The organism is Caulobacter sp. P1_D6, from assembly GCF_056406095.1.
The window spans coordinates 1-55136 of sequence record NZ_JBFUAW010000011.1; the positions used below are offsets into that span (position 1 = coordinate 1).

General features: G+C 68.8%; 58 protein-coding genes and 1 pseudogene (1 of these 59 running past the window's edge). 37 read left to right on the forward strand and 22 right to left on the reverse strand.

All coding sequences use genetic code 11. The annotated features are described in order from the left end of the window. From AC1DYP_RS07615 to flbT, 4 genes are all read right to left on the reverse strand, one after another. Nucleotides 1–478 (reverse strand): flagellin (locus AC1DYP_RS07615; protein ID WP_477045827.1); only part of this gene is annotated, 478 nt, incomplete at its 3' end. A gap of 320 nt (nucleotides 479–798) precedes the next feature. Then, a complete protein-coding gene (locus AC1DYP_RS07620) occupies nucleotides 799–1617 on the reverse strand; it encodes a flagellin (protein ID WP_477045828.1) in 819 nt (272 codons plus the stop codon). 259 nt (nucleotides 1618–1876) lie between these two features. After that, the gene (flaF, locus tag AC1DYP_RS07625; RefSeq protein ID WP_012286916.1) at nucleotides 1877–2239 is read right to left on the reverse strand and encodes a flagellar biosynthesis regulator FlaF; all 363 of its coding nucleotides are present in this window, start codon (nucleotides 2237–2239) and stop codon (nucleotides 1877–1879) included. Beyond that, nucleotides 2229–2624 (reverse strand): flagellar biosynthesis repressor FlbT, encoded by a 396-nt coding sequence (gene flbT / locus AC1DYP_RS07630; protein ID WP_477034870.1) that lies wholly within the window; start codon nucleotides 2622–2624, stop codon nucleotides 2229–2231. Before flbT ends, flaF begins: the two co-directional genes overlap by 11 nt. Nucleotides 2625–2809: 185 nt before the next feature. On the opposite strand from flbT, the gene AC1DYP_RS07635 reads away from it, so the two are divergent. From AC1DYP_RS07635 to AC1DYP_RS07665, 7 genes are all read left to right on the forward strand, one after another. Next, nucleotides 2810–4609, forward strand: coding sequence for a tetratricopeptide repeat protein (locus tag AC1DYP_RS07635; RefSeq protein WP_477045829.1), 1800 nt, complete (start codon nucleotides 2810–2812; stop codon nucleotides 4607–4609). Nucleotides 4610–4703: 94 nt separating this feature from the next. Next, nucleotides 4704–5423, forward strand: a complete 720-nt coding sequence (locus tag AC1DYP_RS07640; protein WP_477045830.1) for a cytidylyltransferase domain-containing protein — start codon at nucleotides 4704–4706, stop codon at nucleotides 5421–5423. Then, the gene (gene pseH, locus AC1DYP_RS07645; protein WP_477045831.1) at nucleotides 5420–6016 is read left to right on the forward strand and encodes a UDP-4-amino-4,6-dideoxy-N-acetyl-beta-L-altrosamine N-acetyltransferase; all 597 of its coding nucleotides are present in this window, start codon (nucleotides 5420–5422) and stop codon (nucleotides 6014–6016) included. The genes AC1DYP_RS07640 and pseH overlap by 4 nt, the downstream gene beginning before the upstream one ends. Nucleotides 6017–6122: 106 nt before the next feature. Beyond that, nucleotides 6123–6512 (forward strand): primosomal protein, encoded by a 390-nt coding sequence (locus AC1DYP_RS07650; RefSeq protein ID WP_477045832.1) that lies wholly within the window; start codon nucleotides 6123–6125, stop codon nucleotides 6510–6512. Nucleotides 6513–6587: 75 nt separating this feature from the next. Next, entirely contained in the window at nucleotides 6588–6791 is a 204-nt protein-coding gene (locus tag AC1DYP_RS07655) for a hypothetical protein (protein WP_477045833.1), read from the forward strand. A 62-nt stretch (nucleotides 6792–6853) separates the two neighbouring features. Next, the gene (locus AC1DYP_RS07660) at nucleotides 6854–7723 is read left to right on the forward strand and encodes an AAA family ATPase (protein ID WP_477034864.1); all 870 of its coding nucleotides are present in this window, start codon (nucleotides 6854–6856) and stop codon (nucleotides 7721–7723) included. A gap of 71 nt (nucleotides 7724–7794) precedes the next feature. After that, nucleotides 7795–8625 (forward strand): hypothetical protein, encoded by an 831-nt coding sequence (locus tag AC1DYP_RS07665; RefSeq protein ID WP_477045834.1) that lies wholly within the window; start codon nucleotides 7795–7797, stop codon nucleotides 8623–8625. On the opposite strand, the gene AC1DYP_RS07670 is transcribed toward AC1DYP_RS07665, so the two are convergent. Further along, nucleotides 8622–8993 (reverse strand): hypothetical protein, encoded by a 372-nt coding sequence (locus AC1DYP_RS07670; protein WP_477034862.1) that lies wholly within the window; start codon nucleotides 8991–8993, stop codon nucleotides 8622–8624. The genes AC1DYP_RS07665 and AC1DYP_RS07670 overlap by 4 nt on opposite strands. A 33-nt stretch (nucleotides 8994–9026) precedes the next feature. Further along, nucleotides 9027–9842 (reverse strand): universal stress protein, encoded by an 816-nt coding sequence (locus AC1DYP_RS07675; protein ID WP_477045835.1) that lies wholly within the window; start codon nucleotides 9840–9842, stop codon nucleotides 9027–9029. Nucleotides 9843–9980: 138 nt separating this feature from the next. Between AC1DYP_RS07675 and AC1DYP_RS07680 the strand changes: the two genes are divergently transcribed. From AC1DYP_RS07680 to AC1DYP_RS07710, 7 genes and pseudogenes are all read left to right on the forward strand, one after another. Further along, on the forward strand, nucleotides 9981–10622 hold the full coding sequence (locus tag AC1DYP_RS07680) for a YfbR-like 5'-deoxynucleotidase (protein ID WP_477045836.1): 642 nt from the start codon (nucleotides 9981–9983) through the stop codon (nucleotides 10620–10622). Next, a pseudogene (locus AC1DYP_RS07685) lies at nucleotides 10561–11611 on the forward strand (NUDIX hydrolase). Before AC1DYP_RS07680 ends, AC1DYP_RS07685 begins: the two are co-directional and overlap by 62 nt. 5 nt (nucleotides 11612–11616) lie before the next feature. Next, entirely contained in the window at nucleotides 11617–12003 is a 387-nt protein-coding gene (locus AC1DYP_RS07690; protein ID WP_477045837.1) for a hypothetical protein, read from the forward strand. Nucleotides 12004–12302: 299 nt separating this feature from the next. After that, the gene (locus tag AC1DYP_RS07695) at nucleotides 12303–12530 is read left to right on the forward strand and encodes a hypothetical protein (protein WP_477045838.1); all 228 of its coding nucleotides are present in this window, start codon (nucleotides 12303–12305) and stop codon (nucleotides 12528–12530) included. Continuing rightward, nucleotides 12527–13420 carry an SPFH domain-containing protein gene (locus AC1DYP_RS07700; RefSeq protein ID WP_477034857.1) on the forward strand — a complete coding sequence of 298 codons (894 nt, stop codon included), beginning with the start codon at nucleotides 12527–12529 and terminating at the stop codon, nucleotides 13418–13420. Before AC1DYP_RS07695 ends, AC1DYP_RS07700 begins: the two co-directional genes overlap by 4 nt. 54 nt (nucleotides 13421–13474) lie before the next feature. Beyond that, nucleotides 13475–14149 carry a phosphatase PAP2 family protein gene (locus AC1DYP_RS07705; protein ID WP_477034856.1) on the forward strand — a complete coding sequence of 225 codons (675 nt, stop codon included), beginning with the start codon at nucleotides 13475–13477 and terminating at the stop codon, nucleotides 14147–14149. Nucleotides 14150–14154: 5 nt separating this feature from the next. Then, complete coding sequence (locus AC1DYP_RS07710) at nucleotides 14155–15039, forward strand: alpha/beta fold hydrolase (protein WP_477045839.1); 885 nt, start codon at nucleotides 14155–14157, stop codon at nucleotides 15037–15039. On the opposite strand, the gene AC1DYP_RS07715 is transcribed toward AC1DYP_RS07710, so the two are convergent. Together AC1DYP_RS07715 and AC1DYP_RS07720 are read right to left on the reverse strand one after the other, a co-directional pair. After that, complete coding sequence (locus tag AC1DYP_RS07715; RefSeq protein WP_477045840.1) at nucleotides 15023–15946, reverse strand: sterol desaturase family protein; 924 nt, start codon at nucleotides 15944–15946, stop codon at nucleotides 15023–15025. The two genes, AC1DYP_RS07710 and AC1DYP_RS07715, sit on opposite strands and share 17 nt — an antisense overlap. Further along, nucleotides 15943–16359 carry a hypothetical protein gene (locus AC1DYP_RS07720; RefSeq protein ID WP_477045841.1) on the reverse strand — a complete coding sequence of 139 codons (417 nt, stop codon included), beginning with the start codon at nucleotides 16357–16359 and terminating at the stop codon, nucleotides 15943–15945. Before AC1DYP_RS07720 ends, AC1DYP_RS07715 begins: the two co-directional genes overlap by 4 nt. 175 nt (nucleotides 16360–16534) lie before the next feature. Here AC1DYP_RS07720 and AC1DYP_RS07725 point away from each other — a divergent pair, with 175 nt between their 5' ends. Further along, nucleotides 16535–16951 (forward strand): DUF805 domain-containing protein, encoded by a 417-nt coding sequence (locus AC1DYP_RS07725; RefSeq protein ID WP_477045842.1) that lies wholly within the window; start codon nucleotides 16535–16537, stop codon nucleotides 16949–16951. A 99-nt stretch (nucleotides 16952–17050) separates the two neighbouring features. Here the strand turns inward: AC1DYP_RS07725 and AC1DYP_RS07730 are convergent, their stop codons facing one another. Further along, the gene (locus AC1DYP_RS07730) at nucleotides 17051–17590 is read right to left on the reverse strand and encodes a porin family protein (protein ID WP_477034851.1); all 540 of its coding nucleotides are present in this window, start codon (nucleotides 17588–17590) and stop codon (nucleotides 17051–17053) included. 313 nt (nucleotides 17591–17903) lie between these two features. On the opposite strand from AC1DYP_RS07730, the gene AC1DYP_RS07735 reads away from it, so the two are divergent. Further along, the gene (locus AC1DYP_RS07735; protein WP_477045843.1) at nucleotides 17904–19019 is read left to right on the forward strand and encodes a beta-ketoacyl-ACP synthase III; all 1116 of its coding nucleotides are present in this window, start codon (nucleotides 17904–17906) and stop codon (nucleotides 19017–19019) included. A gap of 7 nt (nucleotides 19020–19026) precedes the next feature. On the opposite strand, the gene AC1DYP_RS07740 is transcribed toward AC1DYP_RS07735, so the two are convergent. Then, nucleotides 19027–20499 (reverse strand): M48 family metalloprotease, encoded by a 1473-nt coding sequence (locus tag AC1DYP_RS07740; protein WP_477045844.1) that lies wholly within the window; start codon nucleotides 20497–20499, stop codon nucleotides 19027–19029. 172 nt (nucleotides 20500–20671) lie between these two features. Between AC1DYP_RS07740 and tcyJ the strand changes: the two genes are divergently transcribed. The 7 genes from tcyJ (at nucleotide 20672) to AC1DYP_RS07775 (ending at nucleotide 26877) form a co-directional block, all read left to right on the forward strand. Next, nucleotides 20672–21469 (forward strand): cystine ABC transporter substrate-binding protein, encoded by a 798-nt coding sequence (tcyJ, locus tag AC1DYP_RS07745; protein ID WP_477045845.1) that lies wholly within the window; start codon nucleotides 20672–20674, stop codon nucleotides 21467–21469. A 58-nt stretch (nucleotides 21470–21527) separates the two neighbouring features. Next, complete coding sequence (tcyL, locus tag AC1DYP_RS07750) at nucleotides 21528–22184, forward strand: cystine ABC transporter permease (protein WP_477045846.1); 657 nt, start codon at nucleotides 21528–21530, stop codon at nucleotides 22182–22184. Then, on the forward strand, nucleotides 22181–22936 hold the full coding sequence (locus tag AC1DYP_RS07755) for an amino acid ABC transporter ATP-binding protein (RefSeq protein WP_477045847.1): 756 nt from the start codon (nucleotides 22181–22183) through the stop codon (nucleotides 22934–22936). Before tcyL ends, AC1DYP_RS07755 begins: the two co-directional genes overlap by 4 nt. Nucleotides 22937–22999: 63 nt before the next feature. After that, nucleotides 23000–23302 (forward strand): hypothetical protein, encoded by a 303-nt coding sequence (locus AC1DYP_RS07760; protein ID WP_477034845.1) that lies wholly within the window; start codon nucleotides 23000–23002, stop codon nucleotides 23300–23302. Nucleotides 23303–23448: 146 nt separating this feature from the next. Further along, nucleotides 23449–25524: an ATP-dependent DNA helicase RecG gene (gene recG, locus AC1DYP_RS07765; RefSeq protein WP_477045848.1), complete on the forward strand. Its 2076-nt coding sequence runs from the start codon at nucleotides 23449–23451 to the stop codon at nucleotides 25522–25524. Nucleotides 25525–25543: 19 nt separating this feature from the next. Beyond that, a complete protein-coding gene (locus AC1DYP_RS07770; protein WP_477045849.1) occupies nucleotides 25544–26521 on the forward strand; it encodes a phosphotransferase family protein in 978 nt (325 codons plus the stop codon). After that, a complete protein-coding gene (locus AC1DYP_RS07775; RefSeq protein ID WP_477045850.1) occupies nucleotides 26518–26877 on the forward strand; it encodes a DUF6285 domain-containing protein in 360 nt (119 codons plus the stop codon). The genes AC1DYP_RS07770 and AC1DYP_RS07775 overlap by 4 nt, the downstream gene beginning before the upstream one ends. On the opposite strand, the gene AC1DYP_RS07780 is transcribed toward AC1DYP_RS07775, so the two are convergent. From AC1DYP_RS07780 to rfaD, 4 genes are all read right to left on the reverse strand, one after another. Beyond that, nucleotides 26847–27992 carry a DUF3089 domain-containing protein gene (locus AC1DYP_RS07780; RefSeq protein WP_477045851.1) on the reverse strand — a complete coding sequence of 382 codons (1146 nt, stop codon included), beginning with the start codon at nucleotides 27990–27992 and terminating at the stop codon, nucleotides 26847–26849. The two genes, AC1DYP_RS07775 and AC1DYP_RS07780, sit on opposite strands and share 31 nt — an antisense overlap. Nucleotides 27993–28043: 51 nt before the next feature. Beyond that, nucleotides 28044–29246, reverse strand: a complete 1203-nt coding sequence (locus AC1DYP_RS07785) for an acetyl-CoA acetyltransferase (protein ID WP_477045852.1) — start codon at nucleotides 29244–29246, stop codon at nucleotides 28044–28046. 10 nt (nucleotides 29247–29256) lie between these two features. Beyond that, nucleotides 29257–30744 (reverse strand): hydroxymethylglutaryl-CoA synthase family protein, encoded by a 1488-nt coding sequence (locus AC1DYP_RS07790; RefSeq protein ID WP_477045853.1) that lies wholly within the window; start codon nucleotides 30742–30744, stop codon nucleotides 29257–29259. Nucleotides 30745–30830: 86 nt separating this feature from the next. Then, a complete protein-coding gene (gene rfaD, locus AC1DYP_RS07795) occupies nucleotides 30831–31832 on the reverse strand; it encodes an ADP-glyceromanno-heptose 6-epimerase (RefSeq protein WP_477045854.1) in 1002 nt (333 codons plus the stop codon). A 136-nt stretch (nucleotides 31833–31968) separates the two neighbouring features. On the opposite strand from rfaD, the gene AC1DYP_RS07800 reads away from it, so the two are divergent. The 14 genes from AC1DYP_RS07800 to AC1DYP_RS07865 all read left to right on the forward strand — a co-directional run bounded on the left by AC1DYP_RS07800 (nucleotide 31969) and on the right by AC1DYP_RS07865 (nucleotide 44309). After that, entirely contained in the window at nucleotides 31969–33405 is a 1437-nt protein-coding gene (locus tag AC1DYP_RS07800; RefSeq protein WP_477045855.1) for a cryptochrome/photolyase family protein, read from the forward strand. 90 nt (nucleotides 33406–33495) lie between these two features. Beyond that, on the forward strand, nucleotides 33496–34731 hold the full coding sequence (locus AC1DYP_RS07805) for a class I SAM-dependent methyltransferase (protein ID WP_477034836.1): 1236 nt from the start codon (nucleotides 33496–33498) through the stop codon (nucleotides 34729–34731). 46 nt (nucleotides 34732–34777) lie between these two features. Further along, complete coding sequence (locus AC1DYP_RS07810) at nucleotides 34778–35098, forward strand: hypothetical protein (RefSeq protein WP_477034835.1); 321 nt, start codon at nucleotides 34778–34780, stop codon at nucleotides 35096–35098. A 116-nt stretch (nucleotides 35099–35214) separates the two neighbouring features. Then, entirely contained in the window at nucleotides 35215–36213 is a 999-nt protein-coding gene (locus AC1DYP_RS07815; protein WP_477045856.1) for a cysteine synthase A, read from the forward strand. Between the two features lie 102 nt (nucleotides 36214–36315). Further along, the gene (locus AC1DYP_RS07820) at nucleotides 36316–36888 is read left to right on the forward strand and encodes an N-acetylmuramoyl-L-alanine amidase (protein WP_477045857.1); all 573 of its coding nucleotides are present in this window, start codon (nucleotides 36316–36318) and stop codon (nucleotides 36886–36888) included. Nucleotides 36889–36966: 78 nt separating this feature from the next. After that, on the forward strand, nucleotides 36967–37833 hold the full coding sequence (gene sseA / locus AC1DYP_RS07825) for a 3-mercaptopyruvate sulfurtransferase (protein ID WP_477045858.1): 867 nt from the start codon (nucleotides 36967–36969) through the stop codon (nucleotides 37831–37833). A gap of 28 nt (nucleotides 37834–37861) precedes the next feature. Then, nucleotides 37862–38038: a DUF1843 domain-containing protein gene (locus AC1DYP_RS07830; protein ID WP_477045859.1), complete on the forward strand. Its 177-nt coding sequence runs from the start codon at nucleotides 37862–37864 to the stop codon at nucleotides 38036–38038. A 199-nt stretch (nucleotides 38039–38237) separates the two neighbouring features. After that, the gene (gene metC / locus AC1DYP_RS07835) at nucleotides 38238–39410 is read left to right on the forward strand and encodes a cystathionine beta-lyase (protein ID WP_477045988.1); all 1173 of its coding nucleotides are present in this window, start codon (nucleotides 38238–38240) and stop codon (nucleotides 39408–39410) included. A gap of 62 nt (nucleotides 39411–39472) precedes the next feature. After that, nucleotides 39473–40015, forward strand: a complete 543-nt coding sequence (locus AC1DYP_RS07840) for a DUF1697 domain-containing protein (RefSeq protein ID WP_477045860.1) — start codon at nucleotides 39473–39475, stop codon at nucleotides 40013–40015. 146 nt (nucleotides 40016–40161) lie between these two features. Beyond that, nucleotides 40162–40317: a hypothetical protein gene (locus AC1DYP_RS07845; RefSeq protein WP_477045861.1), complete on the forward strand. Its 156-nt coding sequence runs from the start codon at nucleotides 40162–40164 to the stop codon at nucleotides 40315–40317. Nucleotides 40318–40423: 106 nt separating this feature from the next. After that, on the forward strand, nucleotides 40424–40792 hold the full coding sequence (locus tag AC1DYP_RS07850) for a BlaI/MecI/CopY family transcriptional regulator (protein ID WP_477045862.1): 369 nt from the start codon (nucleotides 40424–40426) through the stop codon (nucleotides 40790–40792). Then, on the forward strand, nucleotides 40782–42557 hold the full coding sequence (locus AC1DYP_RS07855) for a M56 family metallopeptidase (protein ID WP_477045863.1): 1776 nt from the start codon (nucleotides 40782–40784) through the stop codon (nucleotides 42555–42557). Before AC1DYP_RS07850 ends, AC1DYP_RS07855 begins: the two co-directional genes overlap by 11 nt. A gap of 7 nt (nucleotides 42558–42564) precedes the next feature. Next, nucleotides 42565–43962, forward strand: a complete 1398-nt coding sequence (locus tag AC1DYP_RS07860; protein WP_477045864.1) for a GMC oxidoreductase — start codon at nucleotides 42565–42567, stop codon at nucleotides 43960–43962. Continuing rightward, nucleotides 43959–44309, forward strand: a complete 351-nt coding sequence (locus tag AC1DYP_RS07865) for a hypothetical protein (RefSeq protein WP_477045865.1) — start codon at nucleotides 43959–43961, stop codon at nucleotides 44307–44309. Before AC1DYP_RS07860 ends, AC1DYP_RS07865 begins: the two co-directional genes overlap by 4 nt. Here AC1DYP_RS07865 and AC1DYP_RS07870 read toward each other — a convergent pair. From AC1DYP_RS07870 to AC1DYP_RS07905, 8 genes are all read right to left on the reverse strand, one after another. Next, nucleotides 44306–45601 (reverse strand): DUF5690 family protein, encoded by a 1296-nt coding sequence (locus AC1DYP_RS07870; protein WP_477045866.1) that lies wholly within the window; start codon nucleotides 45599–45601, stop codon nucleotides 44306–44308. The two genes, AC1DYP_RS07865 and AC1DYP_RS07870, sit on opposite strands and share 4 nt — an antisense overlap. Nucleotides 45602–45735: 134 nt before the next feature. Beyond that, complete coding sequence (gene cobA, locus AC1DYP_RS07875) at nucleotides 45736–46494, reverse strand: uroporphyrinogen-III C-methyltransferase (RefSeq protein ID WP_477045867.1); 759 nt, start codon at nucleotides 46492–46494, stop codon at nucleotides 45736–45738. Further along, nucleotides 46487–49189, reverse strand: coding sequence for a nitrate reductase (locus AC1DYP_RS07880; protein ID WP_477045868.1), 2703 nt, complete (start codon nucleotides 49187–49189; stop codon nucleotides 46487–46489). The genes cobA and AC1DYP_RS07880 overlap by 8 nt, the downstream gene beginning before the upstream one ends. Continuing rightward, entirely contained in the window at nucleotides 49182–49526 is a 345-nt protein-coding gene (nirD, locus tag AC1DYP_RS07885) for a nitrite reductase small subunit NirD (RefSeq protein ID WP_422181602.1), read from the reverse strand. The genes AC1DYP_RS07880 and nirD overlap by 8 nt, the downstream gene beginning before the upstream one ends. Then, on the reverse strand, nucleotides 49523–51979 hold the full coding sequence (gene nirB, locus AC1DYP_RS07890; protein ID WP_477045869.1) for a nitrite reductase large subunit NirB: 2457 nt from the start codon (nucleotides 51977–51979) through the stop codon (nucleotides 49523–49525). The genes nirD and nirB overlap by 4 nt, the downstream gene beginning before the upstream one ends. A 26-nt stretch (nucleotides 51980–52005) precedes the next feature. Continuing rightward, entirely contained in the window at nucleotides 52006–53229 is a 1224-nt protein-coding gene (locus AC1DYP_RS07895; protein WP_477045870.1) for a nitrate/nitrite transporter, read from the reverse strand. Between the two features lie 265 nt (nucleotides 53230–53494). Beyond that, nucleotides 53495–54622 carry a CmpA/NrtA family ABC transporter substrate-binding protein gene (locus AC1DYP_RS07900; RefSeq protein ID WP_477045871.1) on the reverse strand — a complete coding sequence of 376 codons (1128 nt, stop codon included), beginning with the start codon at nucleotides 54620–54622 and terminating at the stop codon, nucleotides 53495–53497. Beyond that, nucleotides 54619–55136, reverse strand: partial view of an ANTAR domain-containing response regulator gene (locus AC1DYP_RS07905; protein ID WP_477045872.1) — the 3' portion only. It continues 61 nt past the right edge of the window; 518 of the gene's 579 nt are visible here — the last part of the coding sequence; the start codon falls outside the window, past its right edge; its stop codon occupies nucleotides 54619–54621. The genes AC1DYP_RS07900 and AC1DYP_RS07905 overlap by 4 nt, the downstream gene beginning before the upstream one ends.

A 55136-nucleotide genomic window follows, 5' to 3' on the forward strand; every position in this document is an offset into this window, starting at 1 on the left:
CGGCGGTGAACTGCGAGCCGTCCGAGTTGGCCAGGAAGGCCAGCTTGGTGGTCGAGCCGTCGGCGATCGAGACGCCGTTGAACTTGGCGTTGGTGACGGCCTTGGTGATCTGGTCGCGCAGGCTGTTGAAGTCGGACTTCAGGGCGTTGAACGACGAGGTGTTCAGCGAGGTGTCGGAAGCGGCGAGAGCCTTTTCCTTCATCTTGCCCAGCAGGTCGGTGACGGTGTCGCCGGCGGCCAGGGCCACGTCGATGGTCGACTGGCCGCGTTGCAGCGAGTCCTTCACGGCGTTCAGCGAGTTGGCGGTGGTCGATTGGTTCTTGGCCATCGCCCAGATCGCGCCGTTGTCCTTGGCGTTACCGACCTTCTTGCCGGTGTTGATGCGTTGCTGCGTGACCTGGAGTTCGCTGTTGGTGGCGTTCAGGTTTTGCAGGGCGATCATCGCGCCAGCGTTCGTGTTGATGCTATTCAGCGGCATCGCGACAGTTCCTATTCAAGGGTTCCGACGTCATTTTGACTGCCGGGAGCATTTTGCTCGAGGAACTAGGTAGCAATGATCGGGCCAAAACTGCCCACTAGGCAAAAATAGTCAACGCGCTGAAATATCAGAGTTATAGTTTAGTTTACTATATATTTGATCGGCACTATTTGCCGGGCGCGGCGCGATCTAGGTAAAATTTGCCGGGCAATTTCAGGCTGGGCTCGGACAATTCGACGAACCCTGGTCCCTGAAAAAAGAAATGCCGGACGGCCCTTGGACCGTCCGGCTTTGATCGCTTCTTGAAGCCTAGTCGCCGATCACTTGAAGAGCGAAAGGATCGACTGAGGCGTCTGGTTCGCGATCGACAGGGCTTGAACGCCCAGTTGCTGCTTCGTCTGCAGCGATTGCAGCTTGGCGCTTTCCTTGGCCAGGTCCGCATCGACCAGGTTACCGACACCCGCGTCCAGGCTGTCCTGCAGCTTACCCGTGAAGGTCAGATGCATGTCCAGACCGGTCGAGCTGGTGCCCAGGTTCGCCAACTTGTTCGTCGCCGTGGTCATCGACTTGGTGATCGTGTCGATCATGGTCTTGGCCGCGGCGGCGGTGGTGAAGGTCGACGTTGCAGCCAGACCCAGGCCGACGAGCGACAGGGTCTTGGCGGCCACCGTGTAGGCGACACCGTCCGAGTTGCTGAGGAACTGCAGCTTGGACGTGGTGCCGTCAACGAGGCTGACGCCGTTGAACTTGGCGTTGGTGACAGCCTTGGTGATCTGGTCACGCAGCGAGGTGAAGTCCGAAACCAGGGCTTTGAACGAAGCGGTGTTCAGCGAGGTGTCGGAAGCGGCCAGGGCCTTTTCCTTCATCTTGCCGAGCAGATCGGTGATGGTGTCGCCAGCGGCAAGGCCGACATCGATCGTGGACTGACCGCGCTGGAGGGAATCCTTCACGGCGTTCAGCGATTGCGACGTCGCGCTTTGCATCTTAGCCATCGACCAGATCGCGCCGTTGTCCTTGGCGTTGGAGATCTTCTTGCCGGTGTTGATGCGTTGCTGAGTGGTTTGGAGCTCCGCGTTGGTTGAGTTCAGGTTTTGCAGCGCGATCATTGCGCCGGCATTGGTGTTGATCGAGTTCAGCATGGTGGTTCTCGCCATTTTGGGAGGATTGCCCCGGCGTTTTGCCGGTCGGGCGTTTTGCCCACGGAACCCATCGCAAGCGGCGGGCCACTCGGCGCCACTTCGGCGGTATTTTTAAGATGCTGATTTTGCTGGATATTTTCCAGCCTCGGGCCAGATACGAAACCGCCCGGCGAATGCAGAATTCGCCGGGCGGCAGGTTTTTCCGGAAAGGTTTGCCGGTGGACTGAAAGCGCCCTCCCCGGCCCTCGGAGCTCGAGGATCAGGCCGCGTCGGCGCGGCCCGCCAGGCCTTGCATGATCATGCGGTTGATCTCGATCAGCGGCTCGAAATCCTCCTCCTTGCGCATCACGGCGCTGGAGTGGCGGCCGACCCACAGGCTGAGCGAGATGATGCTGGCGCGCAGCTGCACCGGCAGGGTGTTTTCCGGCAGCGAGCAGTCGGTCGCCAGCGCCGACCAGACCCGACGGTTCCAGTCGAGCGCGTCGATGCGCGTGGCGATGTCGTCCGCCGGCGCTTCGGACGCGGCCATCAGCGCGCGCGTCACCTGACCGAACAGACGATATTCCATCTCGCGCGGATTCTCGGTGCGCGTCGCCGTCTGTTGATAGGCCCTAAGAGACATGCCCCAACCTCTGATCTTCGTACTCGATTAGCTTGCGGCTCAGCATGAGCGCTTTGTAGTGCTCGCGCGCCATCACGTGCTTGGAGATGGCGATGCAGTCGGTCAGCACGTCGGGATTGCGCACCACGCCCATGAATTCGGTCAGGCGGGTGGCGAATTCCTCGTACTGGCGCTCGGCGTTGACCTCGTCCAGGTACATCATCATGACCGGGAAATAGATCCGACGCGCCGGCGTGGTGGCTTCGTCGGGCTGCATGATGTCCTTCTCACGCAGCACCGAGGCCTTGTTCTGAAGCACCAGGACGCCGCGACGGTCGCCGTTCTGGACCACCGCGCCGTTCAGCACGAACTTCTCGCCGGGTTTCAGCGACAGCTTCAATGGCACAAGGCCGCTCCCTCTTGCATTGCTGTGTCGCCCCCGACCCGTTGAGATAACGGCTTCAGAGCGCAAGCTAGGCGAAGGCGGTTAACGTCCTCTTGCCAGGCCTGCGGCCGTGGGACGCAGCTTAGGATACAATTAAGCATACTGACCCAGAGGATGACTCTCTCCAATCGCCAAGGCTTCAATAGATGTCCCGCAGTCGCGACACCCAGATTTCGGCCAGCGCCCTCGCCCAGGGCCAGGAAGCCGTGGCCAACGCCGTTCATCTGGGGGTGAAGGCGACGGCCATCGGCGATTCCGCTTCGGCCGACGCCCTCGCGCGGCTGGATCGTCAGGTCAACGAGGTGCGCAACCAGGACACCGCCAAGCTGGTGGCCCGCGCGATCCAGGCCATGCAGAGCCGCGATTTCGCCAAGGGCCAGAAGCTGGCGCTCAAGGCACTGGAGCGCGACGAGAAGCTGGGCGTGGCCTGGCACGTCCTGGGCATCGCGCGGGAGAAGACCGACGACTTCGCCGGCTCGATGCACTGCTACGAGGCGGCGCTGAGGCTGCTGCCCAACCATGGCCCGGTGGCCGGCGACCTGGGACGACTGGCCCTGCGCATCGGCATGCCGGAGCTCGCCGTCAAGTTCTTCCAGCACTATCTGAACGAGCGCCCCGGCGCCCTGGAAGGCATCAACAACCTGGCCTGCGCGTTGCGCGACCTCAATCGTTGCGAAGAGGCCATCGACGTCCTTCGTCCGGCGATCCAGGCCCATCCGGACCAGCCGCTGCTCTGGAACACCCTGGGCACGGTGATGTGCAGCCTGGGCGACGGCCAGACCGGCGTGACCTTCTTCGACGAAACGCTGCGGCTGAACCCCGAATTCGGCAAGGGTTATCACAACCGCGCCTACGCCAAGCTCGACCTCGGCGACGTCGAGGGCGCGCTGGCCGATTGCGACCGGGCCATCGCCCTGGCCGAGGACGCCGAGGACCTGGCGACCATCCAGTTCGGCCGCGCCACCATCCTGCTGGCCCTGGGCCGGGTGGCGGAAGGCTGGAAGGAATACGAAGTCCGCTTCTCCAACGACCTGGTCGAGGCGCCGCGCTTCACGATCACCGCGCCGCGCTGGCGTCCGGGCATGGACCTGGCCGGCAAGTCGCTGATGATCTGCGCCGAGCAGGGCCTGGGCGACGAGGTGATGCTGGCCAACGTCCTGCCCGACGTGATCGAGGCCCTGGGTCCCGACGGCGCCCTAACCCTGGCGGTCGAGCGCCGGCTGGTCCCGCTGTTCCAGCGCTCCTTCCCAGACGCTGTCATCTATCCGCACAAGACGGTCGCGTATGAAGGCCGGGTCTATCGGGGCGCGCCCGAGATCGAGGACTGGAGCGGCATCGACTTCTGGACGCCGATGGGCGCCCTGCTGGAGCCCTTCCGTTCCAGCCTGGACGCGTTCCCGAACCGTCCGAACTTCCTGACCGCCGATCCCGTCCGCGTCGAGCACTGGCGCCGGGAGCTGGAGAAGGCGCCGGCGGGCCCCAAGGTCGGGCTGCTGTGGAAGAGCCTGAAACTGAACGGCGAACGCGCCCGCCAGTTCTCGCCCTTCATGCTGTGGCGGCCGGTCTTCGAGGCTCCGGGCCTCACCTTCGTCAACCTGCAGTACGGCGACTGCAGCGAGGAGATCGCCCTGGCCAAGGAGCAGTTCGGCGTCGACATCTGGCAGCCGCCCGGCATCGACCTGAAGATGGACCTCGACGACGTCGCCGCCCTGTGCTGCGCCATGGACATGATCGTCGGCTTCTCCAACGCCACCACCAACCTGGGCGGCGCGTGCGGCGCGCCGATCTGGATGCTGACCGGCGCCTCGTCCTGGACCCGCCTGGGCGCCCAGAACTACCCCTGGTACCCGCAGACCCGCTGCTTCATCACGCCGGACTACAACGACTGGAATCCGACCATGCAAGAGGTCGGCGCCGCCCTGCGCGAGCGCTTCCCGACCGCTTGAGCCGGCAGGCTCCGCCACGAGGCCACCGCATTTCAACGGTAGAGGAACACCGGTGTCCGGGCTTCAAGATCCCGTCCTAACCTTGGGTACGCCATTGCCGCTCGCCATACTCCAAGCTCGGATGTCTTCGACACGGCTTCCCGGAAAGGTGCTGGCCGACCTGGCCGGGGCGCCGATGATCCTGAGGCAGATCGAACGGCTCAAGCGCGCGACCCGGCTGGAGCGGATCGTCGTCGCCACCTCGGACCAGGCCAGCGACGACCCGCTGGCCGTCTGCCTGATCGCCGCCGGCGTTCCGGTGTTCCGCGGCTCGCTTGACGACGTGCTGGCCCGCTATATCGGCGTGATCGAAGCCTTCGGGCCAATCCGCACCGTGGTGCGCCTGACCGCCGATTGCCCCCTCGCCGATCCGAGCGTGATCGACCAGACCCTGGCGCTCCATGAGCGCTCGGGCGCCGACTACACCTCAAACACCCCGATCCGGCGCAGTTTCGCCAAGGGCCTGGACGTCGAGGTCTTCGAATCCGTGGCCCTGAAGATCGCCGCCGACGAGACCGTCGATCCTTACGACCACGAGCACGTCACGCCGTTCCTCTACCGCCATCCCAACCGGTTCAGGATCGAGGGCCTCGAGCAGGCCGCCGACGAGGGCGACGTGCGCTGGACGGTCGATCGGCCGGACGACCTGGACTTCGTCCGCGCGGTGTACGACGAACTCTACGCGACCAATCCGGCCTTTACCTCGGACGACGTGCGGGCTTTCGTGCGGAGCCGGCCCGACTTGGCCGCCCTGGGGGGAGATCGCCGCGTATGACCCTGCAAGCCTCGGACGCCGTCGCCTCGCACGCCGTCGTCCTTCGCGACGTGACCGAAGGCGACCGCCAGAGGCTGCTGGACTGGCGCAACAGTCCCGAGGTCGCGGCCTTCATGTATTCCGACCACAGGATCGGCCAGGCCGAGCATGACCGCTGGTTCGACGGCATGGCCGGCGACGCCCGCCGTCGCTACTGGGTGATCGAGGTCGACGGCGAGCCGGTGGGCCTGGCCAACCTGGCCGACATCGACGCCCGCAACCGTCGCTGCGCCTGGGCCTACTATCTGGCCAGCCCGTCGGTGCGCGGCCTGGGCGTCGGTTCGTACATCGAGTTCTGGATGATCGAGTACGTCTTCCGGACCCTGGGCTTCGACAAGCTGTGGTGCGAGGTGCTGCTGTCCAACGAGAGCGTCTGGAAGCTGCACGAGCGCTACGGCTTCCAGCGCGAGGCGCTGTTCCGCCACCACGTGGTCAAGGACGGCGCGCCGGCCGACGTGGTCGGACTGGGCTTGCTCGCGGAAGATTGGCCTGCCCGGCGCGAGGAGATGGCCCAGCGCCTGCTCGCCAAGGGCTACGCCCTCCCCTTCGCCTAGCGCCCTTCACCTGAAATTCACGGAACAATCGTCGCGGACGGCGGGTTGAATCGGGGACCGAGGGCGCCGCCCTCGCCTTCGTTCTTTGGCTTCAGGGAGCCCCGCCATGCCCACCGACATCGACTATGACGACCAGGATGGCGCGGAAGCCCTGGACGAAACCAACCTGACCGAGGACGGCGAAGACATCGCCAATTTCGACGAGTTGGACGACGTCTTGGACGTCACCCAGGCGGAGGGCGACGCTGACGAGGACGAAGACGACACCGACGATCTGCTCGACGACGAGGATCTGGACGACATCGACGACGAGCTGGAAGGCGAGCGCGACGACGAGGGCCTGGACGTCGAGCGCGAGCCGCTCAGCGCCATCGCCGGCGACGACGAGGATGTCGAGGGCTCCATCTCGGACGACGACGACAGCGCCGCCGACTTCGAATCCACCGAACTGGCGGACGACGACATCGAATCCCTCGGCTACGCCGAGGAAAGCTGAGACCTCCAAGACGGCCGGCCGAGATTGAAGCCGGATCGCTCGACGCCTAGATTTGGAGGCGACAGGAGAGCGACCATGCCCGACGCCAAGTCCGACTCCGACCTCGACGATCAGGTCGAAGACCTCGAGGAGCAACTGGAAGAAGGGCTGGAGGACAGCTTTCCGGCCAGCGATCCGCCGTCGGTGGCCCGCCGCCACCGCAAGCCGTCCGAGCCGTTGAAACCCCGCGACGAAGCGGGACCACAAGCCGGCTTGATCCGATCGACCGTTGGTCTGTAGGTTGGTCCTGATTTGAACAACTGTTCGAGGCGTCCTTATTCCAGACGCCGTCAGGAAACCGCATGAGCTCTCGCTTCGAAGGCACCGCCGATTACGTCGCAACCGACGACCTGAAGGTAGCTGTCAACGCCGCCGTGGCCTTGGAACGTCCCCTGCTGATCAAGGGCGAGCCCGGCACCGGCAAGACGGTGCTGGCCTACGAAGTGGCCAAGGCGATGAACGCGCCGCTGCTGACCTGGCACATCAAGTCGACCACCAAGGCCCAGCAAGGCCTCTACGAGTACGACGCGGTGACCCGCCTGCGCGACAGCCAGCTGGGCGACGAGCGGGTCAAGGACGTCCGCAACTACATCAAGAAGGGCAAGCTGTGGGAGGCCTTCGAGGCCCCCGTCCGCCCCGTGCTGCTGATCGACGAGATCGACAAGGCCGACATCGAGTTCCCCAACGACCTGCTGCAGGAGCTCGATCGCAACGAGTTCTACGTCTACGAGACCAACGAGACGATCGCCGCCAAGGTCCGGCCGATCATCATCATCACGTCGAACAACGAGAAGGAGTTGCCGGACGCCTTCCTGCGGCGCTGCTTCTTCCATTACATCCGCTTCCCGGAAGAAGCGACGATGCAGGCCATCGTCGACGTGCACTTCCCGGGCATCAAGCAGAAGCTGGTCGCCGAGGCCCTGCGGATCTTCTACGACATGCGCAAGGTGCCGGGCCTGAAGAAGAAGCCCTCGACGTCCGAGCTGCTGGACTGGCTGAAGCTGCTGTTGGTCGAGGACATCGACGAGACCACCCTGCGCGAGAAGGATCCGACCAAGCTGATCCCGCCGCTGCACGGCGCCCTGCTGAAGAACGAGCAGGACGTCCATCTGTTCGAGCGCCTGGCCTTCCTGGCGCGCCGCGAAGGGTCGGGCGCGCGGCCGGGGCAATAGCCGTTACCGCGATTTCATTGGATTTCCGCCCGCCGCCAGATCACGTTCGCGCCGAACGGGAGATTCCTTTGATGCGTTACCTGCCGCTGCTGGCCGTGAGCCTGATGGCCCTGGCCGCCTGCTCGCCCAAGGTCGAGGTTTCGCACGACGACCACAAGGTCTCGGGCAAGCGCGCTCCGCTACGGGCGATCAGCAAGCTGGACTGCCCCGAACGGCAGGGCGAGCTGAAGCGCGTCAGCGCCGCCGCCGACGGCCAGAGCTGCCTCTATGCCGGCCAGAACGCCGAGGTCACCCTGAGCCTGGTCGCCCTGAACGGCGGCGACGCCGAGGCCGCCCTGGCGCCGATCGAGGCCGACCTGAAGTCCCTGATGCCGGTCATGAAGGCGCCTTCCACGCCGACCCCGCCCGACGGCAAGCCGCGCGGCGAGAGCGCCAAGATCAGCCTGCCCGGCATTAAGATCGACGCCCACGACAAGGGCGCCGACATCAAGATCGGCGGCCTGTCGATCAATGCCAACGACGACGGCGCCGAGGTCCGGGTGGCCAAGAACGTCACCGTCCGCGACGGCGACACCGTCAAGCACGTCACCGAGCGCACCAGCGGCGGCAATTCGAACGTCAGCGTCAAGTCCAGCAACGACGAAGAGGGCGACACCGAGATCCACGCCACCGACGACGGCGCCCAGATCCGTCAGCGCAAGGGCGGCGACGGCGTGCGCGCCACCCTGATCCTGGCCAGCGACAAGGCGGCGAGCGGCTACCGAGTGGTCGGCTACGAAGCCCGCGGTCCCAAGGGCGGCCCCCTGGCCGTGGCCGTGGTCAAGGCCAGGGGCCGCGACGGCAGCGACCACGACATCTTCGAGGACATGAAGACCCTGGTCCGCCACAACGTCGGGGGCTAAACCGGCGTCACCTCCATCACCTTGTAGGTCAGCGGCCGGCCGTCCTCGTCGGTGACGGTGACGTATTCGCCCAGGGCGAAGCGGTGCTGGCCCAGGCGATGGACCGGCTCGTCGTCCAGCTCGACATCCTCGTCATAGTCGAAGAACCAGCGCTCGCCGCGTCGGTTCAGGCGGCCGTCGGCGGCGTCCTCGTCCGGGGCGAAGCGGCGCACCACGCAGTCGTCCTTGGCCTTGGCGTAGGCCGCGGCGTCCAGCAAGCCATCCTCGGTGAGCGGCGCGGTCAATGCGTAGCCCCGGTGATCGTCGCCTCCCGCGAACTCGGTGCCGGGATTACGGGCCAGGCGCATGACGATGCGTGACAGGGACATTTTACGTCCTCCTTCTTTCACGAAAACAACACTCTAGTGCGACAGGAACAGCGAGGGGCCGTCGTTGTTCAGCAGGCTTCGGGTGGTGCCCCCGAAGATGAATTCCTGCAGGCGCGGGTGGCCGAAGGCCCCCGCCACTAGGAAGTCGGCCCCGACGTCCTTGGCCGCCCCCAGCAGCAGCCCGGCCGCGTCGCCGCCCGAGCCCTCGACCACCTTGGTGGTGGCGGTCACGCCGCGCGCGGCCAGGAACTCGACCAGGCGCTCCAGGGCGAAGCTGCGCGACGAGGCGTCCGGCGCGCCCGCCACGACGACCTTGGCGGCCTTCTGCAGCAGCGGCAGCGACGTGCGCATGGCCCGGCTGGCCTCCTTGCCGCCGTCCCAGGCCACCATGACGGTCCCGCCGACCTTCAGGCCCGGACGAGCGACCACCACCGGGCGCTGCTCGTCGGCGATCATCTGCTGGAACGCCTCGGCCAGCGGACCCTTGCCGCGCGCGGCGGCGCTGTCGAAGACGATCACGTCCGACAGCCGCCCTTCCATGGCCAGGCCCGCCCAGACCGGCGATTCCAGGCTGATCGCCTTGCTGCGGGCGTAGCCCAGCTCGGCCACCAGCTTGTCGACGGCGTGATGGCCCTCGACGGCCGCCTCCTTCAGGCTTTCCAGCGCCGTGACCTGCACGCCGCCCATGAAGCCCTCGCCCATCCACGGCATCAGGTCGGCCATGTCGGCGGGCGCGTGGACGCAGGCCAGCTCCGCGTCGAAGCCCTCGGCCAGCACCCTGGCGGCCTCCAGGAGCCCTCGATCGGCGGCGGCGCCAGCCAGCGGCGCCATGATTCTCATCCAGCTCATGATCGATCTCCCGGTCCAAGCATTCCAAACGGCGAAGGCATTTCCACAGGCAACGACCCGGCCCTCATTGATCTTTCTCAATCGATGGGCCAGTCCAGACTGGGTAAGGCCTGCACCTTCACCGTAAGGAACGAATTCGTGGCCAAAGGGCTGCATAAAACTCCGCCCAGGGCGTGGCAGCGCATGCTGTCGGGACGCAGGCTCGACCTGCTGGATCCTTCGCCCATGGACATCGAGATCGAGGACATCGCCCACGGCCTGGCCCGGGTGGCGCGCTGGAACGGCCAGACGACGGGCGAGCACGGCTTCTCGGTGGCCCAGCACAGCGTGGTGGTCGAGGAGATCGCCGCCCACATCCGGCCCGACCTGGAGCCCAAATGGCGGCTGGCCGCCCTGCTGCACGACGCCAGCGAATATGTGATCGGCGACATGATCAGCCCGTTCAAGGCGGCCCTGGGCGTCAGCTACAAGGACTTCGAGGCCCGGTTGGAGGACGCCATCCACATCCGCTTCGGCCTGCCGGTGAAGACCCCGCCAATGATCAAGAAGCTGATCAAGCAGGCCGACCGGGCCTGCGCCTTCTTCGAGGCCACCCAGTTGGCCGGGTTCGATCACGCCGAGTCCCTGGCGATCTTCGGCGCGCCGCCGCCCGGTTACGACCTGAAGATCCTGCCCCTGCCGCCGTTCGAGGCCCAGGCCCGCTATGTTCAGCGCTTCCATGTGCTGTCCCGCGCGGCCGGCTTCGAGTCCGCGCCCGGCGCGGCGTTCGAGACCGAATGACCGGCGGGACCTCCACCTCGGTCGTCATCGGCCTGTCGGCGGTGGTGGTGGCCATCCGCGACGGCGAGGCCGTGGTGCTGACGGTCCGGCCGCACGACGCGGTGACCGACGTCGCCAGTCCCCTGCCCGGCCTGCCGTTCGGTCCGTTCGACCCGGCCGGCCACCGCACCTTCGAGCTGGGCCTGCGGGCCTTCGTCACCGAACAGACCCGGTTCCAGCTGGGTTATGTCGAGCAGCTCTACACCTTCGGCGACGAGGGCCGCGACGCGCCGCGCGCCGAGATGGGGGCCGGCGCCGCCCGGGTCGTCTCGGTCGGCTATCTGGGCCTGACCCCCACCGCCGTCGAGACCCAGGTCCCCGACACCGCCTGGGCCCCGTGGTCGGCCTTCTTCCCATGGGAGGACTGGCGTCACGGCCGCCCCGCCCTGCTGGACGACGCCATCGCCCCCGCCCTGCGCCGCTGGGCGGGCGAGGACGCCGGCAAGTGGTCGCGCGCCCGCCTGGCCTTCGCCCTGGACGGCGCGCCGTGGAACGAGGAACGCGTGCTGGAGCGCTACGAGCTGCTTTACGAGGCCGGCCTGGCCCCCGAGGCCGCCCGCGACCGGGCCCGGGCCGAGGGCCACGACCCGGCCGAGCCCGCCGCCCTGTCGGCCGCCCTGGGCGAGCCGATGATCTCGGACCACCGCCGCATCCTGGCCACCGGCCTCTCGCGCATCCGGGGCAAGATCAAGTACCGCCCGGTGGTGTTCGAGCTGATGCCGGCCGAGTTCACCCTCTCGGCTCTGCAGCGCACGGTCGAGGCCATCGCCGGCGTGCCGCTGCACAAGCAGAACTTCCGCCGCGTGGTCGAGCGCGAGGACCTGGTCGAGGGCCTGGGCCGCCAGGACGCCGACACCGGCGGCCGCCCGGCCGAGCTGTTCCGCTTCCGCCGCGAGATCCTGACGGCGCGGCCGGCCATGGGCCTGAGCCTGCCGCTGCTGCGGGACTAGCCGGCGTGGCGAACCTTTCCCGCATGCATCTGATCGTCGGCGGTGTCGCGATCCTCGTCCTGGCCGGTCTCGGCGCGGGCGTGACCGCCTATCTCCTGCGCGACACCCAGACCCCGGTCGCGGATCGCGGGACCGACAACGCCGAGGCCATCGAGGGCGCCCGCATCGCCGTCGCTGGCCGCTTCCCCCAGGCCCAGGCCGTCGACTTCGGCAAGGTCTTCGTCCACTGGGACGGCGAGATCCCCTCGGTCTGCGGCGAGGTCGACATCGTCGAGGAACAGGACGGCTTCGACGGCGCCGAGCGCTTCGTCTGGTCGCAAGGCGCCCTGGCGCTGGAGGAGATCGACGGCGGCGACGTGCTGGACCGGCAGTGGAGCGATCTCTGCGCGTGAGGCTCCGAACGACGCCCCGGCGGCCGACGCGTTGGTCCTTCACCTGCTGACTGGCCATCGTTGTCTCTCCGGCCTGATGCGTGAATTCGCCGGCCGGACGCAGTTGGACTATGCGTCCGACGGGGTCCGCTGCGAGATCGAGGCCGCCCTCTAAGCCCGGCCTCGCTGGCCGGCTCTCCGCGGAAGCGGCGACGACGTGTCTGTGGACAAGGTTTCACGTGCGTAGCTTGACAAGACTTGCCACTCTGACCTGGGCTTGGCCGCCGCACGGCGCCGCCGAGAGCTCGACGGAGGGCGTGATGATCTATGCAAAGGCCACGGCCTATCTCGTCGCCTGGGTGTCGCTGGCGATCGTCCTGATCCGCGTCATCGTCGGCCCGCTCTGGGGTTCGGCCACCGACATCGGCCTGATCGCCGCGCCCATCGCCTTCGCCCTCGGAGTCGTGGGTCTGGGGCTGCTGGCGTCGATCATGCTCAAAGACATCAACAAGACTCGCCAATCGACCAACGGGGATATCGGGGAATGACCGAAGACTTCCAGACCAAGGCCGCCAAGGCCCGCGCCAGGGTGAAGGCGACGGGGCGCAACTTCGCCATCGGCGGGGTCAGTCTGCTGGTCCTGGTGCTGGGCTCCTGCAGCGTCGCCTCGCACAGCACGACGGTCGAGCCCGGCAACGCCGGCGTGAAGATCAAGACCCTGGGCTCGGGCGCCGGCGTCTCGCCCGAGCCCCTGCCCGCCCGCTGGTACTTCCGCGGGATCGGCGAGCGCATCGTCCAGTATCCGGTGATCCAGCGCACCTACAGCTATACGCGCGAGAAGGACGAGCGCGGCAACGAGAACGAGGAGATCACCTTCTCCGACAACACCGGCCTGCCGATGACGGCGGACGTATCGGTGACCCTGCAGGTCAACCCGGCCTCGGCGCCCAACCTCTACCAGACCTACCGCCTGTCGTTCGACCAGCTGCTGGACGGCCCGATCCGCAACGACGTGCGCTCGGCCGTCGCGGCCGAAGCCGAGAAGGTCGGGGTCGAGACGCTCTACAGCGGCGGCCGCCAGGCGGTGATGCAGCGCGCCTTCGCCCGGGTGTCGGGCAAGTGGGCCAAACACGGCGTCACGGTCTCGCAAATGGATTGGATCGGCTCGATCCGCTATCCGGACGCCATCATCCAGCAGATGCAGAACAAGACCCAGCTGGAGCAGGAAGCCCTGGCCGCCAAGGCGCTGGAAGCCAAGGAGACGGCCCTGGCCAACGCCGCGATCGCCAAGGCGCGCGGCGAGGCCGAATCCATTCGCATCAAGGGCGAGGCGATCCGCGCCAACCCGCAGATCCTCCAGCAGCTGGCCATCGAGAAGTGGAACGGCGAACTGCCCAAGGTGACCGGCGGCGCCACGCCCTTCGTCAAGATCGATTGACGGATTGGGCGGATCGCCGAGGGAACGGCGGCCGGGCGCGCACATTCAAGCCTGATGCATCGCGCCCGGCACTACCTGAACCCCCGCACCGAAGGCTTCGCCCTGGCCGCCCTGCTCGGGCTGGGCGTGGCGCTGGCGGTGTTCCAGGACGTGGCCGACGACCAGAACGAGGCCGACGGCCAGGCGTCCGACTGGAAGATTCTCAAGGCCCTGCGGACCGACGGTGACCCTGCCGAGCCCGTCGGCCCCCGGTGGCTCAAGGAAAGCCTGACCGAGACCAGCGCCCTGGGCGGGATCACCGTGCTGGCCGGACTGACGGCGGTGACGGCCGGCGGCCTGGCCATCGCCGGCAAGCGCCGCGAGGCCCTGCTGACGGCGGGCGTGTTCGCCGGCGCCCTGGTGCTGAGCGAGGGGCTGAAGAACCTGTTCAAGCGCAGCCGGCCGCCGGCCGAATACCGCGCCGCCGAGGCGGTCAACGAGAGCTTCCCCAGCGGCCACGCCCTGCTGTCGGCCGCGACGTTTCTGTCGCTGGGCATACTGTTCGCGCAGGGAGCCAAAGGCACGGCGCTGCGGGCCTACGGCCTGGCCGTGGGGGCGACGACGGCCGCCGCCGTCGGTTTCAGCCGGGTGTTCCTCGGCGTCCACTGGACCAACGACGTGCTGGGCGGCTGGGCCGCGGGCTCGGCCTGGGCGGCGACCTGCTGGCTGGTGGGCCGCGAGCGGCGGTAGGCCTCATGACCTCCGACCCGCCCGGCGAACCCGCCCTCCAGACGATGCGCCTCGCTCAGGGGATCGATCTCGCCTTCAGGACCGCGGGCGACAGGGCTCGGCCCGCGCTGGTGCTGCTGCATGGCTTCCCCAGTTCGTCCCGGACCTTTCGCCGGTTGATCGGACCGCTGTCACGGCTGGCCTATGTGGTGGCGCCCGACCTGCCCGGCTTCGGCGCTTCGGACGTGCTGGATCGGCCGTCGTTCTCGGCGTTCAGCGACTGCGTCGAGGAACTGCTCGAGCGGCTGGAGGTCGGCGAACGCTTCATCTACCTCCACGACTTCGGCGCGCCCGTCGGCCTGCGGCTGGCCATGCGCGCGCCGGATAAGGTCCGTGGTCTCGTCATCCAGAACGCCAACGCCCATCGTTCGGGCCTTGGTCCTCAATGGGCCGACACCCTGGAATTCTGGTCCGCGCCCGACGCCCGGAACGAAGCGGCGGCCACCGCCCATCTCACCCCGGACGGCCTGCGCGAGCAGTATGTCGGCGGCCTGCCGGCAGAGCTCGCCGCGCGCATCGATCCCCGGGTCTGGGCCGAGGACTGGCGCGTCATGGGCCTGCCAGGCCGGATGGAGACCCAGCGCGCCTTGATCGCGGACTATGCCAGCCACGTGGCGCGGTTCGACGAGATCGCGTCCTACCTGGCCGCGCATCAGCCGCCGGCCCTGCTGTTGTGGGGCCGGCACGATCCGTTCTTCGACCTGGCGGAGGTCTCGTCCTGGCTGGCGGCGCTTCCGCGCATGGAAGCCCACGTCTTCGACGCCGGGCATTTCCTGCTGGAGACCCACGCGGATCAGGCGGCCCGGCTCATGGGCGAGTTCCTCGCGCCGCGGCTCACTCCGCGGCCCTGATCTCCGCGTCCGCCGTGCCTTCGCGCTCCAGCCGCGCCCGCCACTTCGCCTTCAGGGTGTGGGACGTGTCGCGCGAGCCGTCGTGGCTCCAGCCCGGCGGGCCGAAGATATAGCCCAGGGCGTGGCGCGGATGACGGACCACATCCTTCCCGATGCCGATGAACTCGTGGAAGACGTTGGTCAGCAGGTTGAAGCTGGCCAGGTTCTTCACCGTCCCGTAGCGGCAGGGCTCCTCGTCGACCTCGGGGATGAAGGTGCCGAACATCCGGTCCCAGATGATCAGGATGCCGGCGTAGTTGGCGTCCAGGTAGCGGGCGTTGCGGGCGTGGTGCACCCGGTGGTGCGAGGGGGTGTTGAACACCGCCTCGAACCAGCGCGGCATGCGCTTGATCGCCTCGGTGTGGATCCAGAACTGGTAGATCAGGCTGATCCCCTTCTGGATGGCCACCATGGCCGGCGGGAAGCCCAGGAACGACAGCGGCAGCCACAGCAGCCAGGTGCCCACCACGCCGCCCGTCCAGGTCTGCCGCAGGGCCGTCGACAGGTTGTAGTGGGTGGAGGTGTGGTGGTTGACGTGGCTGGCCCACCAGAAGCGCCGCTCGTGGGCGATGCGGTGGAACCAGTAGTAGGTCAGGTCCTCGGCGAAGAAGAGGATCACCCAGGCCCAGACGGCGGTCATCGGGATCGTGAAGATCCGATGCTGCCAGACCCACACGGTGGCGGCGAAGATCGCCCCGCCCAGGATCGCCCCGGCGATGCTGCTCCCCAGGCCCAGGGTCAGGGACATGGCGGTGTCCTTGGCCTCGTAGCGGGCGTTGGCCTTGCCCATCCGGGCCAGGACGATCTCGAGGATGACGGCCAGCACGAAGAACGGGATGGCCATCTGCACGGGGTCGAAGGTCTTCATGCGACGGCTTCCCGGGACGCGAATTCGGCCGAAACAAGTTGGGGGGGCGGCCAGACGCCGTCCTTCAGGGCCAGGCGCGGGGCGCCGTCGGCGGTCTTGAGGACGAGGAACCCCTTGTCGGCCTTGGCGGCCAGGGCGGCGGTCCAGGCCAGGTCGCGGGCCACATAGCCGTCGCCCTTGCGCCAGGCGACCAGGGCCCGGTCGCCCGAACGCGCCACAAGGCCGGCGCCGTCGGCGGCGATCCACAGGGCGTCGATGCGCTCGTCGGGGAACTCCACGGCCAGCAGGGCCCGGGCGCCGTCGGCGTCGAGCGGCGGGGTCGCGCGCGGAATCCGCGCCCAGGCCGCGATGGCGACCAGCAGGCTGACGGCCACGGCCGAGCCCAGCAATTGGACCAACAGCGCCTTGTCCAAACGACGCTTCCTCCCGAAAACTTGACGCCAGCGTCACGCTCCACGCTTCGAGCGTCAAGGGCGACGTAGGGTCACGGCGCGACGGGCGCCGGCGTCTTTGGGTGTTTACGCCGCCCGTTTTCCTGCCCAAGGTTGTGCGTCCGCCAGGGAGCGGGCGGCTTTTTGGGAATTCGTCATGTCGCTGATGTTCCAGCCGTTCAAGAAATACGCCGACTTCAACGGCCGCGCGCGTCGCTCGGAATACTGGCTGTTCTCGCTGTTCTGCTTCATCGTCGGCATCGTCATCGGCATTCTGCGCGTGGCGACCGGCGGCTTCGAGTCGTTGGAAAGCAATCGGATGGATCCGATCGGCATCCTCAACCTGCTGTTTTCGCTGGCCGTGCTGGTCCCCAGCATCGCCGTGGCCTTCCGCCGCCTGCATGACACCAACCGCTCGGCCTGGTGGATTCTGATCGGCCTGATCCCGCTGCTCGGCTGGATCGTGCTGATCGTCTTCTACCTGCTGCCCGGCACGCCGGGCCCGAACCGCTTCGGCCCCGACCCGAAGTCGCCGCACGCCGGCGGCGCCGACGCCGCGGAAGTGTTCAGCTGATCCCGGTCTGAGCCGCGCTCAGACCGCCTGATACGACGACGCGCGCCCCCGAAAGGAGGCGCGCGTCTTTCGTTTCAGCCCAGGTTTCGGGCTTTGGGCCTAGAACTTCCGCGCGTAGCCCACCGACACCACGTTGGCGTCGGCCGCGTCGTTGTCGCGGTATTGCTGGCGGGTGTAGTCGACGCGGACGCCGTTCTTGTCGTCGACCTTGTATTGGGCGCCGACGCCGTAGTTGACGCTGTCGGCGTCGAACTTGTTCTCGACCCCGGCCACGGTCTGCTTGAACTGGCTGTTGCCGTAGCCGACGCGGGCCAGCAGGTCGATGTTCGGGGTCACCGGCAGGAAGCCCACGCCGTAGACCGCGGCCTGGTGGGTCTGCTCGATGTTGGACCGGACGCCGGCCTGGTCGATGTTGTCGTCCTTGACGCCGCCGGACAGCTCGCCCTCGACGCCGAAGTGCGGGGTCAGCTTGGCGCCCAGGCGGCCCTGCACCGCGCCGGTGTCGGCGCCCTCGGCGCGGGAACCGGCGTAGCCCAGGGTCCCATAGACCTCTTGAGCCTGCGACAGGGCGGGAACAGCGGCGACCGAAAGGGCGGCCAAGGACCCGGTAAGGGCGGCCGCCGTCATGAGAGTTTTCATTGTTGTACTCCTTGGCACTAGCGAGGCAGGGGGAGCGCCTCGACCTGACCTGGATAGCCTCGCCATGGGGCCGCCTTTGGACCCTGGCGCGCCCGTTTGGGGCCATTGGGTGTCGATCTCGACACGTCCGTGGCGATTGTGGCGGCGCGAAAACGTTCCGTATTCCGCGTCGAAAGCCACAGGGTGTGGCTTCCCTGCCGCGCGGGGAAAGGTGACGCCCACGTCAGGCGTGCTATTGATCGGTCACAAAGTCAGAGCCGCGCTCCCAAACCTTTTCAGAGGGAGGCGCGCCAGCGTCACCGGGACCGCCGCCTTGCCTAAAGCCGTCATCGTCGCCACGGGGCTCTACACCCCGCCGTTCAGCGTTTCGAACACCGAGCTGGTCGAAGCCTTCAACGCTTACGTCGAGCGCTTCAACGCCGCCAACGCCGAGGCGATCGCCGCCGGCGAGGTCGTCGCGCTGGCCCCCTCCTCGCCCGAATTCATCGAGAAGGCCTCGGGCATCAAGGCCCGCTACGTGATGGACAAGGCCGGGATCATCGACCCCGAGGTCATGCGCCCGATCCTGCCCGAGCGCTCCAACGACGAGATTTCGATCCTGGCCGAAATGGCCGTCGAGGCCGCCAGGCAGGCGATCGCCCGCTGGGGCAAGCCCGTTTCCGAGATCGGGGCGGTGATCTGTGCGGCCTCGAACATGCAGCGCGCCTATCCGGCCATGGCCATCGAGGTGCAGCAGGCCCTGGGCATCGAGGGCTTTGCGTTCGACATGAACGTCGCCTGTTCGTCGGCCACCTTCGGCATCAAGACCGCCGCCGACTTCATCGCCACCGGCAGCGCCAAGGCCGTGCTGATGGTCAATCCCGAGATCTGCTCGGGCCATCTGAATTTCACCGACCGCGACAGCCATTTCATCTTCGGCGACGTGGCCACGGCCGTGATCCTGGAAGACGAAAGCCAGGCGACCGGCGGCTGGGAGATCCTGGGCACACGGCTGAAGACCGAGTTCTCGAACAACATCCGCAACAACTTCGGCTTCCTCAATCGCACCGCCCCCGAGGGGATCGGCGCCAAGGACAAGCTGTTCGTGCAGGAAGGCCGCAAGGTGTTCCGCGAGGTGGTGCCGATGGTCAGCCAGATGATCGTCGAGCACGCCGGCGACATCGGCGTGGACCCCACGGGCCTCAAGCGCCTGTGGCTCCACCAGGCCAACATCAACATGAACGATCTCATCGCGCGAAAAGTGCTGGGCCGCGATCCCGAGCCCGGCGAGAACGTGATCATCCTGGACACCTACGCCAACACCAGCTCGGCCGGTTCGATCATCGCCTTCCACACCGCCAACGACGACTTCGCGCCGGGCGAGACGGGCCTGATCTGCAGCTTCGGCGCGGGTTATTCGGCGGGCACGGTGTTCGTCAGGAAGCGGTAGGTCCGATCTACTTGATGGCCTGGAAGACGACCGGCGTCGCAGGCATGCCGTGGCCCGCCAGCGTCCACCCCGTCGTCGAACGGCCGATGACGTAACAACGGGGCGGTCCGGCGTCGAACAGGCACAGCTTGTCGCCTTCGATGCCAAAGCGCCCCTGGTTTGAGCCAAAGTCCTGGCTCTGGAACCAGGTTCCGTCGGTCCTGAGGACCAGGTCGCCCGTGCCCACCGGCAAGGTCCGCTGCAGAGCGACGGCTTGGCCAGCGAACGCCCGTCTGGCTGCGGCCGTATCGAACGCGAGCGCCTCCGACTTCGGGTGCGCCGCCTTCCAGTCCATCGCCCGACGGATGCGATTGCCCACGGCCGGGTGGTCGTAGAATAGCACCTCCTCGAGCCGGCTAGGCGTCGCCGCGCGGTATTCGATGGTCTTGACCAGGGCCTTGGACAGGCCGTCCGGCTCGTTGAAGTGGACCAGGCTGTAGTGGTCGGCGTCGCTTTCGGCGATGCGGATCAGGCTGTTGGTCACCGGCGTGCCCAGCAGCGACAGCGCCGCCATGATCACGCTCAGCACCGGCAGGCCGGCGGGGTCGGCGACACCCTTGACCGTGTCGGCGCCCAACAGGGCCGAGACCGGCGCGAACAGGCGGTCGACCAGGAAGAAGGCCAGGATCGCCAGCAGGCTCATCACGCCCGCGATCCACAGCGAATGATGGTGGGCGTAGTGGCCCATCTCGTGGCCGACGACGCCGCGCACCTCGGCCAGGTCCGCGCCCTGCTTGAACATGGTGTCGCTCATCGCCACCCGCGCCGAGCCGAACGCGCCCGAGACGTTGGCGGTGTAGGCGTTGGACTGCTTGGAGCCGTTGTAGACGAAGATCTTGTCGGCCGGGACGCCGTTGGCCTTGGCCATGGCCACGACCTGGTCGCGCACCGGACCGGCCGGCGCGGGGGTGTACTGGTTGAAGATCGGCTGGATATAGATCGGCGACAGCACCATCAGGATAGTGATGAACACCGCCGTCAGCCCGCCGCTCCACAGCCACCAGGTGCGCGGAGCCTTGCGGATCAGGGCATAAAGCGCCGTCAGGAACAGGCCGAACAGCACCGCGCCGATCGCCATGTCGATCGCCGCCTCGCCCAGCCAGCCGGTGAAGGCCTGGCTGGTCAGGCCGTACTGCTTCTGCCGCCACCAGCCGGCATAGGCCGACCACGGCAGGCTGAGCACGCTGTCGACCAGCAGATAGACGACGCCCACCACCAGGCTGACCAGCACCGGCCGCGACTTGCGCCGCTCCAGCCGTCGCCGCAGCCCGACAAGCACGCCGCTGCGCACGATCAGGAACGCCGTCAGCACCGAAACCAGGAAGCCCCACAACAGCAGCCAGTGGCCGCCCTGGGTGTAGGCCGTGGCCTTGGCGTGCGCCTCGGGCGGCAGTTGCGCCAGATAGGCCGCGGTGGCGGCGACCGGATCGAACTGAGCCAACGGAATTCCCCCAACGACAGTACAGCCTCGCAGGAAGCCAGAGCGCGGCCCCGGCGTCAGGTTAAATCTCGGTCAGGTGAGCCCCAGCGGTAGCGGCGGCGACGCTTGCCACTGGCGGCGGCGCGCCGGGCGTATAGAAATGCGTCGATGATTTTCGTCTTCCGAGGCTCGCATGCGATTCCCCGCTCGTCGTGAACTCCTGATCGCCCTGGCCCTGGGAGCGACCGCCGCCCTCGCCGGCTGCGGCGGCAAGACTGGGAACGTCGCCGAGAGCGGGCTCAAGCGCGTCGAGGCGACCAAGGTCCTGCGCGTCGGGCTGGAAGGCACCTATCCGCCGTTCAACTTCCAGGACAAGGACGGCCAGCTGGCCGGCTTCGAGGTCGATTTCGCCAACGCCCTGGCCGCCCAGATGAAGGTCAAGGCCGAGTTCCACCCCTCGCCGTTCGCGGGCCTGCTGGGCGCGTTGGAGTCCAAGCGGATCGACGTGGTGATCAACCAGATCACCATCACGCCGGAACGGGCGGCCAAATACGACTTCTCTCGGCCCTACACCGTCTCGGGCATCCAGATCATCGTCCGCAAGGGCCAGACGGGCGTCGCCACGCCCGCCGACCTGGCGGGCAAGAAGGTCGGCGTGGGCCTGGGCACCAACTACGAGAGCTGGCTGCGGGCCAATGTCCCGACCGCCGTCGTGCGCACCTATGACGACGATCCCACCAAGTACCAGGACCTGAAGGCCGGCCGCATCGACGCGGTGCTGAACGATCGTCTGGTGGCCGCCGACTTCGTCAAGACCACGCCCGACTTCGTCGCCTCGGGCCCGCCGTTCGCCAGCCAGGGCATGGGCGTGGCCATGCTGCGCGACCCGGCCATGAAGGTGACCGTCGACCAGGCCATCGACGCCCTGCGCGCCAACGGCCAGCTGGCGGCGATCTCGACCAAGTGGTTCGGGCAGGACGTGACGAAGTGAATCCGGCTCGTTCCATGATTGGGGACAGGCGCATGCGCCTGTCCCCGGCCATTCCCCGATGAACCCCGCCCTCGATCTCATCGCCCAGTCCGCCCCGCTGCTGCTGAAAGGCGCGGGCTACACGGTGCTGCTCAGCCTGATCGGCATGGGCGTGGGGCTGGTGATCGGCTTTGGCCTGGCGCTGATGCGGCTGTCGCGCAGCCCGCTGCTGCGCTGGCCGGCGGCGGTCTACGTCTCGGCGATCCGGGGCACGCCGCTCTTGGTGCAGCTGTTCCTGATCTACTACGGCCTGCCGCAGTTGGGCGTCCAGCTGCCGCCGCTGCTGGCGGCGGGGATCGGCTTTTCGATCAATATCGGCGCCTATGCGGGCGAGATCCTGCGCAGCGCCATCGCCGCCGTCGACAAGGGCCAGTGGGAAGCCGCCAGCGTGCTGGGCATGAGCCGCGGCCAGGCCCTGCGGCGGGTGATCCTGCCCCAGGCCGCCCGCACCGCCGTCGCGCCGCTGTCCAACAGCTTCATCAGCCTGGTCAAGGACACCTCGCTGGCCGCCACCATCCAGGTGCCCGAGCTGTTCCGCCAGGCCCAGCTGATCACCGCCCGCACCTACGAGATCTTCGCGATGTATCTGGCGGCCGCCGCCCTCTACTGGATCCTCTCCAGCCTGCTGGCCCTGGGCCAGACCCGGCTGGAACGCCAGGCGGAGGGCCGCCGATGACCACCCTCTTGGGGAGCGCCATCGAGGCCAACGGCCTGATCAAGCGCTTCGGCGCCACCACCGTCGTCAACGGCGTCGACCTGACCGTCGCGCCCGGCGAGGTGGTCGCGGTCATCGGCCCCAGCGGTTCGGGCAAGAGCACCCTGCTGCGCTGCCTGGCGGGGCTGGAGCTGATCGACGGCGGGACCCTGACCGTGGCCGGCGTAACCGCCGGGTCCAAGCCGCCCCTGGCCCGCGCCCTGAAAGGCCGGGTCGGCTTCGTGTTCCAGAGCTTCAACCTCTTCCCGCACCGCACGGCCCTGCAGAACGTGGCCGAGGGCCTGATCGTGGTGCGCGGCGTCAAGCCGGCGCAAGCCCACGAGAAAGCCCGGGCCCTGCTGACCAAGGTCGGCCTGGCCCATCGGGTCGACGCCTATCCCCGCGAGCTGTCCGGCGGCCAGCAGCAGCGCTGCGCGATCGCCCGGGCGCTGGCCATGGATCCCGAGGTCATCCTGTTCGACGAACCGACCTCGGCGCTCGACCCGGAACTGGTCGGCGAGGTGCTGACGGTGATCCGCGACCTGGCCGCCGAGAAGCGCACCATGGTCATCGTGACCCACCAAATGGACTTCGCGCGGGATGTGGCGGATCGGACGCTGTTCATGGATGACGGCGTTATAATTGAACAAGGCCCTTCCGCCGCCGTGCTGGGATCGCCTAAGGAAGATCGCACGCGGCGATTCCTCAGCAAGGTTAGCGGCCTAAGGTCATAATTTGGCCTCCGGCGCCCCTCACCTCCTCGCCGCCGACGCCGTGTGCATTGAGGCGAGGTCCCAGTGAAACAATATATCGATCTGCAAGGCGCATCGGGCGCCGTCTACCGTTACAAGCTGGCCGAGGATCGCGATCCTCGGACGACGATCGCCGGCAATTTCGTGTTCGTCGACGCGCACGGGACGATCATCTATGCGGGTGAGGCCAACAACCTGCATGGGGCCGGCAACCGCTTCCCCGAGGCCGCGCTGAAGCACAAGGCCGAACACCTCTATACGCGCCTGAACGTCTCGGGCGCCTCGCGCTCGGACGAGCTGCAGGACATCGTGGCGGCCGTGAAGCCGGTCATGAACCGGGGCGAGTAGGCCCCTCTCGGAGCTCCCGGCCGACAGAAACGTCGTCCCGGGATCCGTCCGACCTCCTACGGTCGAGCTTCCCTCGAAAATACGGCACGAAAAGAGAACGCGGCGGCGTCCACATCCGGCGCAGGCTTCGCTATGGTGGCGCCAGCATGCGCCCCGAGATTCTCTTTCCGCTGTTCACGCCGGTCTCCACGCTGAAAGGTGTGGGGCCGCGCGTCGCGCCGCTGGTCGAGCGCCTGGCGGGGCCGATCGTCCGCGACGTGCTGTTCACGCCGCCCACCAGCCTGATCCGCCGCACGGCCACCACCTCGGACCGCGCGGTCGACGGCCAGGTCCAGACGTTCCTGGTGACCATCGACGCCCACCTGCCGCCGCAGCGCTCGGGCCAGCCCTGGCGGATCCGCGCCTGGGACGAGCACGGCTTCGTCACCCTGACCTGGTTCAAGGGCCACGGGCCGCATCTGGAGCGCCAGCATCCGGTCGGCGCCAGGCGGGCCGTCAGCGGCAAGGTCGAGCGCTACGGCAGCGAAATCCAGGTCGCTCACCCCGACTACCTGATCGACGCCGACAAGGCGGCCGACATCCCGCCGGTCGAGCCGGTCTATCCGGCCACGGCCGGCCTGCCCTCGCGCACCTTCCGCAAGTTCGCCCAGGAGGCCCTGGAGCGGGCCGCCAGCCTACCCGAATGGCAGGACCCAGCCTGGCTGACCCGCGAAGGCTTTCCGGCCTGGCGCGAGGCCCTGGCGCTGCTGCACAACCCGCAGACCGAGATCGACCTGTCGCCGATGTCGGTGGCCCGCCGCCGCCTGGCCTATGACGAGCTTCTGGCCCACCAGTTGGCCCTGGCCCAGCGCAAGGCCGGCAAGCGCTCGCACCCCGCCCCGCGCATCCACGCCGGCCCGTTGTCGGACGCCGTCGAGAAGGCCCTGCCCTTCAAGCTGACCGGCGCCCAGATCCGCGCCCTGTCCGAGGTGCGCGGCGACATGGCCAGCGGCGAGCGGATGGGCCGGCTGCTGCAGGGCGACGTCGGCTCGGGCAAGACGGTGGTGGCCATGCTGGCCATGGCCGACGCGGCCGCCAGCGGGCTGCAGTCGGCCCTGATGGCCCCGACCGAGATCCTGGCCCGCCAGCACTACGAGACCCTGGCCCCGCCGCTGGAGGCCCAAGGCCTGGCGGTGATCCTGCTGACCGGCCGCGACAAGGGCTCGGCCCGGGCCTCCAAGCTGGCCAAGCTGGCCGACGGCTCGGCCGCCGTGGCCGTGGGCACCCACGCCCTGTTCCAGGACGACGTGGCGTTCAAGGCGCTGGGCCTGACGATCATCGACGAACAGCACCGTTTCGGGGTCAACGAACGTAAGCGGCTGCAGGACAAGGGTGAGGGCGCACACCTGGTCGCCATGTCGGCCACGCCGATCCCGCGCACCCTGGAGCTGACCGTGTTCGGCGACCTGGACGTCTCGCGGATCGACGAGAAGCCGCCGGGCCGCACGCCGGTCGCCACCCGCGCCGCGCCGACGCCGCGCATCCCGGAGATCATCGAACGACTTAAGGCCGCCGCCCAGGCCGGGGCCCAGGCCTTCTGGATCTGTCCGCTGGTCTCGGAGTCCGAGAAGATCGACCTGCGGGACGCCGAGCAGCGCGCCGCCTCCCTGCGCCAGGCCATCGGCCCCAGCGTCGGCCTGGTCCACGGCCAGATGCCCGCCGCCGAGAAGGACGCGGTCATGCAGGCCTTCGTCGACGGCGAGGTCAGCGTGCTGGTCGCCACCACCGTGGTCGAGGTCGGGGTCAACGTGCCCAACGCCAGCATCATGGTCATCGAGCACGCCGACCGCTTCGGCCTGGCCCAGCTTCACCAGCTGCGCGGCCGTGTGGGTCGCGGGGCGCGCGAGAGCTCCTGCGTCCTGCTCTACGACCCGCCGCTGTCGGAGACCGCCCAGCAGCGGCTGGACATCCTGCGTCGCAGCGACGACGGTTTCGAGATCGCCGAGAAGGACCTGGAGCTGCGCGGCGGCGGCGATCCGCTGGGCCTCAAGCAGAGCGGCTTCCCGGCCTACAAGCTGGCCGATCCCGTCGCCCACCGCGACCTGATCGCCGTGGCCGCCGACGACGCCCGGCTGATCCTGGCCCGCGACCCGGATCTGACCAGCCCGCGCGGCCAGGTGGTGCGGATGCTGCAGGAGCTGTTCGACTGGAAGGCCGCTTCTCCCTTGAATGACGCTGGGTGAGGCGAAGGAGGCTGGCGACATGGATGTGCCCGCCGCCCTTTCCGCCCTGGCCCCGCGCCTGTCGCCCGGCGCGACGACGGCGGTGAACGCCCGCCGGCTGTCGGGCGGGGCCAGCCAGGAGACCTGGGCCTTCGACCTGGACGACGGGACGCCGCTGATCCTGCGCCGACGGCCGCCGAGCGGGTCGATGAGCGCCGCGGCCCTGCCGCTCTCGACCGAAGCCGCCCTGCAGGCCGCCGTCGCCCCGAGGGGCGCGCCCGTGCCGGAGGTGGTCCGGGTGTGCGAGCCCGCCGACGGCCTGGGCGAGGCCTATGTCATGCGCCGGCTGGAGGGCGAGACCCTGGGCAAGCGCATCGTCCGCGACGAGGCCTTCGCCGGCGTCCGCCCGGGCCTGGCGCGGCGGTGCGGCGAGGTGCTGGCGACGATCCACGCCACGCCGCTGAATGGTTTGCCGCCTTTGGCCGCCTCCGACGCGGCCAGCGAACTGGCGCGCTACGAAGAGGTCTATCGCCAGTCGGGCGCCCAGCGGCCGGTGTTCGAAGCGGCCTTCCGCTGGTTGGCCGACCGCGCCCCGCCGCTGGAGCGGCCGGTGCTGGTCCACGGCGATTTTCGCAACGGCAACCTGATGATCGACCCCGCGAAGGGGCTCGTCGGCGTGCTGGACTGGGAGCTGGCCCATCTGGGCGACCCGGCCGAGGACCTGGGCTGGATCTGCGTCAATTCCTGGCGGTTCGGCGAGTGGCGCCGGCCCGTCGGCGGGTTCGGCGACTACCAGGCCCTGCTGGACGGCCACGCGGCGGCCTGCAGGGCGCCGGTGTCGCTGGACCGGCTGCTGTTCTGGCAGGCCCTTGGCTCGCTGAAATGGGGCGTCATGTGCCTGATGATGTACCTGAGCTTCGCCAGCGGCGCGGACCGTTCCATCGAGCGGGCGATGATCGGCCGGCGGGCCAGCGAGACCGAGATCGACCTGGTGCTGCTGATGGAGCGCGCCGCATGATCACCCACCCGACCGCCGCCGAACTGAACGAGGCCCTGGCCGCCGTCGAAGCCGGGCCGCCAGGCGACGCCCGCGCCGCCTTCATCGCCCGGGTCGCCGACAACGCCCGCGCGACGCTGGAACGCGAAACGGCGCTGGGACCGGCGGCGGAAGCGGCGGCGCTCGAACGACTACGCGCCCTGCTCGACCTGGACGGCGACTTCGAGATGCTGAACGCCGAACTCTGCGTCCGGCTGGCGGACGGCCGCCTGGCCCCGTTGGATCCGGCGGTTCTGGCCCACTTGAAAGCCGCCGTGGTGGATCAGATCGCGATCGACCAGCCGACTTATTGGGGCTTGGCGGCGCTGTCGAGCTGAACGGCCCCGCGCGCCTTTAGCGCCGCCACCCGCGCCAGGGCGTCGGCCTCGATGTCGGCCCAGAACAGGTTGAAGCCGTCGACCTTGCGGCGGTCGGTCCACGAGCCGCTGTCGCGCAGCGAGGTCGATTTCGGGCGGCCGGTGTGCAGCAGGCCGTTCTCGCACTGGGCCCAGACCTGGCGCTTGAGCAGGGCCGGTCGCGAGCCCCACTCCAGGCCCGTGGCGTTGACCGCGCCGAGGTTCAGCTTGGCCAGGGCGCGGGTCTCGTCGCGAGCCCCCAGCAGCGGGTTGACGCAAAGCGGCGGACGGCCGTCCATCGTCACCAACTCGCCGCCCGCGTTCCAGACCAGCGACCGGCTGGTCAGCTCCTGCGCGCGCTGGAAATCGCCGTCCGTCAGCGACGCCCAGGCGACGACGCAGCTGGCCTCGTTGCGGCTTGCACAGGCCGGTACGGGCGCGCCGGGGCCGAACTCGTCGGCGGGCACCACCGTCTCGATCAGATAGACGCCGGCCAGGCGGCCGCGCAGCGCCGCGTTCGGCACGATCTCCTCGTCCAGCAGACGGTCGGCGAGAATGCCGCCCTGCTCCACCCCAACCAGGATGATCGGCCGGCCGCCGTTGTCGTGCTTGAGGTAGTGGCGGAAGGCGTCGCGGACGTCGTCATAGGCGAAGCGCCGGGCGTCGCGGGCGTCGTCGCGCAGCGTCAGGAAGGTGTAGAGGCTGGCCTGGCGATAGTGCGGGGCGAAGATCCGCCCGGCCCGCGCAAACGGCGCGGCGTAGTTGGGCAGCATCACCCGGGCGATGTCCCGCGCGGCCTTGGGCTGGTCGTAGGGCGCGTTCCAGTCGCGGCCGCCGTCATAGCTGGTGGGATGCACGAAGAAGACGTCGGCCGATCCCCGGCCCGCCGCGCCGTGCTGCGGCAGCAACGCCCAGGCGTTGGGATTGGCGTAGTTCGGAGCCGGCGGCGGCTCGTAGGTCTGGAACGGCACCTTGGGGTCCAGCGTCGTGCGCAGGATGTCGTAGCGCCAGTAGAACGCCGCCGTCAGGACCAGCGCCAGGAACAGCACCGCTCCGGCGAAGATCCAGCGCTTGAAACCCTTGAACCGGTCGGCCATGGGCCTTGGTTACACGAACCCGCCGCGCTGCGCGAGACGGCGCGCAAAGCCTTATGCGCCTTCCTGTCCGATGATCGCCACCGAGCAGACGTTGCTGGCCGGCGCGCCGCCCAGATTGTGGGTCATGCCGAACACCGGGTCCTTCAGCTGACGCTCGCCGGCCCGACCCTGGAGCTGCAGATACATCTCGTAGAGCATGCGCAGGCCCGACGCCCCGATCGGGTGGCCGAAGCACTTCAGGCCCCCGTCGATCTGGCACGGCAGGCCGCCATCGGCGTCGTAGAAGCCGTCCAGCACGTCGCGCCAGCCCTGCCCCTCGGGCGAGATGAACAGGTCCTCCATGGTCACCAGCTCGGTGATCGAGAAGCAGTCGTGCACCTCCATCATCGAGATCTGTTCGCGCGGCCGCTCGATGCCGGCCTCGCGATAGGCCTTGCCGGCCGCGATCCGGGCGGTGTGGAAGTGGCTGCCGTCCCAGCCGTTGTACTGGCTCTCATAGCCGTTGGAGACCGACAGCTGCAGGGCCTTGACCATGGTCAGGTTCTTCTTGCCCAGGGCGCGGGCGATCTCCGGCGTGGTGACGATGGCCGCCGCCGCGCCGTCCGACACGCCGCAGCAATCGAACAGGCCCAGGGGCTCGGCGATCATCGGGGCGTTCAGCACCTGCTCCTCGGTGACGGCCTTGCGCAGGTGGGCCTTCGGGTTTTTTACGCCGTTTGCGTGGCTCTTGACCGAGACGTGGGCGATGGCCCGCTTGAGGTCCTCGCGCGAGACGCCGTGCTTGGCGCGGTAGGCGCTGGCCAGCTGGGCGAAGTTGCCGGGCGCCGAGCCGTTGGGGATGATCTGCGGCATCAGGGTGCCGGGATTGCCGACCGGCAGGCCGCCGTAGCCGGTGTCCTTCAGCTTCTCGACGCCCACGGCGATGGCGATGTCGGCCGCCCCCGCCGCCACGGCGTAGACCGCGCCCCGGAAGGCCTCCGAGCCCGAGGCGCAGAAGTTCTCCACCCGGGTGACGGCGATGTTGGGCAGGCGCAGGGCGATCGACAGCGGCGTGCCGCCCTTGCCCGTGCCCAGCTCGTCGACATGGGTCGAGAACCAGGCCGCGTCCAACTGGCTGGGCTCGATGCCGGCGTCGGCCATGGCCTCGACATAGGCCTCGACCATCAGATCGTCGGGCCCAGCGTCCCAGCGCTCGCCGAACTTGCTGCAGCCCATCCCCAGGATGGCGACCTTGTCGCGGATGCCCTTGGCCATGGTCGCGCTCCTATTCCGCCGCCAGGGCGGTGTTCTTGGCCATGGCCGCGCGGTCCGGCGCGGCCTTCCAGAAGTAGCGGGTGAAGCCGCGTTTCTCGTCGACGTCCTTGATCCGGAACACCATCCTGACCGGCAGGCCGCTGTCGACCTCGCCCTGCTCGACGTCGGTGATGTCCATCATGATCCGCCCGCCGCCCTCGAACACGATCATGCCGTAGTGGTTGGGCGGGCTCATCGAGAAGGTCAGGTAGTCGGCAGAGTAGCTGAGGACCGAGGCCTTGCGCTCGGCGAAGCGGTACGGCTCCTGGGTGTCGACTCCGGGATTGTTGGGCGCGACCGAGATGCGGGTGCGGGGGAACTGGACCACGCCGGTCTCGCGGCAGCGGCCGCCGACCAGGCCCAGGATCATGTCCTGGTTGCGGTAGAGGGTGGTCAGGGCCGTCTTGTTGTCCTTCTCGGCCCGCATGCCCTTGTCCCATTCGACCAGGCCGTTGAAGGTGAGGAACTTCAGATAGTTGTCCTCGACTTTTCGGTCGGCCAGGCAACCGGTCACGCCGCGCTCCGGGCGGGCTTTTTCGATGTCGTCGCCAACCCGGAACACCAAGGCCTCGGCGCCCTGGCCGAACTGGGCGACCAGGACCACGTCGCCGGGCCTGGCCTGCTCCAAGGCGTGGGCCAGCATCAGCGGGCCGTGGGCGCAGCCGGCCTCGCCCAGGGTCAGAGCCAGGCTGTCGCGCACCGCCTCGGGGGCGATCCCGATGGTCTTGGCCAAGCTGGCGGCCATGCCGGAGAAGGTGGACGGAAAGCAGAAATGCGTGACTTCTCCGGCGCTTAGACCGGAATTCTCCAAAGCCTGGCGGACGGCCGGCGGGACCAGCTTGACGATGCCCTCGTCGCGGATCCAACGCTCCTCCCAGCCGTAGTCGAAGTCGCTGTCGGCCCCGCGGAAATGGTCGACGAAGTCGTCGGTGACGCTGCCTCGGCCCAGGAGCTGCGCCGCCCCGCCATCGGCCGTGACCACGAAGGCCGCCGCGCCGTCGCCGTTGTCCAGCTCCTGGCTGGACGCCGCCCGGGCTCGCCGATGCTCGCCGGTCGTCACGAGGGCGCGCCTGGACGCCCCGCCCTGCACCGCCGCCAGGGCCTGGCCCAGGGCGGTCAGGCCGCAGCGCTGCGAGCCGGTGACGTCGGCCGAGGCGACGGCCTTCTCCAGGGTCAGGGCGGCGGCGACGATGCCCGCATTCTGGCGATCGACGAACGGCGCCGTGGTCGAGGCGAAATAGAGGGCGTCGACGGCGGAGCGGTCGTCGTCCGGCCCCAGGGCGTCGCGGGCCGCCTCGACAGCCATGGTCAGGGCGTCTTCGTCCCAGTTGGTCATCGACCGCTCGCCCTTGGCCTTGGCCCGCAGGTTCGGCGCGACCCAGGCGTTGGCCTCGGTCACCGCCTTGCGGCTGAGCCGAAGGCGCGGCGCATAGGCGCCCCAGGCGGCGATGCCGACCATGTTCCACTCCCGATCTGCGCCTGTCCCGGCGAGTTATCGGCGATCAGCTTACGCTCGCGGAAAGGGTCGGCAAGTGTGACCTGACGTCAGCGGTACGGGTCGTCCGTGTTCAGGAAGCCCGCCACGTAGTCCTCGACGCCGTCCTCCAGCGAGGTCATCGGCGCGTTGTAGCCGGCGGCGCGCAGGCGGCTCATGTCGGCCTGGGTGAAGTACTGGTACTTGCCGCGCAGCACCTCGGGCATGTCGAAATAGTCGATGTCGGGCTCGCGGCCGACCGCGCGGAAGGTGGCCTCGGCCAGGGCCTTGAACGAGCGGGCCTTGCCGGAACCCAGGTTGTAGACGCCGTTGACGTGCGGGCTCTTGGCCAGCCAGGCGACCACGTCGGCCACGTCGCGCACATAGACGAAGTCGCGCAGCTGGCCGCCGTCCTCGTAGTCGGGGTGATGCGACTTGAACAGGCGCACGCCCTCGCCCGCCGCCACCTTGGGCCAGATCTGGCAGACCACCGACTTCATGCCGTCCTTGTGGTCCTCGTTGGGGCCGTAGACGTTGAAGAACTTCAGCCCGACCCACTGGGTCGGGGCGTGGCCGCGGGCGGCTTCGCGCACGGCGTAGATGTCGAACAGCGCCTTGGACCAGCCGTAGGCGTTCAGCGGGCGCAGGGCCTTGAGGCTCTCCAGGTCGTCCTTGCCGTCGAAACCCTGCTGGCCGTCGCCGTAGGTGGCCGCCGACGAGGCGTAGATCAGCCGGCGCTTGTGCAGGGCGCACCACCGCCACAGATCGCGCGAGAGCACGAAGTTGGACTCCACGATCAGGTCGGCGTCGGGCTCGGTGGTTGAGGAGATCGCCCCCATGTGGATGACCAGCTCGACCTCGTCGCCACGCTCGGCCAGCCACTCGAACAGATCTTCCGGCGGCACGAAGTCGGCGATCGGCGACTTGGCGAGGTTCTTCCACTTGTTCTCGGCGGCCTCGCCCAGCCAGTCGCAGACCACCACGTCGAGGCTGTCGTCCTCGCACAGCTTGGCCACGATGTTGGAGCCGATGAAGCCGGCGCCGCCGGTGACGAGGATGACGCGTCTGGACATGGGAATGGCTTATGCCACAGCGGCATAATGATGAAACCCTCTCCCCATGGGAGGGGGGGCGAGCTTTGCCGAACTCGCGTAGGAACTTCCGTATGGGACCGCCGTTTCAGGCAGCTTCGGATTTGGGCGGGTGCAAATGCAGATAAGCCAAGACGGCCCTGTCATCGTCTGGCTGCGCAACGACCTGCGCCTGGCCGACAATCCCGCCCTCGCCGCCGCGGCCGCTTCGAGGCGGCCGGTGATCCCGCTGTACATCCAGGACCAGACCCCCGGCGTGCGGCCGATGGGCGGGGCGTCGCTGTGGTGGCTGGACAAGTCCCTCGCCGCCCTCGCCGCTTCGTTGCAGGCGATCGGCTCGCGGCTGGTCCTGCGGCGCGGTCCGGCCCGCGAGGTGCTGGAGGACGTCGTCGCCCATGCTCAGCCCGCCGCCGTGGTCTGGAACCGGCTCTACGACGCCGCGTCGATCGACCGCGACAGCGCGATCAAGGCCTGGCTGAAGGGCGAAGGGATCGCTTGCGAGAGCTTCAACGCCGGCCTGCTGAACGAGCCCTGGACGGTCAAGAACGGTTCGGGCCAGCCCTACAAGGTCTTCACGCCCTACTGGCGCGCGGCCCGCGACCAGCTGCATCACGTCCACGCCGAGCCAGCGCCCAAAAGCCTGACCGCACCGGAGCACTGGCCGCGCACCGAGGCGCTGGAGAGCTGGAACCTGCATCCGAGCAAGCCCGACTGGTCCGGAGGCTTCGATCTGTGGACACCAGGAGAGACCGGCGCCCGCGAGCGGCTGGACGACTTCCTCTCCGGTCCGGTGGAGGACTACGACCGCCGGCGCGACCTACCGGGCGTCGAATCCACCTCGCGCCTGTCGCCGCACCTGCACTTCGGCGAGATCGGCCCCCGCCAGGTCTGGGTCGCCGCCCGCAACGCCGCCGAGGCCGGCGACGCGCCCGCCGGTCAGGTCGAGAAGTTCCTGTCCGAGATCGGCTGGCGGGAATTCAATCACTCGATTCTGTTCCACAATCCCGACCTGCCCAAGGCGAACTTCCGGCCCGAATTCGACGGTTTTCCGTGGATGCGCGACGACGCGGCCTTCGAGGCCTGGAGCCGGGGCCAGACCGGCTATCCGATCGTCGACGCCGGGATGCGCGAGCTATGGGCCACCGGCTTCATGCACAACCGCGTGCGGATGATCGTCGCCTCGTTCCTGGTCAAGCACCTGCTGGTCGACTGGCGGCAAGGCGAGGCCTGGTTCTGGGATACGCTGGTCGACGCCGATCTGGCCAACAATGTCGGCAACTGGCAGTGGGTGGCGGGCAGCGGGGCCGATGCGGCGCCCTATTTCCGGATCTTCAACCCGATCGCCCAGGGCCAGAAGTTCGATCCGACCGGCGTCTATGCCCGCCGTTGGGTCCCCGAGCTGGCGACCCTGCCCGACACCATGATCCACGAGCCCTGGAAAGCTTCAGCGCAACTAACCACCGCCGCCAAGCGTATCTACGGAGAACCGATCGTGGGGCATGCGGCGGCGCGCGAACGTGCGCTCGAGGCCTATCGCGGCCTCAGGGGAGAATAGATCTTCTACGCGCTTAGGTAGCAGCCCCATTTACAGTTCGGTTCCGAGAGTTCTTACTTTGGTTCTCAAGTTAGGGATGGGACCGCGTCGATGACCGATATCCTGCCTTCGACCTGGCCGGCCACGGCCCGCGATCCGGAACTGCGTCGCGCTCCGGCCGCCTTCCGCACCGCCCTCCGCGTCGCCGTGGAGAACTGGGCGGTGGGAAACCTGACCTTCGTCCTGCCATCCGGAAAGCCGCTGCGCATCGTCGGCAAGACGGCGGGTCCGGACGCGGTGATCCGAATCCACGACTACCGGTTCATCCGACGGGCCTTGGCCTCGGGCGACATCGGCTTCGCCGAGGGCTACATGGCCGGCGAATGGGACACCCCCGACCTGTCGGTGGTGCTGGAGGCCTTTTCACGCAACTTCGACCGGCTGACGGCCCTGGTGCGCGGCAATCCGCTGATGCAGGCGGTCAACAGCCTCTACCACATGCTTCACCGCAACGACCGGCAGGGCTCCAAGAAGAACATCCACGCCCACTACGACCTGGGCAACGCCTTCTATTCGCGCTGGCTCGATCCCAGCATGACCTATTCCTCGGCCCTGTACGAAGCCCCCAGCCAGCCGCTGGACCAGGCCCAACATGCCAAGTACGCGGCCCTGGCCCGGTCGATCGACCTCAAGCCCGGCCAGCACGTGCTGGAGATCGGCTGCGGCTGGGGCGGCTTCGCCGAGTTCGCGGCCAAGGAGGTCGGCGCCAAGGTGACCGGCGTCACCATCTCCCAGGCCCAGCACGACTTCGCCCGGCAGCGCCTGTTCGACCAGGGCCTGGCCGAGAAGGCCGAGATCCGGTTGATCGACTACCGCGACGTCCAGGGCAAGTTCGACAGCGTCGCCTCGATCGAGATGTTCGAGGCCGTGGGCGAGGAGTACTGGCCGACCTATTTCGGCAAGATCCGCGAGGTGCTGTCGCCCGGCGGCCGGGCCGGCCTGCAGATCATCACCATCCGCGACGAGTTGTTCGCCCGCTATCGCAGCCACACCGACTTCATCCAGCGCTACGTCTTCCCGGGCGGCATGCTGCCCAGCGAGGCTCGCCTGAAGCAGGAAACCGACGCCGCCGGCCTGGCCTGGACCGACGTCAACCGCTTCGGCCAGAACTACGCCGACACCCTGGCCGAATGGGCCGCACGGTTCGAGGCGGCCTGGGACGACATCAAGGGCCTGGGCTTCGACGAGCGGTTCCGCCGGCTGTGGCGGTTCTATCTCAGCTACTGCGAAGCCGGCTTCCGCACCGAACGCACCAACGTGATCCAGCTGGGGCTTTCCCGGGTTTAACCGCGCGGTGCCCTGGAAAACGGAAGCGGGCGTCCCGACCTTCGATGTGCGTAAGCTGCACGACTGCGTAACCGAGGTCGGCCCGATGAACCTCTACACCCTGGTCCTGGATTTCCACGGCGGCACCTACATCACCCAGTTCGAGGCCGACGCGCCGACCGACGCGGTCGCCGCCTGGTGCAAGGAGCTGGAGGACGAACAGCTGCTGGGCGAAGCGTCGTTCCCCGTGGCAGAGGGCATCATGGTCGACGCCATCGAGAACCATCTGGTCGAGGTGGAAGGCCTGCACGGCGCCTGGTGCGCAGCGGCCACCGTGAACGGCAACCTGGCGCTGCTGAACGTGATCATCACCCAGCGGATCGACTAGAGCCCGCCTTCGCAAACCCTGAAACCGCGGGCGACGCCTTCAGGAAAACTGGCCTTGCTTACGGGCCGCGCATCACGATCTACCATGCCGACCTCCCGACCGTCCGGACTGAAGAGATGACCGTGAAGACCAGCGTTCTGGACGCTATCGGCGACACGCCGCTGATCCGCCTCAACCGCGCCAGCGACGCCACCGGCTGCGAGATTCTCGGCAAGGCCGAGTTCATGAACCCCGGTCAGTCGGTTAAGGACCGCGCGGCCCTGGCCATCATCCGCGACGCCGAAGCCCGAGGCCTGCTGCGTCCCGGCGGCCGGATCGTCGAAGGCACGGCCGGCAACACCGGCATCGGCCTGGCCATGGTCGCCTCGGCCCTGGGCTACAAGACCACCATCGTCATCCCGCGCACCCAGAGCCAGGAGAAGAAGGACGCCATCCGCCTGCTCGGCGCCGAGCTGGTCGAGGTGGACGCCGTCCCCTACTCCAACCCCGACAACTATGTGCGCTATTCCGGCCGCCTGGCCGAGGAGCTGGCTAAGACGGAACCCAACGGCGCGATCTGGGCCAACCAGTTCGACAACATCGCCAACCGCCAGGCCCACTTCGAGACCACCGGGCCCGAGATCTTCGAGCAGACCAGCGGCAAGGTGGACGGCTTCATCTGCGCGGTGGGCTCCGGCGGCACCCTGGCCGGCGTCGCGGCAGCCCTGCGCGCCCGCAAACCCGACGTGAAGATCGGCCTGGCCGACCCCGGCGGCGCGTCGCTCTACAGCTGGTACGCCGAGGGCGAGCTGAAATCGGAAGGAACCTCGATCAGCGAGGGCATCGGCCAGGGTCGCGTGACCGCCAATCTCGAGAGCCTGACCGTCGACTACCCCTTCCGGGTCAGCGACGAGGAGATGCTGGAGCAGGTCTTCGACCTGGTGCAGCACGAGGGCCTCTGCCTGGGCGGCTCGACCGGGATCAACGTGGCCGGGGCGGTGCGCATGGCCAAGGCCATGGGTCCTGGCCATACCATCGTGACCATCCTGTGCGACCACGGCTCGCGCTACCAGAGCAAGCTGTTCAACCCCGCCTTCCTGGCCGAGAAGGGTCTGCCGACCCCGCCCTGGATGTAAGGCCAAGCTCGGAATACGGGCGTCGCCCGATTCACCGACCTAGAAGTTGCAGAATTCAACCACCCGGTGCAGGATCGACGGAAGTCGAACCGGGAGGGCCTGATGGCTTGGAAGGGTATTGTCGGCAAGAGCTTCACGCCCGAGGCTTTCGAAACCTATTGCGAAGCTCTGGCGTGGTCGGCGTGGCGGCCGAAGTTCATCGCGCTCCATAACACCGGCGTGCCCAATCTGGCTCAGAGGCCGGACGGCTTCACCCCGAAGCACATCGCCAATCTCGAGGCCTATTATCGCGACCAGCAAAAATGGAGCGCGGGGCCGCATCTGTTCGTCGACGACAAGCAGATCTGGGTCTTCACGCCGCTGACGGTGTCCGGCGTCCACTCGCCCAGCTGGAACACCATCGCCCTGGGCCTTGAGATGCTGGGCGACTACGAGAAGGATCCGTTCGACAGCGGTCGCGGCGCGCTGGTCCGCGACAACGCCGTAGCGGCCATGGCCACCCTGTCGGCCGTGCTGGGCCTGGATCCGACCACGATGCGCCTGCACCGCGAGGACCCGGCCACCACCCACGCCTGCCCGGGCAAGAACGTCAAGAAGCTCGAGGTCATACAGCGCGTGCAGGAAAAGATGGTCGAGGAGGCCAAGGAGCACTCCCTCCAAGAGGCGCATCCCTGACCGCTTGCCCCCCGCCGCCGATCGCGTGATCTTGCCCGCCTTCTCGAAGGGGCGAGTCAGACCCCGAAAGGCTTTCGCATGACCCCTGCCGATCCGCTCGTCTCCACCGCCTGGCTGGCCGACCACCTCCACGCGCCCGACGTCCGCATCGTCGACGGGTCGTGGCACATGCCGGCCGCCAAGCGCGATCCGAAGGCCGAATACGACCTGGCCCACATCCCGGGCGCGGTGTTCTTCGACATCGACGAGATCTCGGACGAGACCTCCGACCTGCCGCACATGCTGCCCTCGCCGATCAAGTTCGCCTCGCGGGTCAAGAAGCTGGGCCTGGGCGACGGCTCGCGGATCGTGGTCTACGACACCAGCGGCATCCTGCCCGCCGCTCGCGTCTGGTGGGCGTTCCGCGCCATGGGCCACGAGGACGTCGTCGTGCTGGACGGCGGCCTGCCCAAGTGGCTCGCCGAGGGCCGCCCGGTCGAGGACCTGGCCGTCACCCCGCAGGAACGCCACTTCACCCCGCGCTTCCAGGCCGACATCGTCCGCTCGATCGACCAGATGAAGCGCAACCTGGAGACCGGTCGCGAGCAGGTGATCGACGCCCGCGCCGCCGGCCGGTTCGAGGGCCGCGACCCCGAACCCCGCGCCGGCCTGCGCGGCGGCCACATCCCCGGCTCGCGCAACATCCCGCTGTCGGCCCTGCTCGCCCCCGACGGGACCATGCTGCCGGCCGACAAGCTGCCCGCCGTGTTCGAAGCCGCCGGAGTCGACATCGCCAAGCCGATCGCCACCACCTGCGGCTCGGGCATCACCGCCGCCGTGGTATCCCTGGCCCTGGCCCGGCTCGGCAAACCTCGGGCGGCCGTCTACGACGGCTCGTGGGCGGAATGGGGCGGCCGCGAGGACGTGCCGGTGGCGACGGGCGCGGCCGCGCCGATCCAGGCCTAGGCCGAGTCACGCGAGCAAAGGAAAAGCCATGAGCAGCCAGCACTCCTGGGACGATGCGATGAAAGCGATCGAGTCGAGCGACCTAGCCCGTCTCAAGGAGGCTCTGGCCGCTGCCGAACGGCATCTGGTGGAATACGGAGACGTACCCAGCTTGGTCCAGATGCTTAGGATCGAAATCTCCATGCTTGAAAAATATCGAGGCTGACGTTCCGGCCAGTTCCAGCGGCAGGTTCCACGGAGGCTTTGACGACGCTCGCGACACCCGCGCCATTGAACAGGCATTTGGGCGCCCCAGCCGACCTCCAGCGGTTCGCAGATTTCTCGCCTTGAACCGGCTCGCCCCCGCGCCGTAAACGACAAGGGCTTCGCAGTCGCCCGAGTTCACCCCCGAGTCCGCCATGCCCCTGGATGAAGAAACCCGCCTGGTCCGCAGCGGCGCCCCGCCCAAGGGCGGCACGGTGCTGGCCCGTACGGTCAATCCGCCGGTCCAACGCGGCTCGACGGTGCTGATGCCCAACGCCGCCTCGCTGTACGACGACAACCAGCTGACCTACGGCATCACGGGCCTGTCCTCGCCGGCCAACCTGCAACTGGCCCTGGCCGAGCTGGAGGGCTCGCCGGACGTGACCCTCTATCCGTCGGGCCTGGCGGCGATCACCGGCGTCATGCTGGCCCTGTTGAAGGCCGGCGACGAGATCCTGGTGGTCGACAGCGCCTACAAGCCCACCCGCCGGTTCTGCGACCGCGTGCTGACCCGGTTCGGCGTCAAGACCACCTACTACGATCCTGCCCTGTCGCCCGACGCCCTGATGGCCCTGTGCACGCCGGCCACCCGGATGATCCTGCTGGAAGCCCCCGGCTCGCTGACCTTCGAGATGCAGGACATCCCAGCCATCGCCGCCGCCGCCAACGCCCGCGGCGTCCTGACCTTGATCGACAACACCTGGGCGGCCAGCTTCTACTTCAAGCCCCTGGCCCACGGGGTGACCATCAGCGTGCAGGCCCTGACCAAATATGTCGGCGGCCACTCGGACGTGTTCATGGGCAGCGCCGCCACCGCCGACAACGTGATCGGCAACCAGCTGGGCGACGCCATGTGGGACATCGGCTGGTCGGTCTCGCCCGACGACGCCTACACCGTGCTGCGCGGCCTGCGCACCCTGGCCACCCGCCTGCCCGCCCACGAAGCCGCCGGCCTGAAGATCGCTCGCTGGCTGCAGGATCGGCCCGAGGTGGCCCGCGTGCTGCACCCGGCCCTGGAGAGCGATCCGGGGCACGCCCTGTGGAAGCGCGACTTCACCGGCGCCTGCGGCCTGTTCGGCGTGGTGCTGAAGCCCGCCTCGCAGAAAGCCGTGCACGCCTTCCTCGACGCGCTGGACCTGTTCGGCCTGGGCTTCTCGTGGGGCGGCTATGAGAGCCTGGCCATCCACTGCGATCCGCAGCTGAAGAACCGCTCGATCCCGGTGAGCCTGGAAGGCCCGCTGCTGCGCCTGCACGTCGGGCTGGAGAGCACCGCCGACCTGATCGTCGACCTGGAGCGCGGCTTCGCGGCGTTGGCCCAAGAACAAGGCGGCTAAATCGAACCGCGACGGCGCGGTCGCGAGGGTCTAGACAACCGCCTCGTTCGAAAGGCCTCTCAATGACCGTCCACATCGCCCTGCTGCGCGGCGTCAACGCCGCCGGAAACCGCCAGGTGACGGCGGACGAACTGACCGCCCTGCTGACCGAGCTGGGCCACGCGGACGTCCAGGCCGGCCCCAAGCCCGGCGACCTGCTGTTCACCAGCGGCGAGCAGACCGGCGCCGAGCTGCAGACCCAGATCGAGACCGCCCTGATGGACCGCTTCTCGCTGCGCACCGACGTCTATGTGCGCACGGCCGACGCCTGGCGCGCCATGGTCGCCGCCAACCCGTTCCCCGAGTTCGCCGCCCAGGACCCCGGCTGGCTGATGATCCTGTTCTGCAAGGACACCCCCGACAAGAAGGCCATGGGCGCCCTGCGCGCCGCGATCCGGGGGACCGAGCAGGCGCGGGCCGAGAGCCGCCAGATCTATGCGACCTATCCCGACGGGATCGGCGGCTCGAAACTGACCAACAGCCTCGTGGAAAAGACCCTGGGCGCGCGGATCACCGGCCGGAACTGGACCACGGTGCTCGCGCTGGAGGCCATGCTCGGCGACTAGAACATCGGCATATGGTGCGCCAGGAAGGGGCAGGCCCTGACAATCGGGGGCACGGCACCCCATATCCGTCTCATGGCCGTCGAGAGCGAGCCGCCCCGAGGCGGTCGATCGACCTGGACGTGGCCGACTTCGAGACATCGAAACCCATGAATTGGCTCTTCGAGCTGTCGGCGGCCTGCGTGCTTGTGGCTCTGGCTCTTCCGTTCGCCTGGAAACTGCTGCCGCCCAAGCTGATGCTCCGGCCTATCCGCGTCCGCGCCCGGGCGCCGCTCCCGCCGATCGATCACGACCCCTTGGCCTGACCGCCGCCTCGAACGCCTGCGGCATTACATATCGTTTACATTCATAATCGCTGATTGACGCCAACGTTTACGTCGGTAATCGTTGCAGGGAACAAGAGAGGTTCCCATGCGGATCAGCACCGCCGAAAGCGAGATCATGAGGGCGTTGTGGGCCAAGAGCCCCATGACCGCCGAGGACATCGCCGTCGCCCTGGCCGACGACCAGAACTGGGCCGAAGGCACGGTCAAGGCGCTGCTCAACCGCCTGCTTAAGAAGAACGCCATCGCCGCCGAGAAAGACGGCCGGCGCTTCCTCTATCGGCCGCTGGTGGCCCAGGGCGACTATGTGCATGCCGAGAGCAAGGGTCTGCTGGACCGGCTGTTCGACGGCCGCCTGGCCCCGCTGGTCAGTCACTTCTCGCAGCGCGAGCGCCTGAGCGACGAGGACGTCGCCGAGCTGCGCCGCATCCTGAAGGCGCATGACGATGGCCGGTGACCTGCTAGCCCTGCTGATCCGCGCCAACCTGGCGATCGGCGCCGCCGTGATCCTGGCGCTGCTGCTGCGCCGTCCGGTCCGCCGCCTGTTCGGGGCCCGCGCGGCCTACGCCCTGTGGCTGATCGCCCCGCTGGCGACGCTGGCGGTGCTGTTGCCCGCGCGGACGGTGACCGTTCGAGCCCCTGCCCCTACCGCGCCCGTCACCTCGACCGCCCCGCCGGCGACCATCGCTCCGCCCGCGCCGCCGGCGGCCGCCTCGCCTGGCCCGGCTTCGCGACCATCGACGCCGACGCCGGATCTCGATGGTCCGCTCCTCGCCATCTGGGGGCTGGTCGCCCTTCTGGCGCTGATCGTCCAAGCCGAGCGCCAGCGGCGCTTCGTCAAGTCGCTGGGCCGCCTGCGCGATGACGACGGCGTGTTCCATTCGGAGCGCGGCGGCGTCGGCCCTGCGGTGATCGGCGCCCTGACGCCCAGGGTCGTGCTGCCCGCCGACTTCGCCGTGCGCTTCACGCGGGAGGAGCAGGCCCTGATCCTGGCCCACGAGCGCAATCACCTGTCGACCGGCGACGCCCAGATCAACGCCCTGACCACGGCGCTGCAGTGTCTGTTCTGGTTCAACCCCCTGGTCCACCTGGGCGCCAACCGGTTGCGCGTCGACCAGGAGATCGCCTGCGACGCCGCCGTCCTGACCCGCTTCCCGGTCGCGCGCCAGGCCTATGGCGAGGCAATGCTGAAGACCCAACTGGCGCCCCACGCGCCGCCGCTCGGCTGCCACTGGCCGGCCTCGGCCAACAAGCAACTCAAGGAGAGGTTCGTCATGCTCAAGCAGCACCGCCAGGGCCGCGCCCGTCGTCTGATCGGCGGCGGCGGCGTCGCCGCCCTGTCACTGGGCGTCGTCTTCGCCGTCTGGGCCGCCCAGCCCGTGCGCGAAGTCCGCGCCTCGCCCAAGGTCTCCCGCCACGACGCCGCCACCTATCGGGCAAGCCCGCTGTACAAGGCCGTCCTGGACGGCGACGTGGCCAAGGCCCGCGAACTGATCGCGGCCGGCGCCGAGGTCGACTTCAAGGCCAACGGCGACGGCACGCCGCTGATCGAAGCCTCGCGGCAGGGCCGGGCCGACCTGGTCGACCTGCTGCTGGCCAACGGCGCCGATCCGAACCTGGCCATGCGCGGCGACGGCGCGCCCCTGATCGCCGCCGCCGACGCCGGTCGCGCCGACCTCGCCAAGGCTCTGGTCGAACGGGGCGCCTCGGTCGACGTCTTCGTGCCGGGCGACGGCACGCCGCTGATCAGCGCCATCCGCTCGGGCGACCTGGCCACGGTCCGCTACCTGGTGGACAAGGGCGCCAACGTGAACCAACCCGCGCCGGGCGACGGCTCGCCGCTGATCGAGGCCGTCCATTCGGGCCGGGCCGAAGTCGTGGACCTGTTGCTGGCCAAGGGCGCCGACGCCGGCCTGGCCGTACGCGGCGACGGCGACCCGCTGATCGCCGCGGCGGGCGCGGGTCGGCTGGACCTGGTCAAGACCCTGGTCGAGCACGGCGCCTCGGTGGAGTCCTTCGTGCCCGGCGACGAGACCCCGCTGATCAACGCCGCCCAGTCCGGCGACCTGGCGACGGTCCGCTATCTGGTCGAGAAGGGCGCCGACGTGAACCGCGCCGTGCCCGCCCGGCCCGGCGGCACGCGCTCGCCCCTCGGCGAAGCGCTGAAGCATCGCCACGACGCGGTCGTCGACTACCTCAAGGCCAGGGGCGCGCGCGCCTAAACGCGATATGGAAATCCAGGGCCTCTACGCCGGGACCGCCGTGGTCAAGGCCCCAGACAATCCCGACAAGCCGTTCGATGACTACCCGGTCCAGTCGCGGGCCCGGGTCCTGGGCGGCTCGGGCATGGTCTGGGGCGGCAAGTGCGTGCCGTTGGACCCCGCCGACTTCGCCGCGCGGCCCTGGGTTCCGCACAGCGGCTGGCCGCTCACCCGCCGGCAGATGCAACCGTTCTACGACCGCGCCTGCGACCTGCTGGAAATCCCGCGCTTCGACGCCGACAACAGGTTCCTGAAAGACCCAGCTCGTCCGCCGCTGGCCCTGGATCCTCGGGACGGGTTCTTCTCGGCCCCGCGCGTGCTCACCCGCTATTCCGGGGGAGCGGACAAGGACGCCTTCGATCGCTTCCGCACCGACTTCGCCGACGCCCCCGACATCACCGTTTATCTGCACGCCAATGTCACCCAGATTCGGCCAACGGCGAAAGGCGACAAGGTCGAGAGCCTGGACGTGGCCTGCCTCAACGGCAAGCGCCACACCGCGATCGGCAAGACCTATGTGCTGGCCGTCGGCGGCATCGAGAACGCGCGGCTGCTGCTGGCCTCCAACGGCGTGCGGCCCGAAGGGATCGGCAACCGCCACGACCTGGTTGGACGGTTCTTCCAAGGCCACGTGACCTATTCGCTGGACGGCGACTCCGAGACCGAGGGCACGGCGGTCCACATCTCCGGCCAGGCGTCGATGAGCCTCTATTCGACCCTGCGTCGCACCGCCCCCCAATGCGTGGTGGCCGCGGGCCTGCCCGCCCAGGCGCGGATGGGAACCGGCAACTTCACCGCCACCTTCAACACGATCACCCAGACGGAAACCGACACGCCGCCCGAGGCCGAGACCAAGGCGATGCGCCGGGTCGCGACCCGGGTCGACGGAAACAGCCAGGGCGAGGGCCAGCTCTTCGGCTTCTTCGGCATGTCCGAGCACTTGCCCAATCCCGACAGCCGGGTGACCTTGAATTCGTCGGCCAAGGACTCGCTGGGCCTGCCGCGCATCCACCTGGAATGGTGCTACGGCAAGGCCGACTGGGACAACCTGGAGCGCTCGGCGGCCGGGTTCGGCGACGCCCTGGGCGCTTCGGGACAGGGCCGGGTCTGCTGGCCGGTCAAGCGCGGTCAGTTGCTGGAGATCTCCAGGGCCTCGCGCCACCATATGGGCGCGACGCGGATGAGCGCGGACCCGACCCAGGGCGTGGTCGATCCGGACCTGAGAGTGCACGAGATCGCCAACCTCTATGTCGCCGGCAGCTCGGTGTTCCCGACCTCGGGCATCGCCAATCCGACCCTGACGATTCTGGCCTTGGTCATGCGTCTGGCCGACCACCTGAAGCTGGACATGGGAGCTCGCCGATGACCGCCGCCGTGCTGGCACGCCGCGACCTCCTGGCCGCCCTGCTCGCCGCCACCGCCCTGCCCGGCCTGACCCACGCCGCGCCCGCTGCCCCGCTGTTCGGCGACCTCGACCGCGCCGCCGCCGCGCGGATCGGCAAGGCCTGGCTGGCCGAGCGTCCGCAGATCGAACGGGCCGCCCTGGCCAAGCGCCTGTTCCCGAACGGCCGAGGTCCGGACGCCCTGCCCGACCTGCGCCGCCAGGTTTCCGAGGACTTCCGGCGTGGCGCGGTGTTCGTACAACGGGGTTGGCGGCTGTCGGAGACGGAGGGCGCGCTGTTCGGACTGCTGGCCTTGGAGGGAAGCGCCTAGGCGGCTGCCGCCTTCGGCAACCTCAACAGCATCCAAGCCAGCCCGACGCCGACCACGCCGATCACCGACGTTCCGTAGGCCGCGCCGGCCAGGAACCCGCTCCAGTCCAGCTCCAGCTTGGCGAAATAGCGGGCCAGCAGCAGCGAGACGCTGCCGATATAGCCGCAGGAGTCGGCGACATAGATCAGGAACCCGGCCGTGCCGACCTGCCCCGTCGCGGCGATCAGGCGATCGAACAGCATGCCGTTGAACGGGGTGTAGGCCATGTAGATCCCCGCCCCGATCGCGATCATCCAGGCCACGGGCCCCAGCAGTCCCACCTGCCGCCCCAGGGTCGCCAGGCCCACGACGGCGAAGCCCAGGGCCACGAAGGCGAAGTTGAAACCGACCGCCCGGCGGTTGTCGCGCACCAGGCTCAGCACGCCCAGGCCGACCAGCACGATCGCCGCCACCGGGATCTCCGACAGCGAGAAGATCCCCGCGGCGTTCTTGAAACCCAGCTCGGCCCAAATCTCGGCGGCGAAGTTGTCGCGGAAATCGCGCAGGGCGGTCAGCAGCACGTAGACGAGCACCAGCAGCACCAAGGCCGGCGCGTGGGCGGCGAACATGGCGGCGCGGGCCTTGGCGTCCATCGGCGCGCGGCGCACCCGGGCGGCCTCGTCGGCCGGCGACGGCGGCGGCAGCTGGGTCAGGGCCGCCACGGCCAGCAACAGCAGCGGGGTGAACATCAGCCCGGTCAGGGCCGGCATCCAGCGCTCGTCGACGCCCTGCAGCAACAGGCTCTTGCCCACCGACTTCACCACGCCCGAGGCGACGATGAAGCTGGCGCACAGCATCGCGCCCAGAACCTCCGACAGCCGCCGCCCCTCGACGAAGCCGAACACCAGGCCCCAGATCATGCCCAGGCACAGGCCGTTGACGAACAACGCCAGCGGACCGACCACCGCTGGGCCAAGGCTGAGGCCCAGCAGCGACAGCTCGGCCCCGCCGATCAGGACCAGGATCGCCAGCCAACGCCGCTCGGGCCGCATTTCGGAAATCACCTTGATCCCGACGATCTTCGACACCGCGTAGCCGGCGACCTGGGCGATCACCAAGGCGACCTTGAAGTCGATGGCGAACGGCCAGCCGGCCATGACCTCATAGGTCGCCGCCGTGAACGGCTTGCGATAGGCGAACATCGAGAAATAGGCCGCGAAGGCCGCCAACCCGCCGTACAGCGCGAAGGCCCAGGGCGGCGCGGTGGCCAGGGCGCGGGCGATAGGCCCCTGAGTCGGTGTCGGGTTCGGCATGCCCCATGGGCGGACCGAAAGGGGAGATCCGTCAAGACCGTCCGTTGCACGGCCGGGGACATGCCCTTGGGCGTGTCCCCTTCTGGCCCGTGAATGCTGATGGGGACACGCCCAAGGGCATGTCCCCGACGCCGCTAGGCCGTCAGCGCGACGGGCGCTTCCTCTTCCGCCGCGCAGCTCGCCTGGGCCGCCACCTCGCCGACCACGATCACCACCGGGCCGCCCTGGCTGTCCAGGCGCTGGCCCAGGGTCTCCAGCGTGCCGTGATAGATCCTGGCGTTCGCCCCGCCGGCCTGCTCGACCGCCACGGCCGGGGTGCTCGGCGCGCGGCCGGCGGCGATCATCCGCTCGCACAGCGCGCTCGCCACCTCGCCGCCCATATAGACCGCCAGGGTCGCCTCGGGGTCGCCCGCCGCGCTCCAGTCGCCGCTCAGCGTGCCCGCCTCCAGCCGCGCCGTGGTGAACACCACCCGCCGGGCCTCGCCGCGATGGGTCAGGGGGAAGCCGAACTGGGCGGCGGCGGCGCAGGCGGCGGTGACGCCGGGCACCACCTCGACCGACACGCCGTGCTCGCGCAGGAAGGCCGACTCCTCGCCCACCCGGCCGAACACGGAAGGATCGCCGCCCTTGAGCCGCACGACCCGCAGCCCCTTGCGCGCCAGGCGCAGCATCAGGCGGTTTATCTCGTCCTGATGCATGCTGGGCTTGCCGGCCCGCTTGCCGGTCTGGATGCGCACGCAGCCCGGCGGGGCCAGGGCGATGGCCTCCTCGCTGATCAACGCGTCATAGAGCAACGCCTGGGCGCTCTCGACGGCTCGAACGGCCCGCAGGGTCATCAGGTCGACCGGGCCGGGACCGGCGCCGACGAGCAGGACTTGGGCGGCGTCAGACATGGGCGGGCTCCTTGGCGGGAACAGCGGCGGAAGCGGCGATCATCCGGGCGATCTCGGGACGGCAGGACCCGCAGTTGGTCCCCGCCCCCGTGGCGGCGCCCACCGCGTCGGGGCTGGCGGCCCCGGCGGCGATGGCGGCCTGCACGACCTTGGCGCCGACCTTCAGGCAGGCGCAGACCAACGGTCCCTTGTCGACCGGCGCGCCGGGCGGGCGGCCGAACAGCAGGGCCGAGCGGGCTTCCTGGCTCAGCACCGGCTCGGCGAACAGCTCGGCCAGCCAGTCGCGCTGCGGCAGGCGACCGGTCAGGGTGACGTACAGGACCGCGACCAGCCGGCCGTCCTGCAGCCAGGCGTCGCGGCGGGCGCCGGTGGCGGCGTCCTCATAGGTCACGAGTTCGCCGGTCAGGCCCTTTGACAGAGCCTTGCGCAAGGCGGCGCGCTCGACTTCGTCGCCCCGGCCGGCGAACTCGTGTTGCTGGCAGGCGTCTTGGGGAATACGCCGCCAGACGAGGTCCAGCCCCGTGGGGGGTCCGAGGCTGTCCCGCGTGAGGAAGAAACCCTTCCAGGTCTCGCGATAGGCGCGGATCCGGGCGGGGGTGTGCTTGAACTCCGGCTGACCGGAGGTGGGGTCCAGGTTCGGCGCGATCAGCGGATTAGACTTTCCCGACGGCGCGAAGGCGTCGGTCCAGTGCATCGGCATGAACACGCTGCCAAGCCGCTGGCGGTCGGTGACCTTGGCCAGGGCGACCGCCTCGCCGCGCGCGGTGATCACCCGGGTCAGGGCGCCGTCCTTGACGCCCAGGGCCTCGGCGTCGGCCGGATGGACCTCGACGAACGGCTCGGGCGCGTGGCGGCAGAGGTCCGGGGCCAGGCCGGTACGGGTCATGGTGTGCCACTGGTCCCGGATGCGGCCGGTGTTCAGCGACATCGGATAGGCCGCGTCGACCGCGTCGGCGGGTCCCTTGGGCCGGGTCGGGACCATGCGGGCGCGGCCGTCGGGGGTCTGGAAGCGGCCGTTCTCGAACAGGCGCGCCGTCCCCTGCCCGTCCGATTTCACCGGCCACTGGACCGGTGAAAGTCCGGCGTAAGCCTCTGGCGTCAAAGCGGAAAGGCCCGACAGGTTCAGGAGACGCCCGGTTTCATTGGCGGTGTTCTCATAGACCGTCAGGCGGGCCCATTCGCGGAACACGCTGGCCTGCGAAGCCCAGCCGAAGCCGTCGAAGCCCATGGCCTTGGCGACATCGGCGATGATCCGCCAGTCGGCGCGGGTCTGGCCAGGCGCGGGGAACAGGGCCCGCTGGCGCGAGATCCGGCGCTCGGAATTGGTGACCGTGCCGTCCTTCTCGCCCCAGGCCAGGGCCGGCAGCTTGACGTCGGCGAAGGCGGTGGTGTCGGTCTCCACGCAGTCGGACACCACCACGAACGGGCAGCGGTCCAAGGCCTCGCGCACCCGGCCAGCGTCGGGCAGGCTGACGGCCGGGTTGGTGGCCATCACCCACACGGCCTTGATCTTGCCGGCGTGGATGGCCTCGAACATGTCGACGGCCTTCAGGCCCGGCGCGCGGGCGGTGTCCGGCGCGCCCCAGAAGCGGGCCACGCGGTCGCGGTCGGCCGGAGCGAAGTCCATGTGGCCGGCCAGGGTGTTGGCCATGCCGCCGGTCTCGCGCCCGCCCATGGCGTTGGGCTGGCCGGTGATCGAGAACGGACAGGCGCCGGGCTTGCCGATCCGCCCGGTCGCCAGGTGGGCGTTGAGGATCGACAGCCCCTTGGCCGTGCCCTGGGCCGACTGGTTGGCGCCCATCGAGAACAGGCTGACCGTGCGCTCGTAGGCGGCGAACAGGTCGTAGAAGGTCAGCAGGTCTTCCACCGGCACGCCGCAGTCGGCGGCCACGGCGGCCGGCGATTGGTCGAGTTCCGCCAGGGCGGCCTCGACGTCCGCGAAGCCGTTGACGTGGGCGGCGATGTAGTCGCGGTCGACGGCCTCGATGCGGATCAGGTGGGCCAGCAGGCCGTTCCACAGCCGCACGTCGCTCTGCGGGGCGATCGCCAGGTGCAGGTCGGCGCCCTCGGCGGTGTCGGTGCGGCGCGGGTCGATGACCACGTGCCTCTGGCCGCGCGCCTTGGCCGCCTCCATGCGCCGGAACAGCACCGGATGGGTCCAGGCGGCGTTGTGGCCGCTGAACACCACCAGGTCGGCCAGGTCCAGGTCCTCGTAGCAGCCCGGCACCAGGTCGGCGCCGAACGCCTGCTTGTGGGCCGCCACGGCCGAGGCCATGCAGAGCCGGCTGTTGGTGTCGATGTTGCCCGAGCCGATGAAGCCCTTCATCAGCTTGTTGGCGACGTAATAGTCCTCGGTCAGCAGTTGGCCCGAGACGTAGAAGGCCACGCTGTCGGGACCATGCTTGGCGATGGTGTCCTTGAAGCGCTTGGCCACCAGGGCCGTGGCGTCGGACCAGTTGGCGGACTTGCCGTTGATCGTCGGCTCCAGCAGCCGGCCCTGCAGCCCCACCGTAGCCCCCAGCGCCGTGCCTTTCGAGCACAAGCGGCCGAGGTTCGCCGGGTGAGCCGTGTCGCCGGCCACCGACAGGGTCCGGTCCTGCGACGGCGCTTGGCCGACCGCGCCCGACACGCCGCAGCCCACCCCGCAATAGGGGCAAGTCGTCTTGACGAGCGGGGCGGTCGAGCCGTCAGCCATGGGTGTCCAGGCTCAGCAGCAAGCGGCCGTCGCGGACCTCAAGCGGCACGACAGGCGTGCAGCCCTTGCCCTTGTCGGCCCCCATCGGCTCGCCGGAGGCCAGGTCGATAGACCAGTTGTGCAGCGGACAGGCCACGGCGCGGCCGTGGACGATGCCCTGGCTGAGCGGCCCGCCCTTGTGCGGACAGGCGTCCATCAGGGCGAACACCTCGCCGTCGCCGGTGCGGAAGATGGCGATGTCGCCGCGCGGGCTGGTCACCCGACGCGCGCCGCGGCGAGGAATGTCGGTCACCGCCCCGACATCCACCCAGACTGGAACTTTCACGTGCGCGTTCATGCGGGGACGAACTCCATCCGGCGGCTCATGGGGGTGAATTCCTCGGTGTGGCGGCCAGCCACGCGCTCGGCCCACGGGTCGATGCGGGCGAAGCGCTGCGAGAAGACGAAGCGGTCGTAGAGGGCCTTGCGCTGGTCGGGATCGGTGACCTGGGCCTGGATGCTCTCCAGACCCACGCGCGCCATCCACTTGTAGACCCGCTCCAGGTACCAGCCTTCTTCGCGGTACAGCTGCATGGCCGCGGCGATCACCCACACGGCCTCGTCCTCGGAGGCGACGTGGGTCAGCACCTTGGTGCCCTGGATGTGCAGGCCGGCGGCGCCGCCGATGTGGATCTCGTAGCCGCTGTCGACGCAGACCACGCCGAAGTCCTTGCAGGTGGCCTCGGCGCAGTTGCGCGGGCAGCCCGACACCGCCAGCTTGACCTTGGCCGGCGCCCACGAGCCCCACAGGAACTTCTCCAGGCGGATGCCCAGGCCCGTGGAGTCCTGGGTGCCGAACCGGCACCAGTCGCTGCCGACGCAGGTCTTCACCGTGCGCAGGCCCTTGGCGTAGGCATGGCCGCTGACCATGCCGGCGGCGTTCAGGTCGGCCCAGACGGCCGGCAGGTCGTCCTTCTTGACGCCCAGCAGGTCGATGCGTTGGCCGCCCGTGACCTTCACGGCCGGGATGGCGAACTTGTCGGCGACGTCGGCGATGGCCCGCAGCTCGTCCGGCGTGGTCATGCCGCCCCACATGCGCGGGACGACCGAATAGGTGCCGTCCTTCTGGATGTTGGCGTGGACCCGCTCGTTGATGTAGCGCGACTGCTTGTCGTCGCGATATTCCGACGGCCAGGCGCACAGCAGGTAGTAGTTCAGGGCCGGACGGCACGACGAGCAGCCGTCGGGCGTGGTCCATTCCATGGCCTGCATGACGGCGGGCATCGACTTCAGCTCGTATTCGACGATGGCCTTGCGGACGTCGGAGTGCGGCTTGTGCGTGCATTTGCACATCGGCTTGGGGCCGGTCTGCGCCTTGAAACCGTCGCCCAGGGTCAGTTTCAGCACCTGCTCGACCAGCGGCGTGCACGAGCCGCACGAGGCCGAGGCCTTGGTGACCGCCTTCACGTCGTCCAGCGTCGTCAGGCCCTGGGTGGTGATGGCCGAGACGATCGAACCCTTGCAGACGCCGTTGCAGCCGCAGATTTCCTGCGTATCGGGCATGGCCGCAACGGCCGCGTTAGGGTCCAGGCCGGACAGCCCTTCCGTGATGGCCTGGCCGAAGATCAGGGTCTCGCGGATGTCGGTGACGTTGGTCCCGGCCCGCATCAGGTCGAAATACCAGTTGCCGTCGGCCGCGTCGCCGAACAGCACCGCGCCGGCCACCTTGCCGTCCTCGATGACCACGCGCTTGTAGACGCCGCGGCCGGCGTCGCGGAACACGATGTCCTCGCAGCCTTCACCGCCCGAGAACTTGCCGGCCGAGAACACGTCGACGCCCGAGACCTTCAGGCGGGTCGACAGGACCGAGCCCTCATAGGCCCCTTCCCCGTCGGTCATCGACTCGGCCAGCGAGCGGCACATGTCCCAGATGGGCGCGACCAGGCCGTAGCAATTGCCCCGGTGCTCGGCGCATTCGCCCACGGCGAACACCGCCGGATCGGACGTGCGCATGGCGTCGTCGACGACCACGCCGCGATTGACCGCCAGGCCGGCGTTCCGGGCCAGGGCGGCGTTGGGCTTGATGCCCACGGCCATGACCAGCAGGTCGCACGGCAGGGTGCGGCCGTCCTTGAGCTTGAGGCCGGTGACGTGGCCGTCTTCGCCGACGATCTCTTCGGAATGGGCTCCCATCACCGTCTCGACGCCGCGTTCGGCCAGGGCCTCGCGCAGCAGGAAGCCGGCGCTCTCGTCCAGTTGGCGCTCCATGAGCACGTCCATCAGGTGGACGACCGTGGCGGCCATGCCGCGACGGGCCAGGCCGTAGGCGGCTTCCAGGCCCAGCAGGCCGCCGCCGATCACCACGGCGCGGGCGCCGGGCTTGCCCGAGGCGGCGACCATGGCCTCGACGTCGTCCAGGTCACGGAAGGTGACCACGCCCTTCAGGTCGATGCCCGGCAGCGGCAGGCGGAACGGATCGGAGCCCGTAGCCAGGATCAGCTTGTCGTAGGAAACTTCCAGCCCGCCCTCGGCGACCACCTTGCGACCCTCCAGGTCGACCGCCGTGACGGCCCGACCCGCATGCAGGGTGATGGCGTTGTCGGCGTACCAGGCCTCGTCGTTGATCACGATGTCGGCGAAGGACTTCTCCCCCGCCAGCACCGGCGACAGCATGATGCGGTTGTAGTTCACCCGCGGCTCGGTCCCGAAGATGGCGATCTCGTAGCGGTCGGGATCGCGCTTGAGGACTTCCTCGACCGCCCGGCAACCGGCCATGCCGTTGCCGATGACGACCAGCTTTTCCTTGGTCATGGTTTTGCTCACTGGAGGAAACAGGATCAGACGCGGATCGGGCGGGAGTCGCCGCCGTGCAGGGTCGGCCAGACCGCCCGCCAGCGGGCCTTCAGGCCGTGCAGGGCCACCAGGGCGAACACAGCCAGGGCCGCGAAGCCGAGGAAGCCGATCTGGTAGGAACCGGTCATCTTCTTGGCCATGCCCAGGCTGGAGGCCAGGTAGAAGCCGCCGATGCCGCCGGTCATGCCGATCAGGCCGGTCATGACGCCGATCTCCTTGCGGAACCGCTGGGGCGCCAGCTGGAAGACCGCGCCGTTGCCGGCGCCCAGGGCCAGCATCGAGAACATGAGCACCGCCAGGGCGACCCAGGCCGAGGGCATCTGGAAGCTGGCGGCGGCCAGGCCCACGGCGGCCAGGGCGAAGACGACGGTCAGGGTCCGCACCCCGCCGAACCGGTCGGCCAGGGCCCCGCCCACCGGCCGGATGAACGATCCGGCGAACACGCAGGCGGCGGTGAAGAAGCCGGCGATCACTGGGGTCAGGCCGTATTCCGAGTTGAAGTAGATGGTCAGGGACGAGGCCAGGCCGACGAAGCCGCCGAAGGTGACCGCGTACAGCAGCATCAACCACCAGGCGTCCGGGACCTTCAGCACGTCCATGTATTCGACCAGCGTCTTGGGCGCGGGTTGTTCGGGAGCGTCCTTGGCCAACAGCATGTAGACCACGAAGGCGATGGCCAGCGGGATGGCGGCCAGGCCGATGACGTTCTGCCAGCCGAAGGCCTTGGCCAGCAGCGGGGCGAACAGGGCGGCCAGGGCGGTGCCGGAGTTGCCGGCGCCGGCGATGCCCAGGGCCAGGCCCTGATGCTCCTGCGGATACCAGCGCGAGGCCAGCGGCAGGGCGACGGCGAACGAGGCGCCGGCTACGCCGAGCACCAGGCCCAAGGCCAGCACCTGGTGATAGTTGTGGATCCCGACGGCCCAGGCCAGGGTCAGGCCGGCCAGGACGATCAACTGGCTGATCATGCCGGTCTTCTTGGGACCAATGCGGTCGACCAGCACGCCGTTGACCAGGCGCAGCACCGCGCCGGCCAGCACCGGGATGGCGACCATCAGGCCCTTCTGGGCGGGGTCGAGGTGGAAGTCCTTGGCGATGGCCACGCCCAGCGGGCCCAGGATCACCCAGACCATGAAGCTGAGGTCGAAATACAGGAACGCGGCGAACAGGGTCGGCGTGTGGCCGGCCTTCAGGAAATCACGGGAGAGCATGATCGGCCTCGGATGTTGCGTGTCTGCGAGAGCGAGGCGGCGACGCCCCGGGCGGGTGACCGCATCCGAGCGGTCGTCTCTGGCAGCCACGAACGCCGTTGTCCGGAGGCCTGACGCTAGTGAAGGATCAGAACGCGGAGCGAGTCACGCGGCATGCTGCGATGCGGCGTGATCCAAGGCCGCTTCGTGCAGTTGCTCAGCAAACAGGCGTCGCCGCTGCTCGAAGCATGAGCAGATCGGATAGGTGCTGATGAGTTTGAAGGGCTTAGGTCGACGCTCGGCCGACAGCGAACGACGCCGCATAGCCCCGTGCATCAGCCGGATCGAACGGTGCGCCGTCGAACAAGGCCGAGGCCGGGGGCGCGGCGTCGGCGAACACCTGGGCGGGGTCCAGCACCGGTCCGAGCGACAGGGCCGCTTCCCGGAACAGGTCCGGGCGATAGACGCGGTCGGCGACGGCGGTCAGGTCCAGGTCGGCGCCTACCTGCCCCCAGCGCACCATCTGCGACAGGAACCACAGGGCGTGCTCGCGGCGCGGCAGGCCGGCGGCGTCGCGGTGGAAGACGATCTCGGACTTCAGGGCGCGGGCCACGACCTCGGCCTCGACGCCCACATGGTCGGGCCGTGACAGCAGGGCGACCAGCTCGGCGTGGTTGCCCGGCTCGTCGGCCCAGGCCGAGGCGCGGATCAGGGCGCGCAAGGCAGCCCGCAGTTCGTCGCCATGGCGCTCGGCCCAGGCGGTGGTGACGCCGAACACCTTGTCCGGCCCGCCCGGCCAGAACTGCGAAGCCTTGATCAGCACCTCGCCCAGCCCTTCGTCGACGGCGACGGCGTTCCAGGGCGCGCCGACGCAGAAGCCGTCGATCTCGCCCGAGCGCAGGTGCTCGACCATGCGCGGCGGCGGGGTGACCACCAGGCGCACGTCGCGGTCGGGATCGATCCCCGCCTGGCCCAGCCAGTAGCGCAGGAAGTAGTTGTGCATCGAGTGCGGGAACACGACCGCGAAGGTCAGCAGCGGCGCGCCCTGCCCTCGCCGGCGCTCGACGACCTCGGCCAGGGCCTTGGCGGTGACCAGCGGCGCGGCCAGGGCCTCGGGATCGGCCTCGCGCATTATCGCCGCCAGCTTGGCGCCGACGGTGATCGCGCTGCCGTTCTGGTTCAGCGCCAGCGGCGCCAGCATGGAGTCTGCGGCCAGCGCCATCGGGGCCAGCATGTGGGCGCCGTCCAGCGCGCCCACCGAGACCTTGTCGCGGATCGTCGCCCAGGAAGCCTCGCGGCTCAGGGCGACCTCCAGCCCCTCCTCGGCGAAGAAGCCCCGCGCCTTGGCCACCACCAGCGGCGCGCAATCGGTCAGGGGGATGAAGCCCAGCGTCAGGTCGGCCAGCCCGCTCACGAGGCGTCGCCTTTCAGCACGCCGGCGAAGGCCAGCAGGTCGGCGGCCACCGAGCCTATCGGCTTGCCGCGATCCATGGCCAGCTTGCGCAGCAGGCGATAGGCGCCGTCCTCGTCCAGACCGCGCTCCTTCATCAGCAGGCCCTTGGCCCGCTCGACGGTCTTGCGCGATTCCAGGTCGGCCTTGGCCTTGGCCAGGTCGCCGCGCAGTTGCTGGGTCAGGGCGAAGCGGCTCATGGCCACGTCGAGGATCGAGCGCACCCGGGCCGGCGCCAGGCCATCGACGACATAGGCCGCGACCCCGGCCCGCACGGCCTGCTCGGCCAGGCCCGGTTCGGAGCGGTCGACGAACATCACCACGGCGCGCGGATTGTGCTGCCCGGCCTCGCGCAGGCTTTCCAGCGTATCGCGGTCGGGGCTGTCGGCGGCGATCACCACCACGTCCGGCGCGAACTCGGCGGCCTCACGCTCATCAAACGTGGCCGCGCGACGCACCTCCAGCGGCTGCACGCCCG

Coding starts and splice junctions, on each gene's coding strand:
- AC1DYP_RS07620 (WP_477045828.1), bottom strand. CDS start 1,617: ATGCTGAACTCGATCAACACCAATGCCGGCGCAATGATCGCGCTGCAA.
- flaF (WP_012286916.1), bottom strand. CDS start 2,239: ATGTCTCTTAGGGCCTATCAACAGACGGCGACGCGCACCGAGAATCCG.
- AC1DYP_RS07635 (WP_477045829.1), top strand. CDS start 2,810: ATGTCCCGCAGTCGCGACACCCAGATTTCGGCCAGCGCCCTCGCCCAG.
- pseH (WP_477045831.1), top strand. CDS start 5,420: ATGACCCTGCAAGCCTCGGACGCCGTCGCCTCGCACGCCGTCGTCCTT.
- AC1DYP_RS07650 (WP_477045832.1), top strand. CDS start 6,123: ATGCCCACCGACATCGACTATGACGACCAGGATGGCGCGGAAGCCCTG.
- AC1DYP_RS07655 (WP_477045833.1), top strand. CDS start 6,588: ATGCCCGACGCCAAGTCCGACTCCGACCTCGACGATCAGGTCGAAGAC.
- AC1DYP_RS07660 (WP_477034864.1), top strand. CDS start 6,854: ATGAGCTCTCGCTTCGAAGGCACCGCCGATTACGTCGCAACCGACGAC.
- AC1DYP_RS07665 (WP_477045834.1), top strand. CDS start 7,795: ATGCGTTACCTGCCGCTGCTGGCCGTGAGCCTGATGGCCCTGGCCGCC.
- AC1DYP_RS07670 (WP_477034862.1), bottom strand. CDS start 8,993: ATGTCCCTGTCACGCATCGTCATGCGCCTGGCCCGTAATCCCGGCACC.
- AC1DYP_RS07675 (WP_477045835.1), bottom strand. CDS start 9,842: ATGAGCTGGATGAGAATCATGGCGCCGCTGGCTGGCGCCGCCGCCGAT.
- AC1DYP_RS07695 (WP_477045838.1), top strand. CDS start 12,303: ATGATCTATGCAAAGGCCACGGCCTATCTCGTCGCCTGGGTGTCGCTG.
- AC1DYP_RS07700 (WP_477034857.1), top strand. CDS start 12,527: ATGACCGAAGACTTCCAGACCAAGGCCGCCAAGGCCCGCGCCAGGGTG.
- AC1DYP_RS07705 (WP_477034856.1), top strand. CDS start 13,475: ATGCATCGCGCCCGGCACTACCTGAACCCCCGCACCGAAGGCTTCGCC.
- AC1DYP_RS07710 (WP_477045839.1), top strand. CDS start 14,155: ATGACCTCCGACCCGCCCGGCGAACCCGCCCTCCAGACGATGCGCCTC.
- AC1DYP_RS07715 (WP_477045840.1), bottom strand. CDS start 15,946: ATGAAGACCTTCGACCCCGTGCAGATGGCCATCCCGTTCTTCGTGCTG.
- AC1DYP_RS07725 (WP_477045842.1), top strand. CDS start 16,535: ATGTCGCTGATGTTCCAGCCGTTCAAGAAATACGCCGACTTCAACGGC.
- AC1DYP_RS07730 (WP_477034851.1), bottom strand. CDS start 17,590: ATGAAAACTCTCATGACGGCGGCCGCCCTTACCGGGTCCTTGGCCGCC.
- tcyJ (WP_477045845.1), top strand. CDS start 20,672: ATGCGATTCCCCGCTCGTCGTGAACTCCTGATCGCCCTGGCCCTGGGA.
- tcyL (WP_477045846.1), top strand. CDS start 21,528: ATGAACCCCGCCCTCGATCTCATCGCCCAGTCCGCCCCGCTGCTGCTG.
- AC1DYP_RS07755 (WP_477045847.1), top strand. CDS start 22,181: ATGACCACCCTCTTGGGGAGCGCCATCGAGGCCAACGGCCTGATCAAG.
- recG (WP_477045848.1), top strand. CDS start 23,449: ATGCGCCCCGAGATTCTCTTTCCGCTGTTCACGCCGGTCTCCACGCTG.
- AC1DYP_RS07770 (WP_477045849.1), top strand. CDS start 25,544: ATGGATGTGCCCGCCGCCCTTTCCGCCCTGGCCCCGCGCCTGTCGCCC.
- AC1DYP_RS07775 (WP_477045850.1), top strand. CDS start 26,518: ATGATCACCCACCCGACCGCCGCCGAACTGAACGAGGCCCTGGCCGCC.
- AC1DYP_RS07780 (WP_477045851.1), bottom strand. CDS start 27,992: ATGGCCGACCGGTTCAAGGGTTTCAAGCGCTGGATCTTCGCCGGAGCG.
- AC1DYP_RS07785 (WP_477045852.1), bottom strand. CDS start 29,246: ATGGCCAAGGGCATCCGCGACAAGGTCGCCATCCTGGGGATGGGCTGC.
- AC1DYP_RS07790 (WP_477045853.1), bottom strand. CDS start 30,744: ATGGTCGGCATCGCCGCCTGGGGCGCCTATGCGCCGCGCCTTCGGCTC.
- rfaD (WP_477045854.1), bottom strand. CDS start 31,832: ATGTCCAGACGCGTCATCCTCGTCACCGGCGGCGCCGGCTTCATCGGC.
- AC1DYP_RS07800 (WP_477045855.1), top strand. CDS start 31,969: ATGCAGATAAGCCAAGACGGCCCTGTCATCGTCTGGCTGCGCAACGAC.
- AC1DYP_RS07805 (WP_477034836.1), top strand. CDS start 33,496: ATGACCGATATCCTGCCTTCGACCTGGCCGGCCACGGCCCGCGATCCG.
- AC1DYP_RS07815 (WP_477045856.1), top strand. CDS start 35,215: ATGACCGTGAAGACCAGCGTTCTGGACGCTATCGGCGACACGCCGCTG.
- AC1DYP_RS07820 (WP_477045857.1), top strand. CDS start 36,316: ATGGCTTGGAAGGGTATTGTCGGCAAGAGCTTCACGCCCGAGGCTTTC.
- sseA (WP_477045858.1), top strand. CDS start 36,967: ATGACCCCTGCCGATCCGCTCGTCTCCACCGCCTGGCTGGCCGACCAC.
- AC1DYP_RS07830 (WP_477045859.1), top strand. CDS start 37,862: ATGAGCAGCCAGCACTCCTGGGACGATGCGATGAAAGCGATCGAGTCG.
- AC1DYP_RS07840 (WP_477045860.1), top strand. CDS start 39,473: ATGACCGTCCACATCGCCCTGCTGCGCGGCGTCAACGCCGCCGGAAAC.
- AC1DYP_RS07845 (WP_477045861.1), top strand. CDS start 40,162: ATGAATTGGCTCTTCGAGCTGTCGGCGGCCTGCGTGCTTGTGGCTCTG.
- AC1DYP_RS07850 (WP_477045862.1), top strand. CDS start 40,424: ATGCGGATCAGCACCGCCGAAAGCGAGATCATGAGGGCGTTGTGGGCC.
- AC1DYP_RS07855 (WP_477045863.1), top strand. CDS start 40,782: ATGGCCGGTGACCTGCTAGCCCTGCTGATCCGCGCCAACCTGGCGATC.
- AC1DYP_RS07860 (WP_477045864.1), top strand. CDS start 42,565: ATGGAAATCCAGGGCCTCTACGCCGGGACCGCCGTGGTCAAGGCCCCA.
- AC1DYP_RS07865 (WP_477045865.1), top strand. CDS start 43,959: ATGACCGCCGCCGTGCTGGCACGCCGCGACCTCCTGGCCGCCCTGCTC.
- AC1DYP_RS07870 (WP_477045866.1), bottom strand. CDS start 45,601: ATGCCGAACCCGACACCGACTCAGGGGCCTATCGCCCGCGCCCTGGCC.
- cobA (WP_477045867.1), bottom strand. CDS start 46,494: ATGTCTGACGCCGCCCAAGTCCTGCTCGTCGGCGCCGGTCCCGGCCCG.
- AC1DYP_RS07880 (WP_477045868.1), bottom strand. CDS start 49,189: ATGGCTGACGGCTCGACCGCCCCGCTCGTCAAGACGACTTGCCCCTAT.
- nirD (WP_422181602.1), bottom strand. CDS start 49,526: ATGAACGCGCACGTGAAAGTTCCAGTCTGGGTGGATGTCGGGGCGGTG.
- nirB (WP_477045869.1), bottom strand. CDS start 51,979: ATGACCAAGGAAAAGCTGGTCGTCATCGGCAACGGCATGGCCGGTTGC.
- AC1DYP_RS07895 (WP_477045870.1), bottom strand. CDS start 53,229: ATGCTCTCCCGTGATTTCCTGAAGGCCGGCCACACGCCGACCCTGTTC.